At 72.8% G+C, this 56,841-nt stretch carries 50 protein-coding genes, 1 tRNA gene and 1 pseudogene (1 of these 52 only partly in view); 22 read left to right on the top strand and 30 right to left on the bottom strand.

Annotation, left to right across the window (positions count from 1 at the left end):
- The 9 genes from Q5694_RS24480 to rsmI form a co-directional block, all read right to left on the bottom strand.
- A protein-coding gene (locus tag Q5694_RS24480; RefSeq protein ID WP_333935449.1) for an outer membrane protein assembly factor BamB family protein crosses the window boundary here: on the bottom strand, positions 1-1,548 show its 5' portion. 333 nt of this gene lie to the left of the window's left edge; only the first 1,548 of its 1,881 coding nucleotides appear in the window; the start codon lies at positions 1,546-1,548; its stop codon lies beyond the left edge, outside the window.
- A gap of 67 nt (positions 1,549-1,615) precedes the next feature.
- A complete protein-coding gene (locus Q5694_RS24475; RefSeq protein ID WP_333935448.1) occupies positions 1,616-3,421 on the bottom strand; it encodes an outer membrane protein assembly factor BamB family protein in 1,806 nt (601 codons plus the stop codon).
- A gap of 190 nt (positions 3,422-3,611) precedes the next feature.
- On the bottom strand, positions 3,612-5,420 hold the full coding sequence (locus Q5694_RS24470) for an ABC-F family ATP-binding cassette domain-containing protein (RefSeq protein ID WP_333935447.1): 1,809 nt from the start codon (positions 5,418-5,420) through the stop codon (positions 3,612-3,614).
- Between the two features lie 428 nt (positions 5,421-5,848).
- Complete coding sequence (locus tag Q5694_RS24465) at positions 5,849-6,748, bottom strand: 4-(cytidine 5'-diphospho)-2-C-methyl-D-erythritol kinase (RefSeq protein WP_333935446.1); 900 nt, start codon at positions 6,746-6,748, stop codon at positions 5,849-5,851.
- A complete protein-coding gene (rsmA, locus tag Q5694_RS24460) occupies positions 6,745-7,632 on the bottom strand; it encodes a 16S rRNA (adenine(1518)-N(6)/adenine(1519)-N(6))-dimethyltransferase RsmA (RefSeq protein ID WP_333935445.1) in 888 nt (295 codons plus the stop codon). The genes Q5694_RS24465 and rsmA overlap by 4 nt, the downstream gene beginning before the upstream one ends.
- An 81-nt stretch (positions 7,633-7,713) precedes the next feature.
- Positions 7,714-9,210 (bottom strand): ubiquitin-like domain-containing protein, encoded by a 1,497-nt coding sequence (locus Q5694_RS24455; RefSeq protein ID WP_333935444.1) that lies wholly within the window; start codon positions 9,208-9,210, stop codon positions 7,714-7,716.
- Positions 9,211-9,338: 128 nt separating this feature from the next.
- On the bottom strand, positions 9,339-10,220 hold the full coding sequence (locus Q5694_RS24450) for a TatD family hydrolase (protein ID WP_333935443.1): 882 nt from the start codon (positions 10,218-10,220) through the stop codon (positions 9,339-9,341).
- Between the two features lie 83 nt (positions 10,221-10,303).
- On the bottom strand, positions 10,304-10,720 hold the full coding sequence (locus Q5694_RS24445) for a hypothetical protein (protein ID WP_333935441.1): 417 nt from the start codon (positions 10,718-10,720) through the stop codon (positions 10,304-10,306).
- 200 nt (positions 10,721-10,920) lie between these two features.
- A complete protein-coding gene (rsmI, locus tag Q5694_RS24440) occupies positions 10,921-11,766 on the bottom strand; it encodes a 16S rRNA (cytidine(1402)-2'-O)-methyltransferase (protein WP_333935440.1) in 846 nt (281 codons plus the stop codon).
- Positions 11,767-11,851: 85 nt separating this feature from the next.
- On the opposite strand from rsmI, the gene Q5694_RS24435 reads away from it, so the two are divergent.
- The 3 genes from Q5694_RS24435 (at position 11,852) to Q5694_RS24425 (ending at position 17,119) form a co-directional block, all read left to right on the top strand.
- Positions 11,852-13,600, top strand: a complete 1,749-nt coding sequence (locus Q5694_RS24435; RefSeq protein ID WP_333935439.1) for a dolichyl-phosphate-mannose--protein mannosyltransferase — start codon at positions 11,852-11,854, stop codon at positions 13,598-13,600.
- Positions 13,601-13,724: 124 nt separating this feature from the next.
- Positions 13,725-15,353, top strand: a complete 1,629-nt coding sequence (locus tag Q5694_RS24430; protein WP_333935438.1) for a penicillin-binding transpeptidase domain-containing protein — start codon at positions 13,725-13,727, stop codon at positions 15,351-15,353.
- 95 nt (positions 15,354-15,448) lie between these two features.
- Positions 15,449-17,119, top strand: coding sequence for a penicillin-binding transpeptidase domain-containing protein (locus tag Q5694_RS24425; protein WP_333935437.1), 1,671 nt, complete (start codon positions 15,449-15,451; stop codon positions 17,117-17,119).
- Between the two features lie 22 nt (positions 17,120-17,141).
- Here the strand turns inward: Q5694_RS24425 and Q5694_RS24420 are convergent, their stop codons facing one another.
- Positions 17,142-17,507, bottom strand: coding sequence for an SsgA family sporulation/cell division regulator (locus Q5694_RS24420; RefSeq protein WP_333935436.1), 366 nt, complete (start codon positions 17,505-17,507; stop codon positions 17,142-17,144).
- A 169-nt stretch (positions 17,508-17,676) separates the two neighbouring features.
- Between Q5694_RS24420 and Q5694_RS24415 the strand changes: the two genes are divergently transcribed.
- From Q5694_RS24415 to Q5694_RS24395, 5 genes are read left to right on the top strand one after another with little or no spacing between them, the layout of a single operon-like run.
- Entirely contained in the window at positions 17,677-18,798 is a 1,122-nt protein-coding gene (locus tag Q5694_RS24415) for an energy-coupling factor ABC transporter permease (protein ID WP_333935435.1), read from the top strand.
- A gap of 1 nt (position 18,799) precedes the next feature.
- Positions 18,800-19,561 (top strand): cobalt ECF transporter T component CbiQ, encoded by a 762-nt coding sequence (gene cbiQ / locus Q5694_RS24410; RefSeq protein WP_333935434.1) that lies wholly within the window; start codon positions 18,800-18,802, stop codon positions 19,559-19,561.
- The gene (locus Q5694_RS24405; protein WP_333935433.1) at positions 19,549-20,316 is read left to right on the top strand and encodes an energy-coupling factor ABC transporter ATP-binding protein; all 768 of its coding nucleotides are present in this window, start codon (positions 19,549-19,551) and stop codon (positions 20,314-20,316) included. Before cbiQ ends, Q5694_RS24405 begins: the two co-directional genes overlap by 13 nt.
- A 10-nt stretch (positions 20,317-20,326) precedes the next feature.
- Positions 20,327-20,467 (top strand): hypothetical protein, encoded by a 141-nt coding sequence (locus tag Q5694_RS24400; RefSeq protein ID WP_333935432.1) that lies wholly within the window; start codon positions 20,327-20,329, stop codon positions 20,465-20,467.
- 43 nt (positions 20,468-20,510) lie between these two features.
- On the top strand, positions 20,511-21,677 hold the full coding sequence (locus tag Q5694_RS24395) for a serine hydrolase domain-containing protein (RefSeq protein ID WP_333935431.1): 1,167 nt from the start codon (positions 20,511-20,513) through the stop codon (positions 21,675-21,677).
- A gap of 562 nt (positions 21,678-22,239) precedes the next feature.
- Here Q5694_RS24395 and Q5694_RS24390 read toward each other — a convergent pair.
- From Q5694_RS24390 to Q5694_RS24375, 4 genes and pseudogenes are all read right to left on the bottom strand, one after another.
- On the bottom strand, positions 22,240-22,515 hold the full coding sequence (locus Q5694_RS24390) for a DUF1876 domain-containing protein (RefSeq protein ID WP_333935430.1): 276 nt from the start codon (positions 22,513-22,515) through the stop codon (positions 22,240-22,242).
- 71 nt (positions 22,516-22,586) lie between these two features.
- Positions 22,587-22,788: pseudogene (locus tag Q5694_RS24385) on the bottom strand (EamA family transporter); the annotation flags it as partial.
- Between the two features lie 184 nt (positions 22,789-22,972).
- Positions 22,973-23,491, bottom strand: coding sequence for a YbaK/EbsC family protein (locus tag Q5694_RS24380; RefSeq protein ID WP_333935429.1), 519 nt, complete (start codon positions 23,489-23,491; stop codon positions 22,973-22,975).
- Between the two features lie 44 nt (positions 23,492-23,535).
- Positions 23,536-23,721 carry a hypothetical protein gene (locus Q5694_RS24375; protein WP_333935428.1) on the bottom strand — a complete coding sequence of 62 codons (186 nt, stop codon included), beginning with the start codon at positions 23,719-23,721 and terminating at the stop codon, positions 23,536-23,538.
- A gap of 90 nt (positions 23,722-23,811) precedes the next feature.
- Here Q5694_RS24375 and Q5694_RS24370 point away from each other — a divergent pair, with 90 nt between their 5' ends.
- A complete protein-coding gene (locus tag Q5694_RS24370) occupies positions 23,812-24,960 on the top strand; it encodes a glutathione-independent formaldehyde dehydrogenase (RefSeq protein WP_333935427.1) in 1,149 nt (382 codons plus the stop codon).
- 80 nt (positions 24,961-25,040) lie between these two features.
- Here the strand turns inward: Q5694_RS24370 and Q5694_RS24365 are convergent, their stop codons facing one another.
- Positions 25,041-27,266, bottom strand: a complete 2,226-nt coding sequence (locus Q5694_RS24365; protein WP_333935426.1) for an MMPL family transporter — start codon at positions 27,264-27,266, stop codon at positions 25,041-25,043.
- Between the two features lie 98 nt (positions 27,267-27,364).
- On the bottom strand, positions 27,365-27,967 hold the full coding sequence (locus tag Q5694_RS24360; RefSeq protein WP_333935425.1) for a TetR/AcrR family transcriptional regulator: 603 nt from the start codon (positions 27,965-27,967) through the stop codon (positions 27,365-27,367).
- A 155-nt stretch (positions 27,968-28,122) separates the two neighbouring features.
- On the opposite strand from Q5694_RS24360, the gene Q5694_RS24355 reads away from it, so the two are divergent.
- Positions 28,123-31,353, top strand: a complete 3,231-nt coding sequence (locus Q5694_RS24355) for a S41 family peptidase (protein WP_333935424.1) — start codon at positions 28,123-28,125, stop codon at positions 31,351-31,353.
- 58 nt (positions 31,354-31,411) lie between these two features.
- On the opposite strand, the gene Q5694_RS24350 is transcribed toward Q5694_RS24355, so the two are convergent.
- The 4 genes from Q5694_RS24350 to Q5694_RS24335 all read right to left on the bottom strand — a co-directional run bounded on the left by Q5694_RS24350 (position 31,412) and on the right by Q5694_RS24335 (position 35,046).
- A complete protein-coding gene (locus tag Q5694_RS24350) occupies positions 31,412-31,609 on the bottom strand; it encodes a hypothetical protein (RefSeq protein ID WP_333935423.1) in 198 nt (65 codons plus the stop codon).
- 76 nt (positions 31,610-31,685) lie between these two features.
- Complete coding sequence (locus Q5694_RS24345; RefSeq protein ID WP_333935422.1) at positions 31,686-32,570, bottom strand: SDR family oxidoreductase; 885 nt, start codon at positions 32,568-32,570, stop codon at positions 31,686-31,688.
- Positions 32,567-33,490 carry an alpha/beta fold hydrolase gene (locus Q5694_RS24340; protein WP_333935421.1) on the bottom strand — a complete coding sequence of 308 codons (924 nt, stop codon included), beginning with the start codon at positions 33,488-33,490 and terminating at the stop codon, positions 32,567-32,569. Before Q5694_RS24340 ends, Q5694_RS24345 begins: the two co-directional genes overlap by 4 nt.
- Positions 33,487-35,046, bottom strand: coding sequence for a flavin-containing monooxygenase (locus Q5694_RS24335; protein ID WP_333935420.1), 1,560 nt, complete (start codon positions 35,044-35,046; stop codon positions 33,487-33,489). Before Q5694_RS24335 ends, Q5694_RS24340 begins: the two co-directional genes overlap by 4 nt.
- A gap of 154 nt (positions 35,047-35,200) precedes the next feature.
- On the opposite strand from Q5694_RS24335, the gene Q5694_RS24330 reads away from it, so the two are divergent.
- Positions 35,201-35,839 carry a MerR family transcriptional regulator gene (locus Q5694_RS24330; protein WP_333935586.1) on the top strand — a complete coding sequence of 213 codons (639 nt, stop codon included), beginning with the start codon at positions 35,201-35,203 and terminating at the stop codon, positions 35,837-35,839.
- Here the strand turns inward: Q5694_RS24330 and Q5694_RS24325 are convergent.
- Entirely contained in the window at positions 35,836-36,639 is an 804-nt protein-coding gene (locus Q5694_RS24325) for an exodeoxyribonuclease III (RefSeq protein ID WP_333935419.1), read from the bottom strand. The genes Q5694_RS24330 and Q5694_RS24325 overlap by 4 nt on opposite strands.
- Positions 36,640-36,699: 60 nt before the next feature.
- Here Q5694_RS24325 and Q5694_RS24320 point away from each other — a divergent pair, with 60 nt between their 5' ends.
- Positions 36,700-37,203 carry a GNAT family N-acetyltransferase gene (locus Q5694_RS24320; RefSeq protein WP_333935418.1) on the top strand — a complete coding sequence of 168 codons (504 nt, stop codon included), beginning with the start codon at positions 36,700-36,702 and terminating at the stop codon, positions 37,201-37,203.
- Positions 37,204-37,336: 133 nt separating this feature from the next.
- On the opposite strand, the gene Q5694_RS24315 is transcribed toward Q5694_RS24320, so the two are convergent.
- The 7 genes from Q5694_RS24315 to galU all read right to left on the bottom strand — a co-directional run bounded on the left by Q5694_RS24315 (position 37,337) and on the right by galU (position 42,869).
- Positions 37,337-37,410 (bottom strand) — tRNA-Ala (locus tag Q5694_RS24315).
- Positions 37,411-37,493: 83 nt separating this feature from the next.
- A complete protein-coding gene (sepX, locus tag Q5694_RS24310; protein WP_333935417.1) occupies positions 37,494-38,681 on the bottom strand; it encodes a divisome protein SepX/GlpR in 1,188 nt (395 codons plus the stop codon).
- Positions 38,682-38,853: 172 nt separating this feature from the next.
- Positions 38,854-39,474, bottom strand: coding sequence for a GNAT family N-acetyltransferase (locus tag Q5694_RS24305; RefSeq protein WP_333935585.1), 621 nt, complete (start codon positions 39,472-39,474; stop codon positions 38,854-38,856).
- Positions 39,475-39,497: 23 nt separating this feature from the next.
- The gene (locus Q5694_RS24300; protein WP_333935415.1) at positions 39,498-40,034 is read right to left on the bottom strand and encodes a MogA/MoaB family molybdenum cofactor biosynthesis protein; all 537 of its coding nucleotides are present in this window, start codon (positions 40,032-40,034) and stop codon (positions 39,498-39,500) included.
- Positions 40,031-40,540 (bottom strand): cyclic pyranopterin monophosphate synthase MoaC, encoded by a 510-nt coding sequence (gene moaC, locus Q5694_RS24295; protein ID WP_333935414.1) that lies wholly within the window; start codon positions 40,538-40,540, stop codon positions 40,031-40,033. The genes Q5694_RS24300 and moaC overlap by 4 nt, the downstream gene beginning before the upstream one ends.
- 81 nt (positions 40,541-40,621) lie before the next feature.
- Complete coding sequence (gene glp / locus Q5694_RS24290; RefSeq protein ID WP_333935413.1) at positions 40,622-41,962, bottom strand: molybdotransferase-like divisome protein Glp; 1,341 nt, start codon at positions 41,960-41,962, stop codon at positions 40,622-40,624.
- 4 nt (positions 41,963-41,966) lie between these two features.
- Positions 41,967-42,869: a UTP--glucose-1-phosphate uridylyltransferase GalU gene (galU, locus tag Q5694_RS24285; RefSeq protein ID WP_333935411.1), complete on the bottom strand. Its 903-nt coding sequence runs from the start codon at positions 42,867-42,869 to the stop codon at positions 41,967-41,969.
- A 93-nt stretch (positions 42,870-42,962) separates the two neighbouring features.
- Between galU and Q5694_RS24280 the strand changes: the two genes are divergently transcribed.
- Positions 42,963-43,586, top strand: coding sequence for a 5-formyltetrahydrofolate cyclo-ligase (locus Q5694_RS24280; RefSeq protein ID WP_333935410.1), 624 nt, complete (start codon positions 42,963-42,965; stop codon positions 43,584-43,586).
- A gap of 135 nt (positions 43,587-43,721) precedes the next feature.
- Here the strand turns inward: Q5694_RS24280 and Q5694_RS24275 are convergent, their stop codons facing one another.
- Positions 43,722-46,568 (bottom strand): penicillin acylase family protein, encoded by a 2,847-nt coding sequence (locus tag Q5694_RS24275; protein WP_333935409.1) that lies wholly within the window; start codon positions 46,566-46,568, stop codon positions 43,722-43,724.
- A gap of 238 nt (positions 46,569-46,806) precedes the next feature.
- Between Q5694_RS24275 and Q5694_RS24270 the strand changes: the two genes are divergently transcribed.
- The 6 genes from Q5694_RS24270 to mscL all read left to right on the top strand — a co-directional run bounded on the left by Q5694_RS24270 (position 46,807) and on the right by mscL (position 52,934).
- A complete protein-coding gene (locus tag Q5694_RS24270; RefSeq protein ID WP_333935408.1) occupies positions 46,807-48,336 on the top strand; it encodes a potassium/proton antiporter in 1,530 nt (509 codons plus the stop codon).
- Between the two features lie 264 nt (positions 48,337-48,600).
- Positions 48,601-49,893 carry an MFS transporter gene (locus tag Q5694_RS24265; RefSeq protein ID WP_333935407.1) on the top strand — a complete coding sequence of 431 codons (1,293 nt, stop codon included), beginning with the start codon at positions 48,601-48,603 and terminating at the stop codon, positions 49,891-49,893.
- Positions 49,894-49,960: 67 nt separating this feature from the next.
- Positions 49,961-50,278 (top strand): FmdB family zinc ribbon protein, encoded by a 318-nt coding sequence (locus tag Q5694_RS24260; protein WP_333935406.1) that lies wholly within the window; start codon positions 49,961-49,963, stop codon positions 50,276-50,278.
- Between the two features lie 89 nt (positions 50,279-50,367).
- Positions 50,368-51,231: an S-methyl-5'-thioadenosine phosphorylase gene (locus Q5694_RS24255; protein ID WP_333935405.1), complete on the top strand. Its 864-nt coding sequence runs from the start codon at positions 50,368-50,370 to the stop codon at positions 51,229-51,231.
- Positions 51,232-51,809: 578 nt separating this feature from the next.
- Positions 51,810-52,328 carry an RcpC/CpaB family pilus assembly protein gene (locus Q5694_RS24250; RefSeq protein WP_333935404.1) on the top strand — a complete coding sequence of 173 codons (519 nt, stop codon included), beginning with the start codon at positions 51,810-51,812 and terminating at the stop codon, positions 52,326-52,328.
- A 147-nt stretch (positions 52,329-52,475) separates the two neighbouring features.
- Positions 52,476-52,934: a large conductance mechanosensitive channel protein MscL gene (mscL, locus tag Q5694_RS24245; RefSeq protein WP_333935403.1), complete on the top strand. Its 459-nt coding sequence runs from the start codon at positions 52,476-52,478 to the stop codon at positions 52,932-52,934.
- Positions 52,935-52,959: 25 nt separating this feature from the next.
- Here mscL and Q5694_RS24240 read toward each other — a convergent pair whose 3' ends face one another.
- Positions 52,960-53,145, bottom strand: coding sequence for a hypothetical protein (locus Q5694_RS24240; RefSeq protein ID WP_333935402.1), 186 nt, complete (start codon positions 53,143-53,145; stop codon positions 52,960-52,962).
- Between the two features lie 201 nt (positions 53,146-53,346).
- Here Q5694_RS24240 and Q5694_RS24235 point away from each other — a divergent pair, with 201 nt between their 5' ends.
- The 3 genes from Q5694_RS24235 to Q5694_RS24225 all read left to right on the top strand — a co-directional run bounded on the left by Q5694_RS24235 (position 53,347) and on the right by Q5694_RS24225 (position 56,769).
- Positions 53,347-54,375, top strand: coding sequence for a P1 family peptidase (locus Q5694_RS24235; protein ID WP_333935401.1), 1,029 nt, complete (start codon positions 53,347-53,349; stop codon positions 54,373-54,375).
- A gap of 199 nt (positions 54,376-54,574) precedes the next feature.
- Complete coding sequence (locus Q5694_RS24230) at positions 54,575-55,792, top strand: L,D-transpeptidase (RefSeq protein ID WP_333935400.1); 1,218 nt, start codon at positions 54,575-54,577, stop codon at positions 55,790-55,792.
- Positions 55,793-55,971: 179 nt separating this feature from the next.
- Positions 55,972-56,769, top strand: a complete 798-nt coding sequence (locus Q5694_RS24225; protein WP_333935399.1) for a DUF6227 family protein — start codon at positions 55,972-55,974, stop codon at positions 56,767-56,769.
- The last annotated feature ends 72 nt before the right edge of the window (positions 56,770-56,841 follow it).

Here is a 56,841-nt window from a genome sequence, read left to right as displayed (position 1 = left end):
GGCGAGGTCGAAGGCGACGATCTCGTTGGTCTGGCTGTACTTGCCGGTGCCGTCGTGCTCCTCGGTCGGCAGGTAGAGCCGGTCGGCGCCGACGGCGATGCCGGTGCAGTACTCGATGCGCGTGATGCCCTCGCAACGCGCCGCGAACTGCTCGCCCGGCGCGGCGATGCGGGTGCGCAGCTTGCCGGTCTTGTTGTCGATGGAGAAGAAGTCCGAGATGCCGCTGCCGTCGCCCGCGGAGTCGCCGACGTCGGCGGCCACCACGAGCGGGTCGGTCGACACGACGCTCGCGTACTCGATGTCCTCGGCCATCTTGTACTCGGAGATCACCTTCCCGGACTTCGGGTCGATGGTCTGGATGTGCAACTGCCGGGCCCCGTACGAGCCGCACTTGCGCACCGCGACGAGCCTCTCGCCGCCGCCGTACCCGGCGTCGTAGCAGGAGTCGCTCGTCTTGGGGCTCCACAGGAGCTTGCCGGAGCTGTCGAACGCGGCGCCGCCGCTGGTGCTGCCGACGGCGACCGTCCCGCCGCTGAGCGTGACGTTGTTGAAGCTGATCGGGTCACCGCCGGTGTCGACCGTCTTGGTCCACAGCTTCTTGCCCGCGTCGAGGTCGATCAGGGCGATCTGGCTGCAGCCCTGCGAGGGCTTGGCCTTGGTGGGCATCGCGGGCTGGTAGAGGATCGCCGTCTTGTTGTCGGCGGTGACGTGGCGGCTGGCCTGGCAGACCGGGCCGGGCAGCGGAACGGTCCACAGCTCGGTGCCCTTGTCGCGGTCGTAGCCGACGATCTTGGCGATGCCGCTCTTGACGTACGCCTTGTCGGTGAGCCACGAGCCGGAGACGACGACCGTGCTGTCGTTCTTCACCTCGGGCGCCGGGACCTGGAAGAGGACCTTGGCGGTGGGGTCGGCCGGGGCCTTCTCCTTGCCGCCGGAGGCGCCGCCCTTGCCGTCGCCGGAGCCGCCGGTGCCGCCGGTGGAACCGGCGGTGTCGTCCTTCTTGCCCTCGCCGCCCTGGCCGGACTTGGCGTACCAGACGCCGCCCCCGACGATCAGCGCGATCGCGACGACCGCGGCGACGATGATGGCCACCTGGGCGTTGAACTTCCCGCCGCCGCCCGGCCGTCCGGCCTGCGGCTGCTGCGGCACGGCCCCCTGCGGGTAACCGTAGCCGGGCTGCCCGTACCCGGGCTGCTGTCCGTAACCCGGCTGCCCGTAGGGCACCGTCGGCGGCTGTCCGTACCCGGGCTGCCCGTACGGTCCTGGCTGCTGGCCGGGGTAGCCGTAGCCCGGCGCCGTCTGCGGCGGCTGGGGCGGCTGGGGTGCGCCCTGGGGGTAGCCGTACCCGGGCTGCGGCGGGGCCGCGGGGGGCGTCTGCGGGGCCTGCTGCGGATAGCCGTAGCCCGGTTCCGGGGCCTTGTTCAGGTTCGGTCCGCCGGCGGGTGGCGGGGTCTGCGGGGGCTGGTCCTGCGGCGGCTGGTCCGGGGGCGGGCCGAACCCGCCTCCCTGCGGGGGCTGCTGGGGCGGCGGAGGGGGCGGCTGGGTCATGACGTGAGTACCTCGGGGAAGGGGACGGACGGCGACGGAGGGACGGGCGGTCCGGGAGGGGGAAGGGTCACTTGCCGTAGGCGAGCATCAACTTCTCCTTGGAGTCGTCGTTTCCGCTCAGCCGGGTGGTGGAGAGGTAGAAGCGCCCGTCGGCCCAGTCGATGTCCTTGGAGAAGAAGCCCTTCTCGATGTCCGCGGCGCCCTGCGGGTTCCGCAGCAGCTCGGCCGGCTTGTGGCTGCCGCCGCCGGTCGGGATGGCGACGACCCGACCGCCCCCGTTGTACGAGGGCTCCACGTAGGCGATGAGCTTTCCGTCCTCGACCTTCATCGGGAGCATCGACTCCTCGGCGGGGGACTTCACCCGCCACTTCTCCTTGCCGTTCGCCAGGTTGATCGCGACGATCTCGTTGGCGCCGGTGGTCGCCTTGGTGGGCAGGTAGAGCGTGTCGCCGTCGGCGGCGACGCCCTCGCAGCCCTGCAGGTCCCGCGCGAGGATGGCCCAGCCGCAGTCGGGGGCGAAGTCCTCGTCGAAGCCGACCTGGGAGCGGAACTTGCCGCCGGAGGTGAAGGTGGAGATGTTCCAGGCCTTCTTGTCCTCGTTGGTGCTGTAGATCACCAGCGGGCTCACCGAGTAGGCGCGGGCGACCCGCCAGCCCTTGTCGAACTTCTGCGTCCAGCGGACCTTGCCGGTCCGCGGGTCCAGCTCCTGCACCTCGTCGTGCTGGTTGTCGCTGCCCGCGCCGCAGGAGGAGACGGCGACGAGCTTCTCGCCGCCGGCGAACGCGGCCGGGAAACAGGTGTCGCCGTAGCGCTTCTTGTCGAACAGCTTCTTGCCGCTGGTGACGTCGTACGCCGTGCCCGACTGGGAGCGGCCCACCATCAGCGTCTTGCCGGTGACCGTCAGCTCCACGGAGAGGGTGGAGTCGAACAGGGCGCCGTCGGCGACCTGCCGGGTCCAGCCCTTCTCGCCCGTGTCGAGGTCGATCTCCTGGAGCTGGTTGCACTTGGCGCGGTCGCTGCTGCCGCTCATGTACGCCACGACGATCTTGTCGTCGGCCGTCTTCTGCGGGGTCGTCGCGCAGATCTTCTGGGGGAAGGTGACGGGGTCCCAGGCGGGCTTGCCGTCGCTCACGTGGAAGGCGAGGAGCTGCTTGTAGGCGGCCTTCACGGCGGTCTTGTCCGTGATCCACATGCCGGGGGCCTCGGCGCCGGAACCGGGCGCGTCGGGGGCCTCCTTGTACCAGAGGACCCGCGCCTCGCCGGCCTTGCGGCCCTCGTTGAGGTTGTCCGGGTCCTCGCCGCCGTCACCGTCGCCGTCACCGGGGTTGACCGGTGCGGAGGAGCCGCCCTTGGGGTCGTCGCTGCCCTGCGCGACCGGCTTCTTGTCGCCCTTGCCGTCCCCCGTCGCGGTGACCGCCCACACGGTGCCGCCGACGACGAGCAGTGCGGCGACGGCCGCGCCGATGACGACTGCCGGCTTGCCCTTGAAGGGGCTGCGCGAGCCGCCCGGGGGCGGGGTACCGGGTCCGCCGGGGTAGCCGGGCTGCTGCGGGTAGCCGTAACCGGGCTGCCCGTAGGGTCCCGGCTGCTGGGGCTGCCCGTAGGGTCCCGGCTGCCCGTACGGCCCGGGCTGCTGCGGCTGGCCGTAGGGGCCGGGGGCGTACGGCCCCGGCTGCCCGTACGGGCCCGGCTGCTGCGGGGGCTGCTGGGGGTAGCCGTAGCCCGGCTGCGGCGGGCCCTGCGGGGGCGGCGGGGTCTGGGGCGGGCCCTGGGGTGGTGGCGGGGTCGGCGCCCCGAAGCCACCGCCCTGCGGCGGCGGGTCCTGCGGTGCTCCGAAGCCACCCTGCGGCGGCTGACTGGGCGGCTGAGACATCAGTCGCTCCCCCCGTTTCACTGATTTTTCGCCACGCCCTGAGGCACCCGGTGCGCTCAGAGTCGTTCCATAAAGTTCTAAGACGGCTCTTTCTATCACCCCGTTCCGACAAGCGAACGGGCCGTCCCGCCCCCTGTTCCCAAGGGAGGACCGGCCCGTGATGCCGTCGTTACGCGCCTTCACGCGCCCTTCACGCGTCGTCGGCGAGTTCCAGCCAGCGCATCTCCAGCTCCTCGCGCTGACCGGCCAACTCCCGCAACTCCGCATCCAGTTCGGCCACCTTCGCGAAGTCCGTGGCGTTTTCGGCGATTCGGGCGTGGAGCTTGGTCTCCTTCTCGGAGACCTTGTCGAGCTGCCGCTCGATCTTCTGCAGTTCCTTCTTGGCGGCGCGCTGGTCGGCGGAGCTCCGCTCCGGGGTGGCGGACTGCTGCGCGGGGGCGGGGGTGGCGGCGGCCGCCGCCTCCTCCATGCGCCGGCGGCGCTCCAGGTACTCGTCGATGCCCCGGGGCAGCATCCGCAGGGCACCGTCGCCGAGCAGCGCGAAGACGCGGTCGGTGGTGCGCTCGACGAAGAACCGGTCGTGGGAGATGACGACCATCGAGCCGGGCCAGCCGTCGAGGACGTCCTCCAGCTGGGTCAGCGTCTCGATGTCGAGGTCGTTGGTGGGCTCGTCGAGGAAGAGGACGTTGGGCTCGTCCATGAGCAGGCGCAGCAGCTGGAGCCTGCGGCGCTCACCGCCGGACAGGTCGCCGACCGGCGTCCACTGCTTCTCCTTGGAGAAGCCGAACGTCTCGCACAACTGCCCGGCGGTCATCTCCCGGCCCTTGCCGAGGTCGACGCGCTCGCGCACCTGCTGCACGGCCTCCAGCACGCGCGTGTTCGGGTCGAGTTCGGCGACCTCCTGGGAGAGGTAGGCGAGCTTGACGGTCTTGCCGACGCGGATGCGCCCGCCGGCGGGCTGGGCCTCCCCCTCGGTCCGGGCCGCCTGGGCCATGGCCCGCAGCAGGGACGTCTTGCCGGCGCCGTTGACCCCGACGAGGCCGATCCGGTCACCCGGCCCCAACTGCCAGGTGACGTGCTTGAGCAGGACCTTGGGGCCGGCCTGGACGGTGATGTCCTCCAGGTCGAACACGGTCTTGCCCAGCCGCGAGGACGCGAAGCGCATCAGCTCGCTGCTGTCGCGGGGCGGCGGGACGTCCTTGATCAGCTCGTTGGCGGCCTCGACGCGGAAGCGGGGCTTTGACGTGCGGGCGGGCGCACCGCGGCGCAGCCAGGCCAGCTCCTTGCGGACGAGGTTCTGCCGCTTGACCTCCTCGGTGGCGGCGATGCGCTCGCGCTCCGCCCGGGCGAAGACGTAGTCGGAGTAGCCGCCCTCGTACTCGTAGACAGCGCCGCGCTGGACGTCCCACATGCGGGTGCAGACCTGGTCCAGGAACCAGCGGTCGTGGGTGACGCAGACCAGGGCGGAACGCCGGGTCTGCAGGTGCCGGGCGAGCCAGGCGATGCCCTCGACGTCGAGGTGGTTGGTGGGCTCGTCCAGGACGAGGAGGTCCTGCTCCTCGATGAGGAGTTTGGCGAGGGCGATGCGGCGGCGCTCGCCACCGGACAGCGGGCCGATGACGGTGTCCAGGCCCTTGGGGAAGCCGGGCAGGTCGAGCCCGCCGAACAGGCCGGTGAGCACGTCCCTGACCTTGGCGTCGCCGGCCCACTCGTGGTCGGCCATGTCGCCGATGACCTCGTGGCGGACGGTGGCCTCGGGGTCGAGGGAGTCGTGCTGGGTCAGCACGCCCAGACGCAGTCCGCCCGAGTGGGTGACGCGTCCGGTGTCGGCGTCCTCCTGCTTGGCGAGCATGCGGATGAGGGTGGTCTTGCCGTCGCCGTTGCGCCCGACGACACCGATGCGGTCCCCTTCGGAGACGCCGAGGGAGACGCCGTCGAGCAGCGCACGGGTGCCGTACACCTTGCTGACGTTCTCGACATTGACCAGGTTGACGGCCATTTCTCTCCTGCCAAGGGGGATGGATCGACCCTCCAGGGTAGTCCGGCACGGGGGTGCTCCGGCCGGGGTGTTCAGGAGGGAGCGGCTGGGGCACCGGTGGCCTCCTTCCGCCGCCGGCGGTGAACGCCACGTCGCTCGCGGGATCCGGTCGCCGTGCCAGGGGCCGTCCGGGTCGACGGGCCGGCCCGCCGGTCGCCGTCCACGCACCGCGGGCCGTGGCGCTCGGCCAGGCCGTACACGGCGTGGGCACGGACCGGCCCGGAGGCGTCGTCGGTGACGGCGTCCAGGACGTCGCGGACCTCCGCTGAGCGCCCGGGGCGAGGAGGCGAGCCGCGAGCGGGCCCGCCGCCGCACGTGCTCGTCCGGGTCGCGGACCAGGACGAACGCGTCCGGGAGACTGTGCGCCGCCGGGCGGACGGCGCACGCGGTCAACGGCCGACGACCGTGGCGCCCCGCGCCGGGCCGACTGCCGTCCGGACCGTCCGGCAGGTTCCGGAGGCGAGCAGCGTCTGCGCCACCGCCGCCGCCGACTCCGGGTCACGGACCAGGAAGGCCGTCGTGGGGCCGGAGCCCGACACCAGGGCGGCCAGGGCGCCGGCGGCGCGGCCCGTGGCCAGGGTGCCGGCGAGTTCCGGGAAGAGGGACAGCGCGGCGGGCTGCAGGTCGTTGGAGACGGCCGCGGCGAGCGCGTCCGGGTCGCCCCCGGCGAGGGCGGCGAGCAGTTCCGGCGAGGCGACCGGCTCGGGGATGTCCGTGCCCTCGCCCAGCCGGTCGAACTCCCGGAAGACGGCCGGGGTGGACAGACCGCGCTCCGCCATGGCGAAGACCCAGTGGAAGGAGCCGCCGACCTCCAGGGGCGTCAGCCGCTCGCCCCGTCCGACCCCGAGGGCGGCCCCGCCGACCAGGCTGAACGGCACGTCGCTGCCCAGCTCGGCGCAGATGCCGAGGAGTTCCTCGCGGGAGGCGCCGGTGCCCCAGAGGGCGTCGCAGGCGACCAGCGCGCCGGCGCCGTCCGCGCTGCCGCCCGCCATGCCGCCGGCGACGGGGATGTCCTTGGCGATGTGGAGGTGGACGTCGGGGCTGCGCCCGTACCGCTCGGCCAGCGCGATCGCCGCGCGCGCCGCCAGGTTCGTGCGGTCCAGGGGGACCTGGTCGGCGTCGGGGCCGTCGCAGGTGACGCGCAGCTCCTCGGCCGGGGTGACGGTGATCTCGTCGTGGAGGCCCACGGCGAGGAAGACGTTGGCCAGGTCGTGGAAGCCGTCGGGGCGGGCGGCGCCGACCGCCAGCTGGACGTTGACCTTGGCGGGCACGCGGACCGTGACGCTCACGCGGACTCCCCTGGCTGGTTCCGGTCCGCCTGGTGCTCGGCGATCCGCGCGAACTCCTCCACCGTCAGGGACTCGCCCCGCGCCTGCGGCGAGACGCCCGCGGCGACGAGGGCCTCCTCGGCGGCGGCCGCGGAGCCCGCCCAGCCGGCGAGTGCGGCCCGCAGCGTCTTGCGGCGCTGGGCGAAGGCCGCGTCGACCACGGCGAAGACCTCCCTCTTGGACGCCGTGGTCTGCAGCGGCTCGGTCCGGCGGACCAGGGAGACCAGGCCGCTGTCCACGTTCGGCGCGGGCCAGAAGACGTTGCGGCCGATGGCGCCGGCGCGCTTGACCTCGGCGTACCAGTTCGCCTTGACCGAGGGGACGCCGTAGACCTTGGAGCCGGGGGCGGCGGCGAGCCGGTCGGCGACCTCCGCCTGGACCATGACGAGGGTGCGCTCGATGGTCGGGAAGGTGTCCAGCATGTGCAGCAGCACCGGGACGGCGACGTTGTAGGGCAGGTTGGCGACCAGCGCGGTCGGCGCGGGCCCGGGCAGGTCGGTGACGTGCATGGCGTCGGAGTGGACCAGGGCGAACCGGTCGGCGCGCTCGGGCATGCGGGCCGTGACGGTGGCGGGCAGCGCGGCGGCGAGCACGTCGTCGATCTCCACGGCCGTGACCCGGTCCGCGGCCTCCAGCAGCGCGAGGGTGAGCGAGCCGAGCCCCGGGCCGACCTCGACGACCACGTCGTCGGGGCGGACCTGCGCGGTGCGGACGATGCGCCGGACGGTGTTCGCGTCGATCACGAAGTTCTGTCCGCGCTGTTTGGTGGGGCGTACGCCGAGGGCTGCCGCGAGTTCTCGGACGTCGGCGGGGCCGAGCAGGGCGTCGGGGGCGGGGCTGGTCACGGGGACAAGGGTACGGGGGATCGCGCACCCGGCCGTCCGCGCGGGCCCCGCCCGGCTCCCCACGGCCGGGCGGTCCGCGCGCTACCCGTGCAGGCGGCCGCCGCAGTGCGGCCAGGGGCTGGCTCCGCGGCGCACGTACAGCTTCTTCGCCCGGTACGTCTGCTCCGCCGCGGGCGCGTCCTGGGGGCGGCCCCGGCCGCCGAGCTTCTGCCAGGTGTCGGTGTCGAACTGGTAGAGGCCGCCGTAGGTGCCCGACGGGTCGACCGCGTCGGGCCGGCCGCCGGACTCGCAGGCGGCCAGGCCCTGCCAGTTCAGGTGGTCGGCGCCCCGCACCGACTCGGGGCGGGGCTTGGTGCCGACCTTCACCTCCTGGGGGCGCGGCACACGGATCACCTCGGACTTGAGCCGGCGCGGCTGCTGCCGGACGCCGTTGACGGTGCGCACCGCGTAGGTGATCCGGCGCAGGCCCGGCTCGCCGGCGCTCTCGACGACCTCGGTGCCCCGGAACAGGGTCGGATCGTCCGTGCGCCGCACCTGGAAGGGGATGGCCTCCTCGCGGACCTCCCTGCCCCCGGTGATGCGCAGGACGGTGACGGTCTGCCCGTCGCGCGGGAAACTCGTCTGCGCCACCGAGGTGGTGTCCTGGCCGCGCAGGGTGATCCCGGCCTGCTCGACGGCTTCCCGGACGGTCGCCGCGTTGGTGCGGACGGTGCGGGCGCGGCCGTCGGCCATGATCGTGACGGTGCGCTCGGTGCGGACGTCCAGCGCGAGGCCCGCGCGCCCGATGGGCCGGGATCGCGGGGTGGACACGTAGGCGCCCTCCTGCCGTACGCCCAGCTGGCGCAGGGCCCCGGCGACCGTGCGGGCCGTCGTCCACACCTCTCGCCGGTGGCCGTCGAGGGTGAGCCGGAGGGGGCGGGCGTAGAGCACGGAGACCTCGTCGCCGTTGCCGATGCCGGTGCCGCGCCCGGGGGTCACCACGTCGTGTGCGCCGAGTTCCACCCCCTCCTCGGCGAGCAGTTCGGTGACGTCGTCGGCGAAGGTGTGCAGGGTGCGCTCCTTGCCGTCGACCGTCAGCTCGATCGCCTTGTCCTCGGCGACGAAGGCCGTGGTGCCACCCGCCAGGAAGGCCACGACCAGGGCCTGCGGGAGCAGCCGCAGCACGGAGCTGTCGGGGCGTTCGACGAGGCGGGTGCGGCGCCGTCTCGGCGATCTGCGGTGCGAGCCGGTGCGTGCGGCGGCCCGGGATCCGGCTCGCGATCCGGCTCGGATCCCCGCCTCCCCGTCCGGCTCGTCGCGCTCGGCGTACGCGGGCGCCGGGTCGCCGTCCGGCACGCCCTGCCGGGGCAGGCCGGGCAGGGTCGGCCCCTCGTAGGCGGGCCGGTAGGTGTCCGCGTAGGCGGGCCGGTAGGTGTCCGCGTAGGCGGGCCGGTAGGTGTCCGCGTGGGTGTTGGGGGTGCCGTACGCGAGGGTCTCGGCGCTGTGCAGATCGGCGGGCGGCACGGCGAAGCCGCCGTACGCCGCCTCGGCGTAGGCCGGGCCGTACGTCTCGTACGTCTCGTACTGCGGGCTGCTCACGCCGACACGCTCCAGGGGCCGGGGGGAGTCCAGAGGGGTCCGGATCGGGCCCCCAGAACCTAGCGGAGCGGTCGTCACTCTCCAAAGCGGCTCGACTACGCACAGTCGTGCGGGGAGGGGCGCAGGGGTCAGTACCCGAACGCGCGCGCGGTGTTCGCGCCGAGGGCCGTGGCCAGCGCGTCCTCGGCGATGCCGCGCACCTCGGCCATGGCGCGCACGGTGACCGGCACGAGGTAGGGGGCGTTGGGCCGCCCGCGGTAGGGCACCGGCGTGAGGAAGGGCGCGTCGGTCTCCACCAGCAGCAGGTCCAGCGGGGCCACGGCCACCGCGTCACGCAAGTTCTGCGCGTTCTTGAAGGTGACGTTGCCGGCGAAGGACATGAAGTAGCCCGCGGCCGCGCAGATCTGCGCCATCTCGGCGTCGCCGGAGTAGCAGTGGAAGACGGTCCGCTCGGGGGCGCCCTCCTCCTTCAGCACGCGCAGGACGTCGGCGTGGGCCTCGCGGTCGTGGATGACCAGGGCCTTGCCGTGCCGCTTGGCGATCTCGATGTGGGCGCGGAAGGACCGCTCCTGCGCCTCCTTGCCGTCGGGGCCGGTGCGGAAGTAGTCGAGTCCGGTCTCTCCGACGCCCTTGACCTGCGGCAGCGCGGCCAGCCGGTCGATCTCGGCGAGGGCCTCGTCCAGGGCCGCCGGGCCGCCCGGTGCGCGGGCGCCCTGCCGGGACCATCCGTCGGGGTCGCCGTGGACGATCCGGGGCGCCTCGTTCGGGTGCAGCGCGACCGTGGCGTGGACGGCGTCGTGCGCGGCGGCCGTCTCGGCGGCCCAGCGCGAGCCCTCGAGGTCGCAGCCGACCTGCACGACCGTCGTCACGCCGACCGACGCGGCCTTCGCCAGGGCCTCCTCGACCGTGCCGGACTGCATGTCCAGGTGGGTGTGGGAGTCGGCGACCGGTACCCGCAGGGGGTCCGGCAGCGGGGGCGCGGCGTGCTTGTCGGGGTCGTTGGCAGGCATGCCCCGATCCTACGGAAGGCCGACGCCCTCCCCCGCGGGGGAGGAGGCGGGGAGGGCGTCGACGACAAGGAGAGCCGGACGGGTCAGCTCGCCTTGCGCTGGAAGGGGTGCAGCAGGTCGGACAGGTGCCAGTGGTGCTGCACGCGCGAGGTCCGGGTGGCCGCGGCTTCCGGGACGGGCGCTTCGACGGGTCCGGCGGACGGCGGCACCCGGTGGGAGCCGTGCGCGGCGGCCCGGGCGGACGCGACCCGTCCGGGCCGCATGATCCGCACGAGGTGCCCGTCGCAGTTGTGGCAGGCGGGCCTGCTCAGCGGGGAGGGCACGACCCGGCCGTCGGCCACGTAGAGCACGAACTCGTGCCCGGTGGCGTCCGTGTGGTGCTCTATCTCGTACGACTGCTCCCAGCCGTGCCCGCACCGCATGCAGGCGAAGGAGTAGGACTCGTCGACGACGGCACTCGCACCGGCGCGAAGCCCGGTCCGCCCTGCGATCTCACTCATGCCGGCTCCTGTTCCGCTGTGGCGTGGGAACGGTTGCGTCCCCGCACCCCAGTGGACTCCCCGGCCGGACGGAGGGCAGCAGACCTGTCGACGAATTGGCCCCGATTTTGGCGGCCCTTGTCCCAGCGGCAGATCACCTTTGCCCACCCATGGGGCGCACGCTCGAACGACCTGCGCCCTGCTCAGAGGCGTGCGCGGGGTCAGCCGGCGTTCTTCGCGGCCACCACGGCGTCGAAGACGACCCTCTTGGGCACCCCGGCCTCCTGGGCCACGGCGGCGATCGCCTCCTTGCGGCGCTCCCCCGCCTCCTCGCGCAGCCGCACCCGCCGCACGAACTCCTCCGGCCCCACGTCCTCGGGCCCCTTCTCGGGCGCGCCCTCGACCACGACGGTGATCTCCCCGCGCACCCCCTCGGCGGCCCACTCGGCGAGTTCGCCCAGGCCGCCGCGCCTGACCTCCTCGTAGGTCTTGGTCAGCTCCCGGCACACCGCGGCCCGCCGCCCGGCGCCGAACACCTCCGCCATCGCCGCCAGCGTGTCGTCCAGCCGGTGCGGCGCCTCGAAGTACACGAGGGTGCGCCGCTCGTCCGCCACCTCGCGCAGCCGCCCGAGCCGCTCCCCCGCCTTGCGCGGCAGGAAGCCCTCGAAGCAGAAGCGGTCCACGGGCAGGCCCGACAGCGCGAGCGCGGTGAGCACGGCGGACGGCCCGGGCACGGCCGTCACCCGCACGTCCCGCTCGACGGCGGCCGCGACCAGCCGGTAGCCCGGGTCGGACACGGACGGCATGCCCGCGTCCGTCACGAGCAGCACCCGCGCCCCGCCCACCAGTTCCTCGACCAGTTCGGGCGTCCGGGCGGACTCGTTGCCCTCGAAGTACGACACCACCCGGCCCGTGGGCGTGACGCCGAGCGCCTGGGTCAGCCGGCGCAGCCGCCGCGTGTCCTCGGCGGCGACGACGTCGGCTCCGGCCAGTTCCTCGGCGAGCCGGGGCGGGGCGTCCGCGATGTCGCCGATGGGGGTGCCTGCGAGTACGAGGGTTCCGGTCACGCCCCCATCCTCCCAGGGGCGGAGGATGCGGACGCATACCGGCCATGCACGGGACTCACACAGCACGGTTCCCTACGATGGCGCGGTGACCAGTACCGCGTCCTCCACGGACACCCGGCAGGGCCAGGCGCCGCTCGAGCAGCGGCCGCCCTGGCAGCAGCGGCTGCGCCGCTTCGGCTACCAGGGGCAGCCCGGCGGCGACGACCGTGACGTCCGGGACCGCCTGGTGCCGCCGTACACCGAACCCTCCGCGCGCCTGTGGGCGGCGCTCGGCGTGCCGCACGCCCTCGCGGGCCGGCTCGTGCGCTGGTCGGGCTGGATCGGGCCGCTGCTGGTGACGCTGCTGGCGGGAGTCCTGCGGTTCTGGAACCTGGGCAGCCCCCGGGCGGTGATATTCGACGAGACGTACTACGCCAAGGACGCCTGGGCGCTCGTCCACCGCGGCTTCGAGGTCAACTGGGCGAAGAACGCCAACGACCTGGTCCTGTCGTCCGGCGGGAACGTGAAGCTCCCGACGGACGCGGCGTACGTCGTGCACCCGCCGGTCGGCAAGTACGTCATCGGTCTGGGCGAGCTGTTGTTCGGGTTCGACCCGTTCGGCTGGCGGTTCATGACGGCCCTGCTCGGCACGCTGTCGGTGCTGCTGCTGTGCCGGATCGGCCGGCGTCTGTTCCGCTCCACGTTCCTGGGCTGTCTGGCCGGTGCGCTGATGGCGCTGGACGGGCTGCACTTCGTGATGAGCCGCACGGCGCTGCTCGACGGTGTGCTCATGTTCTTCGTGCTGGCCGCGTTCGGCTGTCTGCTGGTCGACCGGGACCGGGCCCGCGCGCGGCTGGCGGCGGCCCTGCCGGTGGACGCCGACGGCCGGGTCCGCCCCGACCGGCACACGGCCGAGACGGCACGGCTGGGGTGGCGGCCCTGGCGCTGGGCGGCGGGCCTGATGCTGGGTCTGGCCATCGGCACCAAGTGGAACGGCCTGTACATGCTGGCGGCCTTCTGCGTGATGGCGGTGCTGTGGGACGTCGCCTCGCGCCGCGTCGCCGGTGCCCGGCACCCGTACTCGGCGGTCCTCAGGCGGGACACGGGCCTGGCGTTCGTCGCCACCGTGCCGGTCGCCCTGGTCACCTACCTCGCCTCCTGGACCGGCTGGTTCCTGTCGCCCACCGACGGCTCCGGCGGCTACTTCCGCAACTGGGCCGCGACCGACGGCAAGGGCGGCAGCTGGACGTTCCTGCCCGACTGGCTGCGCAGCCTGTGGCACTACGAGCACCAGGTGTACGAGTTCCACGTGGGGCTGTCCTCGCCCCACACGTACCAGTCCAACCCGTGGAGCTGGCTGGTCCTGGGCCGTCCGGTGTCGTACTTCTACGAGTCCCCGGCGCCCGGCAAGGACGGCTGTCCGGTCGACGCCGGCGAGAAGTGCGCCCGCGAGGTGCTCGCCCTCGGCACGCCGCTGCTGTGGTGGGTGGCCTGCTTCGCGGTGCTGTACGTGCTGTGGCGCTGGTTCTTCCGCCGCGACTGGCGCGCGGGTGCCATCGCCTGCGGCATCGCGGCCGGGTACCTGCCCTGGTTCATGTACCAGGAGCGCACGATCTTCTTCTTCTACGCCGTCGTGTTCCTGCCGTTCCTGTGCCTGGCGGTGGCGATGCTGCTCGGCGCGATCGTCGGCCCGCCCCGCTCCGCTGACACCCGCCGCGTCGCCGGCGCCACGGCTGCGGGCGTCCTGGTCCTGCTGATCGCCTGGAACTTCGTCTACTTCTGGCCCCTGTACACCGGCCAGGCCGTCCCGATCGACGACTGGCGGTCGCGGATGTGGCTGGACACGTGGGTGTGAGCGGTGTTCGGTCAAAAATCGAAAGTCCTGTACCACCGGTAACCGCTTGCGCATAGAGTGTGCCCCCGATCGAGCTTCTGAACGCGTTCAAACGTGCGCGCGGCTCAACGGGGAGGGACGCCCAATGGGCAAGGGGGTCAAGGCCGCCGTCATAGGCGGGGTCTTCGCGGTGATGGTGGGCGGCGCCGGCTACGGCGCCTACAACATCCTCGGCGCACTGGACGGTGACGGTGTCGGCGGGGTCGCCGCCGAGAAGAAGTCGGGGCCTCCCGGCGAGGACGAGGTCGAGGAGACCACGCGGGAGTTCTTCGCGGCCTGGGAGAAGGGCGAGGCCGCCCGGGCCGCGTCGTACACGAACAACGACGCGGACGCCGGCCGGCTGCTGAGCGCCTTCGCCGACGACGCGCACATCACCGGCGTGCGCGTCACCCCCGGCCGGGCCAAGGGCACCACCGTGCCGTACACGGTCGAGGCGAAGGTGTCCTACGGCGGGAAGTCCGGGCCGCTGACCTACCGCAGCCGGCTGAAGGTCGTCCGGGGCCTGACCACCGGCCGGGCGCTGGTCGACTGGCAGCCCTCCGTCGTGCACCCGGAGCTGAGGAAGGACGACACCCTGGTCACCGGGCAGTCGGAGGACCCGCCCGTCGAGGCCCTCGGGCGGGACGGGTCGAAGCTGACGAAGGAGGAGTACCCCTCCCTCGGACCGGTCCTGGACGCCCTGCGCGAGAAGTACGGCGAGAAGGCCGGCGGCTCCCCCGGCATCGAACTGGTCGTCCGGCATGCCGGTGGGAGCGCTCCCGACACTCCGCTGCTCACCCTCGCCCAGGGCAGGCCCGGCACACTGACCACCACCATCAGCCCCGCCGCGCAGGCCGCGGCCGAGAGGGCGGTCAAACGGTTCGCCGAGTCGTCGGTGGTCGCCGTCAGGCCCAGCACCGGCGAGGTCCTGGCCGTCGCCAACAATCGCGCGGACGGCTTCAACGCGGCCTTCCAGGGCCAGGCCGCCCCCGGCTCCACGATGAAGATCATCACCGCCGCCATGCTCATCGACAACGGCGTGACCTCCATGAACGGCCCGGCGCCCTGTCCCGACACGGCCGTCTGGCAGGGCCAGACGTTCAAGAACCTGACGGGCATGGAGCCGAACGGGAACGCCACGCTGGCCGACAGCTTCCGGCGCTCCTGCAACACCGCCTTCGTCAAGCTCGTCGACGAGAAGCCCCTGACGGACGCCTCGCTGAGCCAGGAGGCCGAGCGGCGCTTCGGGCTCGGGCGCGACGACTGGAAGACCGGTATCGCCTCCTTCGACGGCAGGGTCCCCGCGGTCGGCGGCCCGGACCGGGCCGCCGGGGCCATCGGCCAGGGCCAGGTGCAGATGAGCCCGCTGAACATGGCCTCGGTCACGGCGACGGCGATCACCGGCGCCTTCCGTCAGCCCTACCTCGTCCCGCCCGGGCTGGACGGCCGGCGGCTGGCCCGGGCCGAGGGCCTGAGGGCGAGCACCGCCGCCCAGTTGAAGCAGATGATGCGGCTGACCGCGACCCAGGGCACCGCCAGGGAGGCCATGAGCGGACTCGGCGGCGACATCGGCGCCAAGACCGGCTCAGCCGAGGTCGAGGGCAACGCCCGGTCCAACAGCTGGTTCACGGCTTTCCGGGGCGATGTCGCGGCCGCGGCCATGACCGAGCAGGGCGGCCACGGCGGCGACGCGGCCGGGCCGATTGTCGCAGCCGTGCTACGAACAGGTGGCTGATCCCACCCCCACCGGACGGGACTCTAGGGTGGGGGCCGTCGTTGGGACAGCCGAGGGCGGCGGGGCCCTGGGGACTTGCGGAGGAACGAACAGCAGTGGGCAACAGAAGGCGCGTCGCCGAGCGACGGAAGACGAACCCCGCGGTGATCGGCTCAGTGCTCGCCGTCGTCGTCGGCGCAGCCGGGTTCGGCGCCTACGCGCTGTTCGGCGGCGGCGGCGCGGACGACAGCGGCTCGCGCGCGGTGTCGGACCAGAAGCATGAGGTCAGAACGGGGCCGCTGTCGCGCGCCGAGGTCACCACCGCCGCCCGCGCCTTCCTCACCGCCTGGCAGTCCGGCGAGGCCGCGCGGGCCGCCGCCGCCACCGACGACGCCGCCGCGGCGAAGGCCCTGCTCACCGGCTACACCAAGGACGCCCGCATCAAGGACGTCACGTTCACCCCGGGCCGTCCCACAGGCGCCCGGGTGCCGTTCTCCGTCAAGGGCACCGTCGCCCACAAGGGGACCGAGAAGCCGCTGGCCTACGACAGCGCGCTGACCGTCGTGCGCCGCGCCGGTGACGGCAAGCCCCTGGTCGACTGGCACGCCGCGGTCGTCCACCCGGACCTGAAGGACGGTGACCGGCTGCTCACCGGCGAGGCGGGCACACCCCCGGTGAAGGCACTGGACCGTGCAGGCGGTGAACTCACCACCGCCAGGTACGCCTCGCTCGGGCCGCTCCTGGACGGCCTGCGCGAGAAGTACGGCAAGGAGGCCGGCGGCAAGGCGGGCGTCGAACTGCGCATCGTGCGCGGGAAGGCGGCCAAGGGCAAGGACCTGTCCGACAAGACGCTGCTGGAGCTGAGCGAGGGCACGCCGGGCACGCTGAAGACGACCCTCGACCCCGAGCTCCAGGCGGAAGCCGAGCGGCAGGTCGCCCGCAGGGCCCGGTCGTCGGTGGCCGTGGTGCGGGTGTCGACGGGCGAGATCCTGGCCGCCGCGAACGCCTCCCGGGGCTTCAACACCGCCCTGCAGGGCTCCCTGGCCCCCGGCTCCACGATGAAGGTCGTCACCGCCTCGCTGCTGATCGAGAAGGGCCTGGCGTCGGCGGACAGGAAGCACCCGTGCCCGAAGTACTTCACGTACGGGCACTGGAAGTTCCAGAACGACGACAAGTTCGAGATCAAGGGCGGCACCTTCAAGGCGAGCTTCGCCCGCTCCTGCAACACCGCCTTCATCAGCCAGGCCCCGAAGCTGAAGGACGACGACCTCACCAGGCAGGCCCAGCAGGTGTTCGGCCTGGGGCTGGACAACTGGGCGATCGGGGTGCCGTCCTTCGACGGCTCGGTGCCGGTGCAGTCGGCCGCCCAGATGGGGGCGTCGCTGATCGGCCAGGGCGGGGTGCGGATGAACCCGCTGAACATGGCCTCGGTGTCGGCGACCGTGAAGGCCGGCACCTTCCACCAGCCGTACCTGGTCTCCCCGGACGTCGACGGGCGCAAGCTCGCGACCGCGTCCCGCACGATGTCGGCGGGCACCCTGTCCCAACTGCGCGAGTTGATGTCGTACACGGCCAGGTACGGCACGGCCGCGGAGGCGATGGCCGGGGTCGGCGGCGACGCGGGCGCGAAGACCGGGTCCGCCGAGGTCGACGGGCAGAAGAAGCCCAACGGCTGGTTCACCGCCTACCGGGGGGACCTCGCCGCCGCGGGTGTGGTCCAGCAGGGCGGGCACGGCGGCTCCACGGCCGGCCCGCTCGTGGCGGCCCTGCTCAAGGCCGGCGGCTGAGACCGCCTGCGGCGTACGGGGCTCAGTGGGTGACGGGTTCCGCGGCGGCCGTGTAGGTCCGCCGCAGGAACCGCAGCAGCGCCTGCCGCTCGAACTGCACCACCGACACGCCCTGCGCGGTGTGGAACTCCACGATGGTCTGCACCCGGCCGCACGGCCACACGCGCACTTCACCGCTGCCCGCCGGGCTGCGCAGCCCTTCCTCCAGCAGCCGGCGGTCGAACGTCCACTCGCGTCCTCCGGCCCCGGGCAGCCGCACCACGACGCACCGGGGGTCGGCGTCGGGGTCGTACCGCAAGGTGACCGGCACCGCCTGGAGCTCGTCGATCAGGGGCACCGCCGTCTCCGTGACGATGTGGGCCCGCGCGTACTGCTCGACTACGGACATCGGACAGCCCTTTCACCGTGCGCCACCGAGGTGGAGGATGTGCAGCCACCCCTTCTCCAATGTCGCATATTTTCCCATTTTTACCCTTTGAGGCAGCACATATCACGGATGAGATAAAACGAGCAGGACGCTCTTGCACATCGTTCGCATCAAGCCACATCATCGAACAGTGCACGTACCTGACGGATTCATCGACGCCCCCACCTCCGCCGCCACCGGTGTGATCGCCGCGGGCGCCATCGCCGTGAGCCTGCGCGGCGCGCGGCGCGAACTCGACGAGCGCACGGCGCCGCTGGCCGGCCTGGTCGCGGCGTTCATCTTCGCGGTGCAGATGCTCAACTTCCCCGTCGCGGCCGGCACCAGCGGGCATCTGCTCGGAGGGGCACTCGCCGCGATACTCGTCGGCCCCTTCACCGGGGTCCTGTGCGTGTCCGTCGTCCTGCTGATGCAGGGCATCCTGTTCGCGGACGGCGGGCTGACCGCGCTGGGCGTGAACATCACCAACATGGCGATCGTCACCGTGGTCGTCGCCTACGCGATCTTCCGCGGCCTGGTGAAGGTGCTGCCGCGCACGCGCCGGTCGGTGACCGCCGCCTCCTTCGTCGCCGCGCTGCTCTCCGTGCCGGCCGCCGCCCTCGCCTTCACGCTGATGTACGCCGTCGGCGGCACCACGGACGTCTCGATCGGCAAGGTCGCCACCGCCATGATCGGGGTGCACCTGCTCATCGGCATCGGCGAGGCCGTCATCACCGCGCTGACCGTCGGCGCGGTCATCGCCGTGCGCCCGGACCTGGTGTACGGCGCGCGCGGCCTCACGCAGAAGCTGAGGCTGCGGGTGAACGGCGAGCTGGTCGACGCGCCGCAGGCCGAGCCGGAGCCCGTCGCCGCCCGCGCCTCCCACCGCAAGGTGTGGGCCGCCGGCCTGGTCACCTCGCTGGTCCTGGCCGGGTTCGTCAGTTTCTACGCCTCCGCGAACCCCGACGGCCTGGAGAAGGTCGCCGGCGACAACGGCATCGACGAGAAGGCCGAGGAGCACGCGGCGGCCGACTCCCCGCTCGCCGACTACGGCGTCAAGGACGTCGACGACGCCCGCCTGTCCGGGGGGCTGGCGGGCGTCGTCGGCGTAGGGGTCACGGTCGTCGCGGGCAGCACCGTCTTCTGGGCCGTCCGCCGCCGCCGGACCGCCGACACGTCCCCCTCCGGCACCGCGAACGCGACGGACACCGGGGGCGCGGCCGTCACCGGGGACACGGCGAGCACCTCGGCCGGGTCGAGCGCGACAGGTCGCTGACATGGGGGCGGGGCACACGCACAGGCTCTACCGGCACGGTCACTCGCCCGTGCACGGTCTGCCACCCCACACCAAACTCACCGCCGTCTTCGCCTTCGTGGTCGTCGTGGTCCTGACCCCGCGCGAGGCGATGTGGGCGTTCGGGCTGTACGCGGTGCTGCTGGGGGCGGTGGCGTACGCGGCGCGCGTACCCGCCGGGTTCCTGCTGCGCCGGCTGCTGATCGAGGTGCCGTTCGTCGGGTTCGCGGTGCTCATGCCGTTCGTGGCCGAGGGCGAACGGGTCGACGTCCTCGGCCTGTCCCTGAGCGTGAACGGCCTGTGGGGCGCCTGGAACGTGCTCGCCAAGGGCACGCTCGGCGTCGCGGCCTCGGTACTGCTGGCCGCCACGACCGAACTGCGCGAGCTCCTCCTGGGGCTCCAGCGCCTGAAGCTCCCGCCGCTGCTGGTGCAGATCGCGTCGTTCATGATCCGCTACGGCGACGTCATCGCGGACGAGATGCGGCGCATGCGGATCGCCCGGGAGTCACGCGGCTTCGAGGCCAGGGGCGTGCGGCACTGGGGCGTGCTCGCCAAGTCGGCGGGCGCGCTGTTCATCCGGTCCTACGAGCGCGGTGAGCGGGTGCACCTGGCGATGGTCAGCCGCGGCTACGCCGGTTCCATGCCCGTCATCGACGAGGTGACCGCGTCCCGGACGCAGTGGCGTCACGCCCTGGCCCTCCCGGGCGCGGCCCTGGTGGTCTGTCTGCTGGGATGGACCCTGTGACTGCTTCCCTCGAGGTCTCGGGCCTCGCCTTCGCCTACCCCGACGGGCACCAGGCCCTCTTCGGCGTCGACTTCTCGGTCCGGCGCGGCGAGCGGGTCGCGCTGCTCGGGCCGAACGGCGCCGGCAAGACGACGCTGGTGCTGCACCTCAACGGCATCCTGACCGGCGGGGCCGGCACGGTGCGGGTGGCCGGACTGCCCGTGGACAGGCGGCACATGGCCGAGGTCCGGCGCCGGGTGGGCATCGTCTTCCAGGACCCGGACGACCAGCTGTTCATGCCGACCGTGCGCGAGGACGTGGCGTTCGGGCCGGCGGCCGCCGGGCTGAAGGGCCCGGAGCTGGAGCGGAGGGTGGACCGGGCGCTGGAGCGGGTCGGCATGCGGGAGTTCAAGGACCGGCCCCCGCACCACCTCTCCTTCGGCCAGCGCCGCCGGGTCGCCGTGGCGACCGTGCTGGCGATGGAGCCGGAGATCCTCGTCCTCGACGAGCCGTCCTCCAACCTGGACCCGGCCTCGCGCCGCGAACTGGCCGACATCCTGCGCTCGCTCGACGTGACGGTGCTGATGGTGACCCACGACCTGCCGTACGCGCTGGAGCTGTGCCCCCGCGCCCTGGTCCTCAGCGACGGGGTGATCGCGGCGGACGGCCCGACGGGCGATCTGCTCGCCGACGAGGAGCTGATGCGCGCGCACCGGCTGGAGCTGCCGTTCGGCTTCGATCCGCGTTCGGTGCCGGCCGGCCCGGCCCGTCCGTGACCACGGGTGCGTGATCGACGAGGCCACCGGTCGCCCGCCGCCGGAGCGGCTGGAGGCGGCGGGCCCGGTACGGCGTGAGCGTTGTGCGCGCGACGAGCGGTCGGTGCCGGTGGCGGCCGGGAACATCGACGTGGCCGTCCTGCTTGGGTGAGAGGGAGACAGCGCCACCGCAGCGGGATCGAGGAGTGACGGACGTGGACGTGCACGGCACTGTGGCCGAGGGTTTCGAGCCGGTGAGGGAAGCGTTCGCCAGGAACTTCGACACGCTCGGGGACCGGGGTGCGGCCGTGGCCGTGTACCGGCACGGGGAACGGGTCGTCGACCTGTGCGGCGGCACGAAGGACGTCGACGGCACGGACCCGTGGGAGCGGGATACCGCCCAGGTCGTGCGCTCGGCGACGAAGGGCGTGGCCGCCGCCGTGCTCCTGCTGCTGCACCAGCGCGGGCAGCTGGACCTGGACGCTCCGGTGGGGCACTACTGGCCGGAGTTCAAGGCGCGGGGCAAGGAGCGCGTCCTGGTCCGGCACGTGCTGAACCACCGGGCGGGCCTGCCGGTCCTGGACCGGCCGCTGACCCCGCAGGAGGCCCTCGACCCGCTGAAGGGCCCGCAGGCACTGGCCACCCAGGCGCCCGCCTGGGAGCCGGGCACCGACCACGGTTACCACGCGCTGACCTACGGCTGGCTGGTCGACGAACTGGTGCGGCGGGTGACCGGGCAGTCGGCCGGCGAGTGGCTCGCGGCCCACGTCACCGGTCCGCTGGGCCTGGACCTCTGGCTGGGCCTGCCCGCCTCCCGGGCCGGCCGGGCCGGACGCGTGGGCCGGGTGGAGGGCGCCGAGCCGTCCGGCGGCCTGCGCGCCCGCCCCAAGCCCTCGGTGACCCGGGCCTACGAGGACCCCCGGTCCCTGACGAGGCGGGCCTTCGCCGCGATCAGCCCGTTCCCGGAGCAGAACGACCCGGCCTACCTCGCGGCGGCCCTGCCCGCCACCAACGCCGTCGCCACGGCGGACGGACTGGCCCGCTTCTACGCCGCGCTGATCGGCGACACGGCCGGGACCGCCCGGCTGTTCACGCCCCGGACGGTGGAGCTGGCGCGGGCCGAGGAGTCCGCGGGCCCCGACCGGGTCCTGGTGGTCGGCACCCGCTTCGGCCTCGGCTACATGCTGCACGGCAGCGCCTCGCCCCTGCTCACCCCGGGCTCCTTCGGCCATCCGGGGCGCGGTGGGGCGCTGGGCTTCGCCGACCCGGAGACCGGCATCGCCTTCGGCTACGTCACCAACGGCTTCCGCGCGTCGGTCACGGCGGATCCGCGGGCGCAGGGACTGCTGCGGGCGGTGCGCAAGGCGCTGGGCCTGCCGTAGGGACCCGAGGGTGCCCAAGCCGCCCCAAACGTCGACCGTGCCGCCGTCGGCGGCCGGGACCGGGAGCCGCCGCCGAAGCCGGGGCCGTCCCGCCGTCGGCGGCCGGGACGAGGAGCCGCCCGACGAGGGGCAGGGCCGTCCCGCCGTCGATGCCCCGGACCATGCCGCCGTCGGCGGCCGGGACCCAGAGTTGCCGTCAGCGGTCGGGACCGTGCCGCTGTCGGCGGCCGGAGCGGGGGACGCCGACGATGGCCCGGACCGTGCCGCCGTCGGCAGCCGGGACCGGGAGCCGCCGTCGAAGCCGGGACCGTGCCGCCGTCGGCAACCGGAACCGGGGGGCCGCCGCCGAGGGGCAGGGCCGTCCCGCCGTCGGCGGCCGGAACCGGGAGCCGCCGCCGAAGGTCGGCACCGGGAGCCGCCGTCGAAGCCGGGACCGTGCCGCCGTCGGCAGCCGGAACCGGGGGGGCCGCCGCCGAGGGGCAGGGCCGTGCCGCCGTCGGCAACCGGAACCGGGGGGGGCCGCCGCCGAGGGGCAGGGCCGTGCCGTCGTCGGCGGCCGGCGTCAGACGTGGATCGGGTGGGAGGTCCGCCCGGACGCCTGGTCGATCTCCTCGTGGGCCTTGGTCAGCAGCTGCATGGCGAGTTCGTTGAGGGCCCTGGCCGCGGCGATCTCCTCCCCGACCCTGGGCTGATTGGCGTCGGACCGGTGGCGGTTCGCGTGCCCGTGCGCCCGTACCTCGGTGCCGTCGGGCAGACGGACCATCGCGGCGGCCCGCGTGCGCTGGTCGTCCTCCATGAACTCCATCTCGACGTGCCACCCGACTGCGGTGTGCATCATGACGATCACCTCCGGAACGCTTGGTTCCAGGGTGCTCCCGGGAGGCGGCGGGGCGCATCCCGCCGGCCCCGACCGGCGTGCGGCATCAGCCCGGTCCCGACGACGAGCAGCCCGGCCGCCGCGATCATGGGCGTCCCGAACCGCTCCTTGACGAACACGGCGCCGATGGCCGCGCCGACGACGACCGAGGATTCGCGCGGCGGCGACCGACAGGGCCGCCCCGGCCGGCCCGAGCCACGCGAAGGGCCGCGGGACCCCGGCCGCCCGGCCCCGCCGGCCGGGCTCGGCCGTCATCCACATCGCCTGCTACGCGCTGCTGATGAGGTCCTCGCCCGATGAGCAGTCCGCCGCCGAGATCAGGGTGAGGCCGGCCGGCTTGTCGGTGGTGTGGGGGCGAGGGCGTTGCGGCCGGCGTGGGTGACGGCGGTGAGCTTGACGCCGGAGGGGACCAGAGGGGTCACGAGGAGGAGCGTTCGCGGACGTCCGCGAGGGTGGCGCGGGCGTGGGTGACGAGGTCGCCGGGGGAGATGGGGAAGACGGTGTGGGGCGTGCCGGCCGCGGCCCAGACGACGTCGTGCTCCAGCAGGGACCGGTCGGCGAGCACCCGGGTCCTGGTCCGGTGGCCGAAGGGCGGCACCCCGCCGATGGCGTACCCGGTGGTCTCCCGGACGACCTCGGCCCTGGCGCGGGTGACCTTGCCGGCGCCCAGTTCCTCGCGCACGAGGTCGAGGTCCACGCGGGAGGCGCCGTCCACGAGCACCAGCACGGGCTCTTCGTCGGCGGCGAAGACCAGGGACTTGCAGATCTGGCTCAGCTCGCAGCCGACCGCGGCGGCGGCCTCGGCGGCGGTGCGGGTGGCGTCGGGGAAGCGCCGCACCCGGCCCACGAGGTGGTCGAGTCCGAGGTCCCGCAGGGCCTCGGCGAAACGGGGGTGCGCTCCCGAGCTGCCGGCGCCAGTGGCGGCTGTCGTCGTCATGGAGGGCACGCTATCGGTGCGTGTAGGGCACACGCGAGGCTGTTTCAGGCGGTGGAGTCCTCCGGGCGGACGTCCGCGAACTCCCACCAGGCGAGCGGCAGCCAGTCACCGTCGACGAAGCCGTCGACGGATCCTCCGGTGCCCTGGATGGCGACGCGGGTGCCGACCGGGTAGGTGGTGCCGGACAGTCCGGAGACCTCCACGAGAAGGGTGCCGATGCGACGCGACAAAGCCGTACTTCCTTTCTGCTCTGGGTGCAAATCGTCTCATCATGCACCAGCCTGGTATATGAGCCACGGCACAGACGGAGGTGCTTGACGATGAGGGCTGTCGTGTACAAGGGACCCTTCGAGGTAGCGGTGGAGGACGTGGAGGATCCTCGGATCCAGCATCCGAACGACGTGCTCGTCCGGGTCACCTCGACGGCCATCTGCGGCTCCGACCTGCACATGTACGAGGGCCGCACGGCCGCGGAACCGGGCATCGTGTTCGGCCACGAGAACCTCGGCGTCGTCGAGGAGACGGGGGAGGGTGTCACCACGCTCGCCAAGGGCGACCGGGTGGTGATGCCGTTCAACGTGGCCTGCGGCTTCTGCAAGAACTGTTCGGCGGGCTACACGGGTTTCTGCCTCACGGTGAACCCGGGCTTCGCCGGCGGCGCCTACGGCTACGTCGCGATGGGCCCCTACACCGGAGGCCAGGCGGAGTACGTCCGCGTCCCCTACGCCGACTTCAACTGCCTCAAGCTCCCGGAGGGCACCGAGAAGGAGACCGACTTCGTCCTGCTCGCGGACATCTTCCCGACGGGCTACCACGGCAACGAACTGGCCGACGTGCGCCCCGGTGACACGGTCGCCGTGTACGGCGCCGGCCCGGTGGGCCTGATGGCCGCCTACTCCGCGATGCTGCGCGGGGCGAGCAAGGTGTTCGTGGTCGACCGGGTGGCGGAGCGGCTGCAGAAGGCCGAGGAGATCGGCGCCATCCCGGTCGACTTCACCCGGGGCGACCCGGCGGAGCAGATCAGGGAGCAGACCGACGGCCAGGGAACCGACAAGGGCATCGACGCCGTCGGCTACCAGGCCCAGGCCCATGGGCAGGGCGACGAGCACGAGGAGCCCGCGGTCGTGCTCAACTCGCTGGTCGACACGGTCCGGCCGACAGGAGCCCTCGGCGTGCCCGGCCTGTACGTGCCGAGCGACCCGGGCGGTCCGGACGAGCAGGCCAGGAAGGGCATGCTGGTGGTCGCCGTCGGGCGCCTCTTCGAGAAGGGGCTGCGCATGGGCACCGGCCAGTGCAACGTCAAGCGGTACAACCGGCAGCTGAGGGACCTGATCATCGAGGACCGCGCGAGGCCCGGCTTCGTCGTCTCGCACGAACTGCCGCTGGACCAGGCGTCGTCGGCGTACGAGAAGTTCGACAAGCGGGTCGAGGGCTACACCAAGGTGGTCCTCCACCCGCAGGCGGCGTAGGACCGGACACGGAGGCAAGAGGGAGCCGGTGAGGGCGCCGTCGTCACGGTGCCCTCACCGGCCGGTCCGATCACGCGCCGTCAGACGCGGACCAGCTCCCTGTCGCCGTCGTCGCCGCCGGAGGCGGCGCGCAGGCCCTCGCCCTCCACGTCGACGTTCGGCAGGGCCCGGTCCAGCCACCGGGGCAGCCACCAGGCCCTGCGGCCGAGGAGGGCCAGGACCGCCGGGACGATGGCCATGCGGACGACGAACGCGTCGAACAGCACGGCGACCGCGAGACCGAAGCCGATCATCTTGACCATCGACTCGGAGGAGCCGATGAAGCCGGCGAAGACGGCCATCATGATCACGGCGGCGGCGGTGACGACGCGGGCGCCGTGGCGGAAGCCGGTGACCACGGCCTGGGCCGGCTTCTCGCCGTGGACGTAGGCCTCCCGCATGCGCGTCACCAGGAACACCTCGTAGTCCATGGCCAGTCCGAAGACCACGCCGACCATGAAGATCGGCATCATCGACATGACCGGGCCGGTCTGCTCCACGCCCATCAGGCCCGACAGCCAGCCCCACTGGAAGACCGCGACGACCGCGCCGAGCGCCGCCAGCACCGACAGCAGGAAGCCGAGGGCCGCCTTGAGCGGGACGAGGATGGAGCGGAACACCACGATGAGCAGCAGGAAGGCCAGTCCGACCACCAGGACCAGGTAGGGCACCAGCGCGTCGTTGAGCTTCTGGCTGACGTCGATGTTCATGGCCGTGCTGCCGGTGACCAGCACGTTCGCGTCCGTGTCGGCCTTGATGCCGGCGCCCGCGTCGCGGATGCCGTGCACCAGGTTCTCGGTGGACGGTGAGGACGGCTTGGACCCGGGGATCACGGTGATGGTGGCGGTGTCGCCGGCCTTGTTGGGCGCGGGCGGCGTCACCGTCACGACGTCCTTCAGGCCCTTGATCTCGTCGCCGACCGCGGTGAAGGCGGCCTCGGGGTCGTCACTGCCCTTGGCGTCGACCACGACCATCAGCGGGCCGTTGAAGCCCGGCCCGAAGCCCTCGGAGAGCAGATCGTAGGCGCGGCGCTGGGTGGTGGAGGTGGGCTGGGAGCCGTCGTCGGGCAGGCCCAGCTCCAGGTCGGCCGCAGGGACGGCCGCCGCGCCGAGGCCGACGACGCCGAGCAGCAGGACGGCGAGGGGGCGGCGGACGACGAAGCTCGCCCAGCGCGTGCCCAGGTTGGGCTTGGCGGGCCCGGCCTGCCCGTCGGACTCGTCCCGGCCCTTGGCCCGGCCCGGCAGCCTGCCCTTCTCCCCCATCGGCCTGACCCTGCGGCCCGCGTAGCCGAGCAGCGCCGGAACCATGGTCAGGGCGATCAGCACGGCGATGGCCACCGTGCCCGCCGCCGCGACACCCATCTTCGTCAGCATCGGGATGTTGACCACGGCCAGGCCGACCAGGGCGATCACCACGGTGAGGCCCGCGAAGACCACAGCCGAGCCGGCCGTGCCGACGGCCCGGCCCGCCGCCTCCTCGCGCTCGCGGCCCTCGGCCAGTTCGGCGCGGTAGCGGGAGACGATGAACAGGGCGTAGTCGATGCCGACCGCGAGGCCGATCATCATGGCGAGGATGGAGGTGGTCGAGCCCAGGTCGAGGGCGCCGGCCAGGGCGGTGATGGTGGACACGCCGATGCCCACGCCGATCAGTGCCGTCAGCAGCGGCAGTCCGGCCGCGACGAGCGAGCCGAAGGTGATGACCAGGACGACCGCGGCGACCGCGATGCCGATGACCTCGCTGGAGCCGGTGTGCGGCACCGCCTGCAGCGCGTCACCGCCGATCTCGACGGTCAGCCCGGCCTCCCGGGCGTGCTGCGCGCTGTCCTCCAGGGCGTCCTTGGCGGCGTCGTCCAGCTCCATGCCGGAGACCTTGTAGGACACCTGCGCGTAGGCGACCGTGCCGTCCTTGCTGACGGCCTTGGCCCGGTAGGGGTCGGTGACGGCGGCGACCTCGGAACCGTCGGACAGCTCCTTGACGGTCTCCTGGACGGTCGCCTTGTTGCCGGGGTCGGTCATCTTCTCGCCGCCGGGCGCCTTGAAGACGACACGGGCGGTGGCGCCGTCGGCACTGGTGCCGGGGAAGCGCTGCTCCAGCAGGTCGAAAGCCTTCTGGGCCTCGGTGCCGGGGATGGAGAACGAGCTGTTGCCCGCGGCGGGCGCACCGGCCGCGCCGGCCCCGGCGAGGGCCAGCAGGGCCACCCATATCAGGGCGACGAGGTGCCGCCGCCGGAACGAGAGCCGGCCGAGTTTGTAGAGGAAAGTGGCCACGAGGGCGTACTCCCGGTCAGGTCGTGGGTCTTCAGGGCAGGGGGGACCAGCCCGACGACGTGAGCGGTGTGACGTCAGGTGGAGGGCTAGCCGGGGGACTAGTCGGTGGTGGGGACGCCGAGGGCGGGGAGGACCACGGCGTCGATGTACGAGGTGAGGAAGGCCTGGGTGGGCGGCTGGTCGTCGATCAGCGTGCGGGTGGCGAAGGCGCCCACCAGCATGTGCACGATGTAGTCCAGCGCAGGACGGCCGGCCGGGATCTCGCCGCGGTCGACGGCCCGCTGCACCACCCGGTGGAACTCGTCCATCTCGGGTTCGATGAGCAGTTCCTTGAACGCCTGGAGCAGGTCCGGATTGCCGTGGACCGCCATGAACAGGCCCCGCATCAGCGCGGCGTTCTGCTGCATGGCGCAGTCGTCCTCACGGGCGGTGAGGGCGTGCAGGTCACCGCGCAGCGATCCGGTGTCGACGTCGGCGGTGCCGCCCGGCTTGTTGTGCCGGATCGCCTTCGCCACCAGCTCCGGCTTGCCGCCCCACTGGCGGTAGAGCGTGGCCTTGCTGGACCGCGTACGGGCGGCCACGGCGTCCATCGTCAGGGCGTCGTAGCCGACCTCGCGGAGCAGGTCGAGCACGGCCGTGTACAGCTCGGCCTCGCGCTCGGGGGTGATCCGACTGCGCCGCGCGGCGACGGCATCGGCCATCGTGCTCACCTTCCAGCTCCGGAACGACACGGTTTCGTACACCAAGAAGGTACCCCAGCCCTTAAGGGAACGAAACCGTTTCGTACGTGTCCTGCGTCACGGTGCCGCCGTCGTCACGACTTGCTGGTCTCCCCACCCGGGCAAAGCATGGTCGGGTGACCTATCTGCGTCTGCCGCACCTCCACGACGACCTGCTCTGCTTCGTGGCCGAGGACGACCTCTGGCTCGCCCCGCTCGACGGCCCCGGGCGCGCCTGGCGGCTCACCGTGGACCGCACCAAGGTGGGTCACCCGCGCTTCTCGCCCGACGGCCGCCACATCGCGTTCACGAGCTGGCGCACCGTCGTGCCCGAGGTCCACCTCGCCCCGGTGGACGGCGGTCCGGCCCGGCAGGTCAGCCACTGGGGCAGTGCCGACACCCGCGTCTGCGGCTGGACGCCGGACGGCGACATCCTGGCCGTCGCCTCGCACGGGGAGCCCTTCTCGTTCTTCACCTGGGCCTACAAGCTCGCCCCCGAGGGCGACGCAGGCCGCAAACTGCCCTGGGGCCCGGTCTCCGACATCCAGGTCGCCGACCTGGCCGGAGAGCGCAAGTCGCTGCTGCTCACCGGCACCCCGCCGCACGAACCGGCCTCGTGGAAGCGCTACCGCGGCGGCGCCACCGGCCGGCTGTGGCTGCACGGCGAACGGCTGCTCGACGGCCTCGACGGCCACCTGCACTCCCCCATGCTCGTCGCCGGTCGGATCGCCTTCCTCTCCGACCACGAGGGCGTCGGCAACCTCTACTCCTGCGCCCACGACGGCTCCGACCTGCGCCGCCACACCGACCACGACGCCTTCTACGCCCGGCACGCCTCCAGCGACGGCAGCCGCGTGGTGTACCAGTGCGCGGGCGACCTGTGGCTGGTGGACGACCTGTCGCCGGAGGCCGTGCCGCGCCGGCTGGACGTCCGGCTGGGCGGACCGCGGGCCGGGCGGCGCCCCTACCAGGTGGCAGCCTCGCAGCACGTCGACGGGGTCGCGGTCGACGAGACCGGACGGGCCAGCGCGGTCGTCGTGCGCGGCAGCCTGTACTGGCTCACCCACCGCGACGGCCCCGCCCGCGCCCTCGCCGACACCCCGGGCGTGCGGGTGCGGCTGCCGGAGATGCTCGGCGGCAGCGGCCGGGTGGCGTACGTGACCGACGCCGAGGGCGAGGACGCCGTCGAGATCGCGTTCCTGCCCCGGGCGAGCGGCACCCGGGCGCCCGGGCGGCTGGCGTCCGGCGCACTGGGGCGGGTGCGGGAGCTGGTCGCCGACCCCGAGGGCGAGCGGCTCGCGGTCGCCGCGCACGACGGGCGGCTGCTGCTGGTGGACGTGGGCGAGGACTCCGGCGGCGAGGTCACCGAGCTGATCCGCTCGACCAACGGCCCCGTGCGCGACCTGGCGTTCTCCCCGGACGGGGCGTGGCTGACCTGGTCGCACCCGGGCATCGGGCGGACCCTGCGGCAGATCAAACTGGCCCGGATCGCCGACCGGTTCGTCACCGACGTCACCAACGGCCGCTTTGAGGACGAGAACCCGGTCTTCACCCGCGACGGCCGCTACCTCGCCTTCCTCTCCTGGCGCGGCTTCGACCCCGTCTACGACGTGCACACCGGCGACCTGTCCTTCCCCCTGGGCTGCCGCCCCTACCTGGTGCCGCTGTCGTCCGCGACGCCCTCCCCCTTCGCGGTGAACCCGGAGGGCCGCCCGGCCGCGGGGGGTCTGGATCCCGTGGAGGACGACGGCAACGGCGACAACGGGGCCGTGACCGTCGAGGTCGAGGGGCTGGAGAGCCGGGTCACCCCGTTCCCGGTGCCCGCCTCCAAGTACTCGGCGCTGCACCCGGTGGCGGGCGGCGGGCTGGTCTGGCTGCGCTGGCCGATCTCCGGCGCGCTCGGCGAGACCTTCGCCAACCCCGACGACACCAGCGGCCGGCCGACCCTGGAGCACTTCACGCTCACCAAGGCCAGGAAGTCCGAACTCGCCCAGAACCTCGACTGGTTCGCCGTCAGCGGCGACGGCAGCCGGCTGGTGGTCGTCGACGAGGGCGAACTGCGCGCGGTGCCGTCCCACGAGCCGGGCGACTCCGACTCCACGGTGTGGATCGACGCGCGCCGCATCCTGCACACCGTCGACCCCGCGGCCGAGTGGCGGCAGGCGTACGAGGAGGCCGGGCGGCTGATCCGGGCGTACTTCTGGGACCCCGGGATGTGCGGCATCGACTGGGACGGGGTGCTGGACCAGTACCGTCCGCTGGTCGAACGGGTCGCCTCCCCCGACGAGTTCGCCGACCTGCTGCGCGAGGTGCTGGGCGAACTCGGCACCTCCCACGCCTACGTCACGGCGGCCCGGCGCAACGAGGGCCCGCCGCACTACCAGCGCCGCCAGGGCCTGCTGGGCGCCAACCTCGTCCGCCGGGACGGCGGCTGGACGGTGAAGCGGATCCTGCCCGGCGACTCCTCCGACTCCAAGGCCCGCTCGCCGCTCGCCGGCACGGGCATCCGGGAGGGCGCGGTCCTCACCCACGTCGACGGCCGCCCGGTGGGCCCCGGCCGGGGGCCCTACCCGCTGCTGGCCGGCGCGGGCGGGACGACGGTGGAGCTGACCTTCACGCCCGCCGGGGGCACCGGCCCGCCGCGGCGGGTCGCCGTCGTGCCGCTCACCGACGAGCGGCCGCTGCGGTACCAGGACTGGGTGGCCAAACGCCGGGAGGTGGTGCGGGAGTTGAGCGGGGGCCGCTGCGGCTACCTGCACATCCCCGACATGGGCGGCTCGGGCTGGGCGCAGTTCAACCGCGACCTGCGCATGGAGGTCTCCCGGCCCGCGCTGATCGTGGACGTGCGCGGCAACGCGGGCGGGCACATCAGCGAACTGGTCGTCGAGACCCTCGGCCGCACCGTCCTCGGCTGGGACCTGACCCGCGACGCCGAGCCCGTGTCGTACGCCTCCAACGCACCGCGCGGCCCGGTGGTCGCCCTGGCCGACGAGGCGACCTCCTCCGACGGCGACATGATCACCGCCGCGTTCAAACTGCTCGGGCTGGGGCCCGTGGTGGGGCAGCGCACCTGGGGCGGAGTGGTCGGCATGACCGGCCGGCACCTGCTGGGCGACGGCACCGTGATCACGGTGCCGATGAACGCGGCCTGGTTCGGCGCCTACGGCTGGTCGGTCGAGAACAAGGGCGTCGCCCCCGACATCGACGTGCTGCGCACCCCGCTCGACTGGGCCGAGGGACGGCACGCCCAGCTCACCGACGCGGTCGAACTCGCCCTGCACCTGCTGGAGACGAACCCGCCCGCCACCCCTCCCACGTACAGCGACGTGCCGGACCGCTCCCGCCCGAAGCTGCCGCCGCGGCCCTGACCGGCACGGGAAAGGGGCGCCCCGCACGGGGGCGCCCCAGTCCGCTCAGCACGCAACGTCAGGCGTCGAAGTCCTGGTCGAAGCGGTCCTCCTGCTCGCGCTCACGCTCACGGTCGCGCTGCGGCTGCGAGGGGTTCATGTCCTCCTCGCGCCGGCGGCCGCGGCCCTGCATCTGCTCGCGAGCCTGGTCCGCCTTCTGACGGGCCTGGTTCTGCCACTGCTCGGACTTCTCCTGGAACTGGTCCTTCATACCCATGTGGGTTCACTCCCGTTGGGGGTGAGGGGATCTGGCTCGATCAGATTCACACGGGCGGTGACCCTGCGCATGTCGATCACTCACGGAGCGTAGTGCGCCGCTGTTCGTCCGCCGCGCCACCGGCCCCGACCAGGCCCGTGCGCATCCCCGGCAGCCGGTCGGCGAAGCGCCGCATCTCGCGCTGGCCCACCGTCCCGATGACCGCGGGCAGGTAACCGCGCACCCCCTGCATCCCGCGCAGCCACCACTGCCCGTAGACATGGCTCGACCTGCGCTCGATCCCCGCCACCAGCCGGTCCACCGCGGGGCCCAGCGGATAGGTCTTGTTGGACGGCCAGGGCAGCCGCTGCCGCAACTCCCGCATCACGTCGTCCTGGTCGGCCCCGCGCACCATGTCCGTGTCGGTCCACGACAGATACCCGACCCCGACCCCGACACCCCGGTACCCCACCTCGGCCCGCAGGCTGTGCGCGTACGCCTCCACGCCCGACTTGGACGCGCAGTACGCGGTCATCATGGGCGCCGGGGTGATCGCGGCCAGGGACGCGATCTGCAGCAGGTAGCCCCGGCTCTCCAGCAGCGCCGGCAGGAAGGCCCGCGCGGTCACCGCCGAGCCGACCAGGTTCACCTCGATGACCCGCCGCCAGGACTCCGGGTCGGAGTCGGCGAACGGACCACCGGTCGCCACACCGGCGTTGGCGACGACGATGTCCACCCGGCCGAAGCGCTCCTTCACCGCCGCGGCGACGCGGGCCATCTCCTCGTGGTCGGTGACGTCGGCGTGCCAGTGGTCGCTGTCGCCGTGCAGCCGCGCGGACACCTGCTTGAGCGCGTCCGGCTCCAGCCCGACCAGGGCGACCCTCACGCCTCGGGCGGACAGCTTGCGGGCCAGCAACTCCCCCACGCCGCGCGCCGCTCCGGTCACCACGGCGACCTTGCCCTCGATGCCGGCCCTGCTCATGCGCTCTCCTCGGATACGGCCTGGACATGGGTGGTGACGAGCTCGCGTATCGCGTCGGTGACCGGCCCGGGCGCCTCGATGGGCGACATGTGGCCGATGCCGGGCAGTTCGGTGACCCCGGTGCACTGCGGCAGCGCCTCGCACAGGGCCCGCGCCTGCGACGGCGGCGTCAGCCGGTCCGCCGTGCCGACGACGACCGCCGTCGGCACCCGCAACTCCCGCACGTCGTGGTCGAGATCGAGCAGGTCCAGCACCTGCGACCAGGTGTGGCGGACCGTGCGGGGGCAGGCGTGCACGATGCGGGCACAGGCCTCGACCATGTGCGGCGCCGAAGCGGGGCCCATGGTCCCGTACTTGAGGATCCGGCGGGCCAGGGGTGTGACCGGCCCGAGCGGAGCGCGCGAGCCGAGGATCCGCCGGGTCAGCCAGGTGCGCAGCCGCCCGGGCCGCAGGGGCACGACGGTGGAGGAGGCCACCAGCTGCGAACTGCCCGTGCTGCACAGCAGGACCGCGGCCGCGTGGGCGCGGAAACCGGGTCGGGCGGAGGCCGCCATGACGGTCATGCCGCCCATGGAGTGCCCCGCGATCACGGCCTGTTCGCCGGGGGCGAGGGTGGCCTCGAGGACGGCCACCAAGTCGTCGGCGAGCGTGTCGGTGCTGCACGCCGGGCTCGCGGGGCTGCGGCCGTGGCCGCGCTGGTCGTAGGCGATGACCCGGTGGTCGGCGGCCAGGTCGCGGATCTGCGCCGCCCAGAAGGCGGTGGAGCAGGTCCAGCCGTGGACGAGGACCGCCGCGGGGGCGCCCTCGGGGCCGTGGACCTCCACGTGCAGCCGGGCACCGTCGGCGGAGACGGCGGTCAGTTCGCGCACCGGGACGGGCGGGGCGTAGGGCCCGGAGTCGACGTGCATGAGGCGGCTCACGCGTCCACCCCCGCCTTCGTCGCGTCCCGCTTCTCACCCCGGCCGGCCGCGGGCGGCCGCAGCACGTCGTACTCGGCCAGATCCACCCGCCGCGTGGCCCGCCGGAACTCGGCGGTCGTACCGGGCCAGATGGTGGTGTTGCGGCCGCTCGCGTCGAGGTACCAACTGGTGCAGCCGCCGGTGTTCCACACCGTCCGCCGCATCCGCTCCTGCACGCGGTGGTTCCACCGCCGCACCGCCTCGGGCCGCGCGTCGAGGGCGACCCGCCCTCCCCCAGAGCCCGAAGGGCCTGGGGGGACCCCCAGGACGTCGAGCTGGCGCACGAAGTCGGCCAGGTAGTTCAGCTGGGACTCGATCATCAGGATCATCGAGGAGTTCCCCAGGCCCGTGTTGGGCCCGATGATCGTCATCCAGTTGGGGAAACCGGCCGCTGAGGCACCGCGCAGGGCCTCCATGCCGCCCTGCCACGTCTCGGCCAGCGTCCGCCCGTCGGCACCCACGACCCGGTCGGCGATCGGCATGTCGGTGACGTGGAAGCCGGTGGCGAAGACGATCGCGTCGACCTCGGCCTCACTGCCGTCGGCGGCGACCAGGGTGGATCCGCGCACCTCGGTCAGGCCGCCGGCCACGACGTCCACGTTCGGCCGGGCGATCGCCGGGTAGTACTCGCTGGACAGCAGGATCCGCTTGCAGCCGATGCGGTAGTCCGGGGTCAGCTTGGCCCGCAGCGCCGGGTCCTTGATCGCCCGGGCCATGTTGCGCTTGGCCAGCTGCTCGACGAAGCCCAACTCGTTCGGTCGCTTGGTGAACGCCTGGACCTGCAGCTCCCGGATGCCCCACAGCAGTCCGCGGCGCAGCCGGGAGGTGAAGGGCAGCTGCCGGTGCAGCCACCGCTCGGCCTCGCTGATGGCCCGGTCCATCCGGGGCATGACCCACGGCGGGGTGCGCTGGAAGAGGGTGAGCCGGGAGACCTGCGGCTGGATCGACGGCACGATCTGGATGGCCGAGGCACCGGTGCCCACCATGGCGACGCGCTTGCCGCGCAGGTCGTAGTCGTGGTCCCAGCGGGCGGAGTGGAACACCTTGCCGGGGAAGGACTCCAGGCCGGGGATGTCCGGCACCTTCGGGTCCGACAGCGGCCCGGTGGCCGACACGACGATGTCGGCGGACAGGTTCCCGCTGCTGGTGTCGATGTCCCAGCACAGCCGCTCGCCGTCCCAGGCCATCCGCTTCACCTCCGAGTCGAAGCGGATGTGCGGGCGCAGCCGGAAGGTGTCCGCCACGTGCTCCAGGTAGGCGCGGATGTGCTCCTGGCCGGAGAAGGTGCGCGGCCAGTCCGGGTTGGGCGCGAAGGAGAAGGAGTACAGGTGCGAGGGCACGTCGCAGGCGCACCCCGGGTAGCTGTTGTCCCGCCAGGTGCCGCCGACGCTGCCCGCCCGCTCCAGCACGACGAAGTCGGTGATCCCCTCCCGGCGCAGCCGCACGGCGGCCCCCAGCCCGCCGAACCCGGATCCGACCACCGCTACCCGTACGTGCTCGCGTTCGCACTCACCCATGCCGACACCTCCACACACCACGAGAACTGTGCCAGTGAACACTGGCGCAATGGGAGCGTAGGACAGGAACGTACCGATGGGTAGGGGGCGGGACGAGGAAGTTACCGGCGGTACGCCGTAAGGTGCCCAGGTGGCCGAGAAGCGTGAATACCGCATGGAAGAGCTGGCCCGCCTCGCCGGGATCACGGTGCGCACCCTGCGCTTCTACCGCGAACGCAAGCTGATCCCGCCGCCCCGCCGCGAGGGCCGCATCGCCTGGTACGACGACGGCCACCTGGCCCGGCTGCGCACCATCACGGCCCTGCTGGAGCGCGGCCACACCCTCAGCGGCATCGCGGAACTGGCCGAGGCCTTCGACCACGGCCGGGACGTCGGCGACCTCCTCGGCGTCGGCCCGCCCACCGAGGAGGAGCCGGTCCACCTCACCCCCGAGGACCTCGCCGACCACTTCGCCGGCGAGGCCACCCCGGAGAACCTGGCCGCCGCCATGGACCTCGGCTACCTCGGCACCGACGGCGGCGAGATCGTCCACATCAGCCGCCGCCTGCTGGAGGTCTCCTCGGCCCTGGTCCGCGAGGGCATCCCGCTCGCGGAGGTCCTGGCCGCCGCGAAGGAGGTCCGCACCCACACCGACGCCCTGGCCGACCTCTTCACGGCCCTGGTCCTCCGCCACGCCGGGCCACAGGACCTCCCCCGCCTGCGCCCTCTGGCCCGCAGCGTGGTCGAGGCGGAACTGTCCCTGGCACTGGACCGGCGGATGCGCGAGGGCGGCTCTCGAGGGGGACGGCCCTAGCGGTCGTAGACGACGGTCACGGGAGCGTGGTCGGACCACCGCTCGGCGTGTGTCGCGGCCCGCTCCACGAACCCCTTGACCGCCCGTTCGGCGAGCCCCGGGGTGCAGACGTGGTAGTCGATGCGCCAACCCGTGTCGTTGTCGAAGGCCCGCCCCCGGTACGACCACCACGAATAGGGGCCCTCCGTGTCCGGGTGGAGGGCGCGGACCACGTCGACGTAGCCCCCGTCCGCCGGGTCGAGGACGCTGCTCAGCCAGGCGCGCTCACCGGGCAGGAAACCGGAGGACTTCTGGTTGCCGCGCCAGTTCTTCAGGTCCGCCTTGTCGTGCGCGATGTTCCAGTCCCCGCAGACCAGCACCTCGCGCCCCTCGGCGGCGGCCCGCTGCCGGAGGTCCTTCAGGTAGGCGAGGAACTCGCCCATGAAGCGCTCCTTCTCGTCCTGCCGCTCGGTGCCGGCCTCGCCCGAGGGCAGGTACAGCGAGGCGACGGTGACGCCCGGCAGGTCCGCCTCCACGTACCGGCCGCTGCCGTCGAACTCGGCGGAGCCGAAGCCGGTCCGCACCCGGTCCGGCTCGCGGCGGCTGTACAGGGACACCCCGGCCCGGCCCTTCGCGGCGGCCGGGGCGTGCACGACGTGCCAGCCCTCGGGCGCCCGGACGTGCTCGGGCAGCTGGTCCGGTTCGGCCCGCACCTCCTGCAGGCACAGCACATCGGCCCCGGTCCCGGCGAGCCACTCCACGAAGCCCTTCTTCGCGGCGGCCCGCAGCCCGTTCACATTCACAGAGGTCACAGTCAGCACCCCGGCACGATACCGGCACCCTGGACTGCGTCCAGTTCCGGATCGCCTACCGTGTCTGTCATGCACATTCGCCGGGTCTCCTTCGACCACCCCGACGCCCTGAAGCTGAACGACCAGGTCCAGGCCGAGTACGCCGTCCGCTACGGGGACGACGGCGACGCCACCCCCATGGCCGCCGCGGACTTCGACCCGCCGAACGGCACCTACCTGGTCGCCTACGACACGGACGGCACACCGGTCGCCTCGGGTGGCTGGCGCAGGCAGGACGCCAACGGCGAGGGCAACCTCGACGGGGACGCCGAGCTCAAGCGGATGTACGTGATCGAGCAGATGCGCGGCCGGGGTCTGGCCCGCCGCATCCTGGCGGCCCTGGAGGAGGACGCCCGCTCGGCCGGCCGGATCCGCATGGTCCTGGAGACCGGCACCAAGCAGCCCGAGGCCATCGCCCTGTACACGTCCAGCGGCTACGCGCCCTGCGGCAAGTTCGGCTACTACCGCCATCACGAGGCGAGCCGCTGCTTCGCCAAGGACCTGCGGCCGGGCGCGGGCGCCGACGGCGCCTGACGGGGGCTCAGCGAGCATCACGGCTGTGGCCCGCGTCACCGCGGTGCGGGCCGCCACCGGCCACCCGCTCACGGGTCGGGCCCTGAACATACGTCAGAGCCCGGTCGGTTTCCCGACCGGGCTCTGAGCTGCGTGGACCTGAGGGGATTTGAACCCCTGGCCCCCTCGATGCGAACGAGGTGCGCTACCGGACTGCGCCACAGGCCCTTGCAACGAGTGAAACTTTAGCACCCCGATCGGCCTGCTTGGAAATCCGTTCCGGAGGGGCGGCCACCTGCGGCTTCGCGGGGCTACTCGTTGGCCGCCCGGGGGCGCTCACCGTCCTCGTACTGATCGAACAGCGGCGTGCGGCCGCGCTCCCGGGCCCGTCGCGCGGAGGCCGCGCGGCGGGCGTCGCTGCGCCCGTCGTCGTCGGCGGAGTCCTGCGGGCGGGGGTCCGCCACGGCCTGCTCCGGGGCGGCGGTGTCCGGTTCGGCGTCCGGCGCGACCGCGCTGGAGCGGGCCGAGCTCCAGGTGTCGGGGGCACCGAGGTCCACGTCGCTGGTGGCCCGCGGGGCGACCGGGGCCGTCACGTACGTCGGCAGGGGCACCGGCACCGGCTCCCAGCTGTCGCCGCCCTGGCCGGGCCGCCGCTGCCGCTCGCGCTGCTGGTCGACCCACTCGGCGTGGTCGGTCTGCTCGACGAGGGCGCGCCGGTCGGCCGCGAGGGCGGACAGGCCGGGGTCGGTCACCGGCTCGGGTCCCTCCTCCGGCTCGTCGGCCTCCTCGTCGGCCGCGAGGCGCCTGCGGGGCTGGCGCTGCCGCTCGCGCAGCCGCTGGGCCGCGGCCTCGGCCATGCGGCGGTCCATCTGGTAGGCGAACCGCCGGCGCTCCTGGGAGCGCAGGTAGGCGATGTACACGCTGAGCATGACCGCGGGCACCCCGGGGGCCCACAGGAACGCGAGTCCGCCGACGGCGGCGACGACCGCGCCGAGGGTGAAGGCGAGGAAGAGCATGATCGTGGTGCGCCGGCGGCGCGCGAGGACCTTCGAGCGCCGGGCCCGCGCTGCGGCCGCCTCGGCCTGCGGCGAGGCGCGCCGGGCGACGGGCACCCGCGCGCGGTCGCGGGCGCGGTCGCGACCGGCCGGGTCCGGCGCGGGATCATCCGGGTGGGCCGGCTGCTCGCGGGCGGGCTGCGGTACGGGCACCTGGGTGTGCGGACGGGTCTTGGACACGGCGAAGGCCCGGACGTCCACCGACTCGGTGACGGCGTCCAGCTCGTCGGCGCCCTGCTCCCCCTCCTCGGCGGAGCGCGCCTGCAGGTCCTTGGCGTACCGGCGCTCCATGGCCGCCTTTCCGGACAGGAGCCGGATGGCGGTGCTGAAGCGTTCCGTCGGACGGGCCTCGTTCAGCTCGTCCTGCCTACGGAGCCACATCGGCACCAAGTAGGCGGCCCAGGCCCCGACAATGACTGCGTAGATGAGGCCGCTGCTGCTCACGCCTCACACCGTAGAGGGGTTTGCATGAGGCCATCTGCCAATTGAGCCGGTGTGTCGCACGATCTGGCTGATATTTCGAACTTTTTTTGTGATCGATGCGATCAGCAGACCGCTCGGGCCGGGAATTCCTAGCCCCGAGGCGGTCATCGGGCGATCAATTTCGAACAAGCATTCAATTTCCGGGGTGGCGGCGCATTCCCGGATTACTCTGCGATCGAGCCCGGTGCCAGCGCCTGAGCAGCCCGTCCGGCACTTCCTCGGCCGTGAGCGCGAAGACGAGATGGTCGCGCCAGGCGCCGTCGATGTGCAGATAACGCGGCCGCAGACCCTCCTCGCGGAATCCGAGTTTCTCCACCACCCGGCGGCTGGGCCCGTTCTCCGGGCGAATGCAGACCTCGATGCGGTGCAGTCCGACGGACCGGAAACAGTGATCCGTCACGAGGGCCACCGCCGTCGGCATCACCCCGCGGCCGGCCACCGCCTCGTCCACCCAGTAGCCGATGTGCCCCGAGCACATCGAGCCCCAGGTGATCCCGGCGACCGTCAGCTGGCCGACCAGCCGCCCCTGGTACTCGATCACGAAGGGCAGCATCCGGCCGGCGTTCGCCTCCGACCGCAGGTGGCGCACCATCTGGCGGAAGGTCGGGCGGTGCGTCAGGGGCCCGCCCGGCGTGGGCGGCGGGATCGTCGCCTCCCAGGGGCGCAGCCAGTCGCGGTTGCGCCGGTTGACCTCGCGCCACGCCCGCTGGTCGCGCAGCTTTATGGGCCTGAGGACGAGGTCGCCCTCCACCAGCTCGACGGGCCAGGATGGGCGGTTCAGCTCGCACCCCCACTGCCGGGTCTCGGGTGGTCACCGCCGCGCAGCTGCTCGGCGGCGTGGACGAGCAGCGGCTGCAGGACGGCGAGGCCGTCCTGCACACCGCCGCTGGATCCGGGCAGGTTGACGATCAGTGTCCGTCCGGCCACTCCGGCCAGACCGCGGGAGAGGGCCGCGGTCGGCACCTTCTCGCGGCCGAACGCCCGGATGGCCTCGGCGATGCCGGGCACCTCGTGGTCGATCACCCGGCGGGTGGCCTCCGGGGTGCGGTCAGTGGGTGAGATGCCCGTGCCGCCGGTGGTGACGATCACGTCGTAGCCGGCCTCGGCCCCGGCCCGCAGGGCCGCCTCGACCGGGTCGCCGTCGGGGACGACCTCGGGGCCGTCCACGGCGAAGCCGAGGCGCCGGAGGCCGTCGGCGATCAGCGGGCCGCCCCTGTCCTCGTAGACACCGGCGGCGGCCCGGTTCGAGGCGGTGACGACCAGGGCGCGGTAGGGGGTCGGCACCGCCTGGCCGGCCGGCGCTTGGCGTGTCATGACCGGCTCCAGTCGCCCGACTTGCCGCCCGTCTTCTCCTCCACCCGCACGTCCGTGATCACCGCTCCCTTGTCGACCGCCTTGACCATGTCGATCACGGTGAGCGCGGCGACGGAGACCGCGGTGAGGGCCTCCATCTCCACGCCCGTGCGGTCCGTGGTCCTGACGGTGGCCAGGATCTCCACCGCGTCGTCCGCGACCGACAGGTCCAGTTTCACACCGGACACCGACAAGGGGTGGCAGAGCGGGATGAGGTCGGGGGTGCGCTTGGCGCCCATGATCCCGGCGATCCGCGCGGTCGCGAGGGCGTCGCCCTTGGGGACGCCCTCCCCGCGCAGGAGTTCGATCACGCGGGGGGAGACGAGGACGCGTCCGCTGGCACGGGCGGTGCGCGCGGTGACGTCCTTGTCCGACACGTCGACCATGCGGGCCGCGCCCGCCTCGTCGATGTGCGTCAGCCGGTCCTGTGCGGGGCCGTCCCGCGTGGGTGGGTCCTGCGTGCTCATGCTGTGTGGCGCTCCCGGTCCGGGCCCGTCGCGGTGCGGCGCGGGGCCTGCTGTGCGCGACACGGTACCCCCAACCAGGGGCTATCGGCCGAGCAGGACCACCTCGACGTCGGTGCCCGGCTCGACGGACTCGGTGTCCTCGGGGACGACGATGAGGGCGTCCGCGTGGGCGAGGGCGGCGACCAGGTGGGATCCGGCCCCGCCGACGGGGGTGACCCGGCCGCGGGAGCAGGTGGCGCGCAGGAACTGGCGGCGGCCCTTGGGGGAGGTCAGGGCCTTGTCCGCGACGAGCGTCGCCCGCGTCGTGGGGCGGTGCACGTCGTCCAGGCCCATGAGCGTGCGGATGGCCGGGCGGACGAACAGCTCGAAGGACACGTACGACGACACCGGGTTGCCGGGCAGGGCCAGCAGCGGGGTGTGGTCGGGGCCGATGGAGCCGAAGCCCTGGGGCTTGCCGGGCTGCATGGCGAGCTTGCGGAACTCCACGCCGCTGCCGGGCTCGTCCTCGTCGCCGACGTGGGACAGGGCCTCTTTGACGACGTCGTAGGCGCCGACGCTGACGCCGCCCGTGGTGACCACGAGGTCGGCGCGGACCAGCTGGTCCTCGATGGTGGAGCGCAGGGTCTCGGCGTCGTCGGCGACGGCGCCCACGCGGTAGGCGATGGCGCCGGCGTCCCGGGCGGCCGCGGTGAGGGCGAAGCTGTTGGAGTCGTAGATCTGACCCGTGCGCAGTTCGGTGTCGGGCTGGACGAGTTCGCTGCCGGTGGAGAGCACCACCACGCGCGGGCGGGGGCGTACGCGGACGGTGCCGCGGCCGATCGCGGCGAGCAGGGCGATCTGCGGCGGGCCGAGGACCGTGCCCGCTTCCAGGGCGCGGTCGCCGGCCTTCACGTCGCTGCCCTTCTCGCGCACGTGCGCGCGGGGCCCGGCCGGACGGTGGACGTGCACCGTGCCGGTGGCGCCCTCGGGGGCGAGGCTGCGGGCGCGCATGCCGTGCACCGGGCCCTCGCCGAGCCCGCCGTCGGTCCACTCCACAGGCACGACGGTCTCGGCGCCGGGCGGCAGGGGGGCGCCGGTCATGATGCGGGCGGCCTGGCCGGGCCCCACGTGGAGCGGCTCGGCCCGGCCCGCGGCCACGTCCCCGACGACCTCCAGGGCCGCCGGGAACTGCTCGCTCGCGCCCGCCACGTCCGCGACCCGCACCGCGTAGCCGTCCATCGAGCTGTTGTCGAAGGGCGGCAGGGACACCGGCACCGTGACGTCCTCGACGAGGACGCAGCCCTGGGCGTCGAGCAGGTGCAGCTCGATGGGCTCCAGGGGCCGGACGGTGGCGAGGATGTCCTCGAGGTGCTCGTCCACCGACCACAGGTGGCCGGGGCCGACGTGGTCGTGGCCGGTGACGCGGGGCGCGGCGCTGCTCAACGTGCTACATCTCCTCGGCTACGTAACTGCGAAGCCAGGTCCGGAACTCCGGGCCCAGGTCTTCACGTTCGCACGCCAGCCGGACAATGGCACGCAGGTAGTCACCGCGGTCGCCGGTGTCATAGCGGCGGCCCTTGAAGACGACGCCGTGCACCGGGCCGCCGATCTTCTCGTCCTCCGCGAGCTGCTGGAGGGCGTCGGTCAGCTGGATCTCGCCGCCGCGGCCGGGCTCGGTCCGGTTCAGCACGTCGAAGATGTGCGGGTCGAGGACGTAGCGGCCGATGATCGCGTAGTTGGAGGGCGCGTCGGCCGGGTCGGGCTTCTCGACCAGGCCGCCGACCTTGACGACGTCGCTGTCCTCGGTGGTCTCCACGGCCGCGCAGCCGTAGAGGTGGATCTGCTCCGGAGCGACCTCCATGAGGGCGACGACGCTGCCGCCGCGCTGTTCCTGGACCTCGACCATGCGCTGCAGCAGGGGGTCGCGGGGGTCGATCAGGTCGTCGCCGAGGAGGACGGCGAAGGGCTCGTCGCCGACGTGCGGGGCGGCGCAGAGGACGGCGTGGCCGAGGCCCTTGGGGTCGCCCTGGCGGACGTAGTGCATGGTCGCGAGGTCGCTGGACTCCTGGACCTTGGCGAGGCGGTCCTCGTCACCCTTCTTCAGCAGGGCCGATTCCAGCTCGTAGTTGCGGTCGAAGTGGTCCTCGAGGGGGCGCTTGTTGCGGCCCGTGACCATGAGGACGTCGTCGAGACCCGCTGCGACGGCCTCCTCGACCACGTACTGGATCGCCGGCTTGTCGACGACCGGCAGCATCTCCTTGGGAGTGGCCTTGGTGGCCGGCAGGAACCGGGTGCCGAGGCCTGCCGCGGGGATGACAGCCTTGCTGATCCGAGGGTGGGACTGTGTCATGCCGAACACCCTAGCCGCTGCCTTGGGATGGAATCTGCGGCTCCGATTCATAAGCACTCATATGAGCTGATTGCCAGGGTACGGGAGCAACCATTGAGTCACATCGCACGTCCGGGCGAGCCTGACAAGCGCGGTTTGCGGCGCGGATTCCTCGAGGTGAGGAGCAGGTTGACGGCGGATGACCTGCGGGAGACGTCGGCCGCGCTGGCGGGGCGGGCGCTGGAGCTGCCCGAGCTGGCCAACGCCGGGACGGTCGCTGCGTACGTCTCGGTGGGGAGTGAACCGGGAACGCTCGCGCTCCTGGACGCTCTGCGCGCCCGGGGCGTGCGCGTGCTGCTGCCGGTGCTGCTGCCGGACAACGACCTCGACTGGGGCGAGTACGAGGGCGAGGCCGCGCTGGCGCGCGTCCGCCACGGCGGCCGGATGGCCCTGTACGAGCCGGCGGGCGAACGCCTCGGGCCGGACGCGGTGACCGCGGCGGACGCCGTGCTGCTGCCCGGCCTCGCCGTCGACGCCCGGGGGATGCGGCTGGGGCGCGGCGGGGGCTCCTACGACCGGGTGCTGGCACGGCTGGAGCGCGCGGGCACGCATCCGGCGCTGGTGGTGCTGCTCTACGACACCGAGGTCGTGGCGCACGTCCCGGAGGAACCGCACGACCGTCCGGTGCACGCGGCGGTGACACCGTCGGGAGTACGGCGGTTCGGCCGGCCGTCCTGACATCGCAGGGCCGGGGGACACCGCGCAACCCGCGGGGAACGAAGGGACGCACCTCCACGCGCGTGTGGTGCCCGGTGACGGCGAACGGCCCTCCACGCGTACGTGGAGGGCCGTCGTGCTGCCGGTGTCAGGGGCTCAGGGCTTGAGCACCAGCTTGTCGGTCGTGCCGTTCTCCACCGCCCGGTCCGAGAAGGACCACGGCAGCAGTTCGCCGTCGGCCCACTTGTCCGTCTGGTCGACGTAGTGGGCGCTGTAGGCGTGCCCCGAGGCGCCGGTGAGGTTGATCCAGCGGGACTTGTCGAGGTCGCCGAGGTTCACGACCATCCGCATGGACGGCACCCACACCACCCCGTAGCCGCCGGCGGCGTTCCAGCCGGTGGCGTTGACCGTGGCCTCGCCGCCGCTGAGCTCCCAGGGACCGCGGTTGAGGGCGTACCGGACGAAGCCGGGACCGGCCGTGCCGAGGGTCTGGTTCTTCAGGAACAGGCGGTGCAGCCGGCCCCAGCTCCAGGAGTCGATGTCCTTGCCGAGCTTGGCGGTCAGCTCCCAGCGGGCGTCGACCATGGCCCTCCGGAGCAGCTGGTCGCGGTTGACGGCGCCGTCGCGCGTGCCCGCCTCGGGCGTCCTCCACCAGTCGCTGTCCGGCTGGGTCATCAACGTGCGGACCACCTCGTACCAGCGGTCGCCGCCGTCGGGCTGGGCCCGGTCGGGGTCGCGCCGGCCGCACTCGCGGACCTCTCCGGCCTCGTCGGCGGGACCGGTGGTGTTGACCGGCTTGACCCACAGGCACTGGCCCTTGGGACGCAGCTCCTTGGGCAGCTTGTTGCCGAAGGCGAGCTTGAGGACGTTGCGCCAGACGGCGTTGAAGTACGCGGCGGCGGCCGAGTCGGCGTCCTGGGTGTAGTCCCAGCCCTCGAGGAGCTTCTGCGCCTGGCGGACGTCCTTGTTCTCCGGGTCGATCTTCAGCAGCGTGGGCACCAGCAACCGGGCGATCTCGCTGCTGTTGTCCAGCTGCATCTGCCGCATGTCGTCGGTGGAGATCTTGCCGCCGTCCTTGATCTTCGACTGGATCAGGTCGGTGATCCGCTGGCTGCGCGCGCCGTAGCCCCAGTCCGTGGTGAGCGTGTAGGGGTACTTGTCCGCGTCGACCACGGCCTGGTTGGCGGTGACGATGTAGCCGCGCTTCGGGTTGTACTCGTAGGGCAGCGCGTCCTGCGGGATGTAGCCGGTCCAGCGGTAGTCGGGGTCCCAGCCGGGTGCGGGGACGGACCCGTCGTGGTTCTCCGCGCGCGTGGGGATCCTGCCGGGCAGGGTGTAGCCGATGTTGTCCTCGGTGTCGGCGTAGACGAGGTTCTGCGAGGGGACCTCGAACAGGGCCGCGGCCTTGCGGAAGTCGGACCAGTCCTTCGCCTTGCCCATGGCGAAGACGGCGTCCATGGTCCGGCCCGGCTGCAGGGCGGTCCAGCGCAGCGCGACGCCGTAGCCGTCGCCCCGGTCGGGCGCGGCGGTGTCGACGGCGGCCTTGCGGCCGACCGTCACGAGTTCCTCGTCGCGGTCGGACAGCAGGGGCCCGTTGTTGGTCTCGCGGACGACGATCTTCTTGGACGTCCCGCCGGCGACCCTGATGGTCTCCTCGCGCGTGGTGAATGGCTTGATCTTGCCGTCGTACTGGTAGCCGTCCCCGGTGATCTTCTCGAGATAGAGGTCGGTGACGTCGACGCCGGAGTTGGTCATGCCCCAGGAGATGTCCTGGTTGTGGCCGATGATCACGCCGGGCATGCCGGCGAAGGTGTAGCCGCTGACGTCGTACTGGCAGGTGCTGGAGACGCTGCGGCAGTGCAGGCCCATCTGGTACCAGACGGACGGCAGCGAGGGCGACAGGTGCGGGTCGTTGGCCAGCAGCGGCTTGCCGGTGATGGTGTGCTTTCCGCCGACGACCCAGGAGTTGGAGCCGATGCCGTCACCGTTCACACCGACGGCCGGGGGCAGGTCGTCCAGGACCCGGGTGAGACCGGTGAGCTGGCTCTCCACGCCCGAGGTGCCGGACGGGCCGGACGCCCCGGCGGAGGTGCCCGCCGTGCCCGAAGTGCCCGCCGTGCCCGAACCGGTGCCGCCGGTGCCGCCGGTGCCGCCCGCGCCGGGCGTCCCGGAGGTTCCGGCCGTTCCGCCGGTGCCGGACGTGCCGGTCGAGCCGCCCTGGGTGAAGGCGCCGGTCAGCTCGCTGAACTGGCCCTCCTGCACGATCGCCTTGTTCCTGCCGTACGGGTACCGCGGGTAGAGGTCGGCGATCTGCTTCGGGCCCAGACGGCTGGTCAGCAGGGCGCGGTCGATCTCGTCCTGCATGTTGCCGCGCAGGTCCCAGGCCATCGCCTTCAGCCAGGAGATCGAGTCGACCGGGGTCCACTTCTGCGGCTTGTAGTCGTTGGTGAGGCCCAGCGCCGCGTACTCCAGGGAGATGTCCTCGCCCTCCTTGCCCTGGAGGTAGGCGTTGACCCCCTCGGCGTAGGCCTGGAGGTACTTCTTCGTGGCGGCCGACAGCTTGGTCTCGTACTCGCGTTCGGCGACCCGGTCCCAGCCGAGGGTGCGCAGGAACTCGTCGTTGTCGACCTGGCTCTTGCCGAACATCTCCGAGAGCCGGCCAGAGGCCATGTGGCGGCGCACGTCCATCTCGTAGAACCGGTCCTGCGCCTGGACGTAGCCCTGGGCCATGAACAGGTCGGCGTCGGAGGAGGCGTAGATCTGCGGGATGCCGTAGCCGTCCCGTTTGACCTCGACCGGTCCCGACAGGCCCTTGAGCGTGAGGGTGCCCTTGGTCTGCGGGAAGGAGGCCCGGACCGTGCTGATGGTCCAGTACGCGCCGAAGGCGACGCCCCCCAGGAGGGCCAGCACCAGGACGAGCACGAGGAGACGGGCCTTGCGCCCCTTTCTCCTGCCGGACTTGCCGGGCTGCTGACCCGTGGAGGCGGTGGTGTCGGTGGGCATCGCTGTCCTTGCTGTCCTAACGCGAGCGGCAGGTTCGGCTGTGCTTTTAACTGAGCGCTGGAGCAACGATAGGCGCAGGGCCTTGCGCCCCTTGACGCGGAGTCGGGAACCGGCACGGACGGACGTTCGATCTTGCCCTCTCGAGTGTCAAGAAATCGTCAAGAGTTAGGTAAGGTAACGAAGTAGTTGGCGCGAAGCGTCACTGCGTCATGTGCGATGTACGTGAGCCCACGCGCGCGTGCGTGCGGGCCAGGGAAGGATTCGGCCGCTGACTGTCCACCACCTCAACCAGCTCCTGCTCGTCTGCTCGCTCGTCCTGCTCGTCGCCGTCGCAGCGGTACGGATCTCCTCGCGCAGCGGGCTCCCCAGCCTGCTCGTGTACCTGGGGATCGGTGTCGCCATGGGCCAGGACGGCGTGGGCGACATCCACTTCAACAACGCCGAGCTGACCCAGGTCATCGGGTACGCGGCCCTGGTCGTGATCCTGGCCGAGGGTGGTCTGGGCACGAAGTGGAAGGAGATCGAGCCGGTGATGCCGGCCGCCACGGCGCTGGCGCTGGCCGGTGTCGCGGTGAGCGTCGGGGTGACGGCGTCGGCCGCGCACTACCTGGTCGGGCTGGAGTGGCGGCAGGCACTGATCATCGGGGCGGTGGTCTCCTCGACCGACGCGGCCGCCGTGTTCTCCGTCCTGCGCAAGATCCCCCTCCCCGCGCGCGTGAAGGGCACGCTGGAGGCGGAGTCCGGCTTCAACGACGCTCCCGTGGTCATCCTCGTGGTGTCCCTGTCCACCGCCGGACCGGTCGAGCACTGGTACGTGCTGCTGGCGGAGATCCTGCTGGAGCTGGCGATCGGCGCGGCCATCGGACTCGCGGTGGGCTGGCTGGGTTCCTGGGGGCTCAGGCACGTGGCGCTGCCCGCGTCCGGCCTCTACCCGATCGCCGTCATGGCCATCGCCGTGGTCGCCTACGCGGCGGGCGCACTGGCCCACGGCAGCGGCTTCCTCGCGGTCTACCTGGCCGCGATGGTGATGGGCAACGCGCGGCTGCCGCACTGGCCGGCCACACGCGGCTTCGCCGACGGCCTGGGCTGGCTGGCGCAGATCGGCATGTTCGTCATGCTCGGCCTGCTGGTGACCCCCCACGAACTGGGCGACGACATCGTGCCCGCGCTGATCATCGGGCTGGTCCTGACCGTGGTGGCCCGACCGCTGGGGGTGTTCGCCTGCCTGCTGCCGTTCCGGGTGCCCTGGCGGGAGTCGGCGCTGATGTCCTGGGCGGGCCTGCGCGGGGCGGTGCCCATCATCCTGGCGACCATCCCGATGGTGAAGGGCGTCGAGGGCAGCGGCCGGATCTTCAACATCGTCTTCGTCCTGGTCGTCGTCTACACCCTCGTCCAGGGTCCGACGCTGCCCTGGCTGGGCCGCAAGCTGCGCCTGGGCGAGGACGCGGAGGCCGCGGACCTCGGCATCGAGTCGGCCCCGCTGGAGCGGCTGCGCGGGCACCTGCTGTCCGTGGCGATCCCCCGGGAGTCGAAGATGCACGGTGTGGAGGTGGCCGAGCTGCGGCTGCCGCACGGGGCCGCCGTGACGCTCGTGGTGCGCGGGGGCGAGTCGTTCGTCCCGCTGCCGACGACGATCTTGCAGCGCGGCGACGAGCTCCTGGTGGTCGCCACGGACCCCGTCCGGGACGCGGCCGAGAGCCGGCTGCGGGCCGTGGGGCACGGCGGCAAGCTGGCCGGGTGGCTGGGGACGGACAGGCCGACGACCTGAGGGCGCTTTGCCCGGTTTGGCATCACCGGGCCGATGGGCCGACGGTGCTCACTTTCACAGGCGCCACCGCTTTGATCCCTGTAAGATGAAGGCGTACCCAGATCGAACCAACTCTGCCTGACGCAGAGCTGGCGCGACCGTATGGCGGTCGGGACACCCCTCCTCACCGGGCCCCGGCATCTACCGCAGTTCCGCGCAAGAGGACAGCTCTCGGCGTGGCCCACGACGGGGCCGGCGCTACCAGGCGGCAGAAAGGCACGGGCCGTGGAGTCCACGGTCACCTCGGAGAAGTCGACGAACTCGACGGCATCCACCCGCCCGGGATACGGCCGGCTGCTGCGCACCCGCGGCGCCTGGACGTTCCTGCTCCCCGGTTTCGCGGCACGCCAGCCGTTCGCGATGCTCACCATCTCCATCGTGCTGCTGGTGCAGCACACCACCGGCTCCTACGGGGCGGCGGGTGCCGTCGCGGCCGCCACCGGGGTCTCCATGGCCCTGTTCGCCCCCTACAGCGGCCGTCTCGCCGACCGCTACGGGCAGCGCGCGGTGCTGGTCCCCGGGGTCCTGCTGCACGCCGCTTCCGGGCTGACGCTGACCGCGCTCGCCCTGACGGACGCGCCCCTGTGGGCGGTCTTCGCGGCCGCCGTGCCGACCGGCGCCTCCGTCCCGCAGGTCGGTCCCATGGTGCGGGCCCGCTGGGGCGTCAAGCTCGGCGACTCCCCGCTGATGCCCACCGCGGCCGCCTTCGAGTCGGTCACGGACGAGCTGACCTTCGTCCTCGGTCCCCTGCTGGCCACCGCGCTGTGCACCACCGTCGACCCGGCCGCGGGACTGGTCACGGAAGCCTCCCTGACCCTGGTCGGCGGTCTGCTGTTCGCCGCGCAGAAGAGCACCCAGCCGACGGTCTCCGGCCGCGGCCACGCGCGCGTGGAGCACGTCTCGGCCCTGCGCGTGCCCGGCGTGCGCGTGCTGATCGTGACCTTCCTGGGCATCGGCACCGTCTTCGGCGGCATGCAGGTCTCGCTGGCCGCGTTCACCGAGTCGATCGGCGAGCCGGGGCTGAACGGCGTCCTCTACGGCGTCTTCGCCGCGGGCAACATGCTCTCCGGCCTGGTCTGCGGCGCGATCGCCTGGAAGGTGGCTCCGCAGCGGCGCCTGGTCGTCGGCTACACCGCGCTCGCGCTGGCCGCGTCGGGCCTGTGGGCCGCCCACTCGGTGCCGGTCCTCGCCGGCCTGGGCCTGCTGGTCGGCGTGTGCATCGCGCCCGCCCTGATCACCGGCTACACCCTGGTCGAGAGCCTCGTCCCGGCGGGTGCCCGCACGGAGGCCTTCACCTGGCTGACCGGCGCGGTGGCACTGGGCCAGGCCGCCGCCGTCACGGTCGCCGGACAGCTGGAGGACCGCCTGTGGGACGGCGCCGGTTTCCTGGTGCCGATGGGCGGCACGGTCCTGGCCCTGCTGACCCTCCTGTCCCTGCGTTCCCGGCTGTCCGCGCGGGGCTCCGGACGGACCGTGGCACGTGGCGTGGGTCACCGCGTGCCGGTGGCAGTGGACTGAGCGGCCGGAATACGTCACTATGGAGCGTCGTTAGCACTCATCGAGTGAGAGTGCCAGGAGGAAGACAGTGCCCACCTACCAGTACCAGTGCACCGAGTGCGGCGAGGGCCTCGAGGCGGTGCAGAAGTTCACCGATGACGCCCTGACCGAGTGCCCCAACTGCACGGGCCGCCTGAAGAAGGTGTTCTCGGCGGTCGGCATTGTCTTCAAGGGCTCCGGCTTCTACCGCAACGACAGCCGCGGCTCCTCGTCGAGCAGCTCCCCGGCCGCGACGAAGTCGTCGAGCTCCTCGTCGTCCTCGGACTCCGGCTCGTCCGGCTCGGGCTCGGGCTCGTCGTCGAGCACGAGCAGCTCGTCCAGCAGCAGCAGCACCACCGCCGCGTAGGGCCTGAGTCCCACAGGACTTCTCACGGGACCCCGTCGCCATCGGCCGACGGGGTCCTCGGCGTTTCCGCGTGCGGTTAGGGTGCGGGCATGGCGAACAAGGCGAACGTGACGGGTGCGGCGGGCTCCGCGGACATCGGGGTCATCGGCGGCTCCGGGTTCTACTCCTTCCTCGACGACGTGACCGAGGTCCACGTCGACACCCCGTACGGGGCCCCCAGCGACTCCCTGTTCCTCGGCGAGGTCGCCGGCCGCCGGGTCGCCTTCCTGCCCCGGCACGGCCGGGGCCACCACCTGCCGCCGCACCGCATCAACTACCGCGCCAATCTCTGGGCCCTGCGGTCGGTCGGCGTGCGCCAGGTCCTCGCCCCGTGCGCGGTGGGCGGGCTGCGCCCCGAGTACGGTCCGGGCACGCTGCTGGTACCGGACCAGTTGGTCGACCGCACCAAGGCCCGCGCCAACTCCTACTTCGACGGGCTGCCGCTGCCCGACGGCTCGGTGCCGAACGTGGTCCACGTGTCGCTGGCCGACCCCTACTGCCCGGCCGGGCGGACCGTCGCGCTGAAGGCGGCGCGCGGCCGGGACTGGGAGCCGGTGGACGGCGGCACGCTGGTCGTGGTCGAGGGACCGCGCTTCTCCACCCGCGCCGAGTCGCTGTGGCACCAGGCGCAGGGCTGGTCGGTGGTGGGCATGACCGGCCACCCCGAGGCGGCGCTCGCCCGCGAGCTGGAGCTCTGCTACACGTCCCTGACGCTGGTGACCGACCTCGACGCCGGCGCGGAGGCCGGGGAGGGCGTCTCGCACGACGAGGTGCTGCGGGTGTTCTCGGCGAACGTGGACCGGCTGCGCGGGGTGCTGTTCGACGCGGTGGCCGGGCTGCCGGGGAACAGTGAGCGGGACTGCCTGTGCGTGGGGGCGCTGGGCGGGATGGACCCGGGGATCGTGCTGCCGTAGTCGTGGCGCCGTGGTCGTGGCGCCGTGGTCGTGGCGCCGTGGTCGTGGCGCCGTGGTCGTGGTGCCCGTAGTCGGTGCCGTAAGCGTGCTGCCGTGCTCGTGGTGCCGTGCTCGTGGTGCCGTGGTCGGCGTCGGCGGCGGGCGGGGCCGGCTGCGGGGGCGGGGCGGGGAGTCACCGGTCAGGGCGGAAGGTGCCGTTCCGGTGAGGGGGTTGTCCACAGCTCCGTGGTGCGTCCACAGGCGTGAGCGGGTTGCGGGACGGAGCCGCATCGTGGGGAGCGCAAGCCGGTCCCTCGTCGCAGGTGGTGGTATCCGTGTCCCTCGCTCACCCGCCGTCCGTCCCTCCGCCCGTCTCGCCGCCCGTGCCTCCGCCCGTCCCTCCGCCCGTCTCGCCGCCCGTGCCTCCGCCCGTCCCTCCGCATGTCCTCGCACCTTCGTCGCACGTCCCCGCACCCTCGTCACACGTCCCTGCCCCTTCGTCGCTGTCCGGTGGCGTTCCCCCTCGGCCCTCCGGTCGGCTCTCGCGGCCTCCCACGGCGCCTTCCTGGGCCGCTGCCGCGGGACCGCCGGAAGCACAGGTGCCGGCCACTCGTGAGGTGCCGCGGTTCGATCCCGTGCGGGTGCGCGGCGGCCGGTGCCGCTCGGGCCGGCTCGGGCGGCAGCGGCGGCGGATCCTCGCGGCCGGGCTCGTGCTCACCGCGACCGTGTTCGCCATGACGGGTGCGCCCGACGCCGACGGCGCCCGTGGACATCCCCGGGCCCGCCCTCCCGCGCACACGGCGTCGCTGTCCGGAGGGCACGCCGCACCGGCGCGTCCCTCCGCGGCGCGGGTGACGGCGCCCGTCCGCATCGCCGACGCGGCCACCGTACGGCTGCTGCGGCCCGGCGACCGGGTGGACGTCATCGCCGCCGAGGAGACGGCCGGGGGCGGTGAGGCCCGGGTGGTCGCCCGCGGGGTCAGGGTGACGGAGGTCCCCGAGCCCCTGGAGGACTCCCCGGACGCCGGGGCCCTGGTCGTGCTCTCGGTGCCGCGGGACACCGCCGCCCGGCTGGCCGGAGCGAGCGCCGCCGGACGGTTGGCGGTGACGTTGTGGTGACGTATGCGGAGGTTTCGTGCACGGCTTCGTCGAGCCCCGCGTCACCTCCCTCGTCAGAGGGACCCGCGTGCGCTGTTCGGCCGGGTGTTGACGTAGGTTGCGGAGCGTTTTGCTCCACAGGCTGCGCGTACGAGGAGAGGCCCCGAGGTGAGCGAGAAGAAGGAACCGAGCGTCTGGCAGGGCTTCAAGGCCTTCCTGATGCGCGGGAACGTCGTCGATCTGGCGGTGGCGGTCGTGATCGGTGCCGCGTTCACCAACATCGTCAACGCGGTGGTGAAGGGGATCATCAACCCGGTCGTCGGGGCCATCGGAACCAAGAACCTCGACCACTACAGCTCGTGCCTCAGCTCGTCGTGCGAGGGCGAGCAGGGCATCCGCATCCTGTGGGGCTCGGTCCTGGGCGCCACGCTCAGCTTCGTGATCACCGCGGCGGTCGTCTACTTCCTCATGGTCCTGCCGATGGCCAAGTTCCTGGCCCGGCAGGAGGCCCGCCGCAAGGCGAAGGAGAGCACGCAGGAGGTCATCGAGGTGACCGAGCTGGAGGTGCTGAAGGAGATCCGCGACGCGCTGGTCGCCCAGCGCGGCTCCGGACCCGACCGGCAGTAGCGGGCCGCCCGGCGGCCCGGCTGCTTCACAGGTGGTGGGGCGGCTTCTCGTCCAGGAAGCGGCGGAGGTCGGCGGCAGCGCCGCCGGAGTCGGTGCGGTCGCCCCAGCCGCGGTCGGTGTCGTCGGAGGACTGCTGGTCGAGCGGGTCGTCGAAGACCAGCGCGGGCTTCGGCTCGCGCGGCTCGCGCTCTGACTCGGGGGCACTACTCATGCGTCCAGGGTACGGTCGCGGAGAAGATCCCCGCGCCTTCAGGTCCTGGCCGTGCGTCGGGCCGTCCGGAGCAACGGAGTGGCACCCCCGGCGGCATGACCCGCGTCCTCGCCCTCCACCCACCCCGCCCCCCGCTGCCCGGGCCGGCGGCAACACCCGGCTACCGGCGTGCCGGGCGGTGTCTGGACGAGACTGTCGGTCATGACAGTTGACGCTCTGACGGATGTCGCCGGTCTGCGGGTGGGGCACGCGACGCGTGCCGGTGACGGTTGGCTCACGGGCACCACGGTCGTGCTCGCTCCGGAGGGCGGGGCGGTGGCCGCCGTGGACGTACGGGGCGGTGGTCCCGGCACCAAGGAGACCGACGCGCTGGACCCTCGCAACGTGGTGCGGAAGGTCGAGGCGATCGTGCTGACCGGGGGCAGCGCCTACGGGCTGGACGCGGCGTCGGGGGTGATGGCCTGGCTGGAGGAACGGGAGCGCGGGGTGCGCGTCGGGGTGGATCCGGCACACGTCGTGCCGGTGGTGCCCGCCGCCTGCGTCTTCGATCTGGGCCGGGGCGGCGACTTCCGGGCCCGCCCGGACGCGGCGACGGGCCGGGCCGCCGTCGAGGCGGCGGCGGCCGGCGAGGCCGGTGCTCCCGTGGCGCAGGGGTGCGTGGGTGCCGGTACGGGTGCGGTGACGGGGGCGCTGAAGGGCGGCGTCGGCAGTGCGAGCACGGTGCTCGGCTCGGGCGTCACGGTGGCGGCGCTGGTGGTGGCGAACGCGGCGGGATCGACGGTGGATCCGGAAACGGGGGTGCTCTACGGGGAGTTGTTCCAGGGGCCTGTGGTCTACCCGGACGCGCAGGTGCACGCGGCGGCGACGCGACGGCTGGCCGAGGCGGCGGCGCGCAGTGCTCCTCCCCCGCTCAACACGACGCTCGCGGTGGTGGCCACGGATGCGGACCTGACCAAGGCGCAGGCGCAGAAGCTGGCGGGCACCGCGCACGACGGGATCGCCCGGGCGGTACGGCCGGTGCACCTGCTCAACGACGGGGACACGGTGTTCGCGCTGGCGACCGGAGAGTGTGCCCTGGACGCGGCGGACCCGCTGGCCCTGAACGAGATCCTCGCGGCCGGCGCGGACGTGGTGACCCGGGCGATCGTGCGGGCGGTGCGGGCCGCCGAGCCGGTGGACGGGCCGGGCGGGGCCTGGCCGTCGTACGGGGAGTTGTACGGAGGCCGCTGAGCGGAGATCGCCGAACGGGGCGGGGCGGAGCCGAACGGGGCGCGGGGCGGGGCCGGTGCACCGGGCCGGCGCGACTTTGTCGCGGTTCTGTCACGTGATGGCCTTCACCGCGCACGGGCGGAACCCGGCCGGAGGCCCGGGCCCTCTTCCCTGGCGTACCGGAGCGGATCACGCACATCACACGAACTGGGAGCAGCCCGTGACAACGCCGAACATTTCAGCGCGGCGCACTGTGGGGGCCTGTGCCGCCCTGATGGTCGGCGCCCTCACGCTCACCGCCTGCGGGGGCAGCGCCACTGCCGAGAACGACGAGAAGGGCGGCGGGAACGGCGCGAAGACGTCCGTGGCGAAGATCGCCATATCGGCCAAGGACGGTGCGACCGGCGCGTCCATCAACAAGACCGGTGTGAAGGTCAGCGGCGGCAGGCTGACCGAAGTGAAGATGACGGTCGCGGACAGCGGTGAGGCCGTCGCGGGTTCGGTCTCCGCCGACGGCAAGGTCTGGAAGCCGAAGGAGCAGCTGGAGCGCGGGACGAAGTACCGGATATCGGCGACCGCCAAGGACGCCGACGGCAGGACGGCCGCGGCCAACTCCATCTTCACGACGGTGTCGACCTCGAACAGCTTCATCGGGACGTACACGCCGGACAACGGCACCACGGTGGGTGTGGGCATGCCGGTGTCGTTCACGTTCGACAAGGCGATCACGGACCGCAAGGCCGTGCAGTCGCACATCTCGGTCACCTCCAGCAGCGGGCAGAAGGTGGTGGGGCACTGGTTCAACGGCCAGCGGCTCGACTTCCGGCCCGAGGAGTACTGGAAGGCCGGTTCCAAGGTCACGATGAGCATCGACCTGGACGGGGTCGAAGGGGCCGACGGCGTCTACGGGGTGCAGAAGAAGACGGTCACCTTCACCGTCGGCCGCTCGCAGGTCTCCACGGTCGACGCCGACACGCAGACCATGACCGTCGTCCGGGACGGCAAGACGCTCAAGTCCGTCCCGATCTCGACCGGCGACGCGCAGCACACCACGTACAACGGGCAGATGGTGATCTCCGAGAAGTTCACCCAGACCCGGATGAACAGCCGGACGGTCGGGCTGGGCGGCGAGTACGACATCCCGGACGTGCCGCACGCTATGCGTCTGACGACGTCGGGAACGTTCCTCCACGGCAACTACTGGTACAACAAGGGCAATCCGCCGTTCGGGCGCCAGGGCACCAGCCACGGCTGCGTGGGACTCGCCGACGTCCGGGGCGCCGGGGGCGACACCCCCGCCAAGTGGTTCTACGACAACTCCCTGATCGGGGACGTGGTGATCGTGAAGAACTCCCCCGACAAGACGGTGGCACCGGACAACGGGCTCAACGGCTGGAACATGCCGTGGAGTCAGTGGGTCGCGGGCAGTGCCTCCTGACCGGGTGAACGACCGCCCCGACTGGGGTTCTTGACGCATCGGCCGGGCCGCGCGGGAACTTTTCGCGCGGCCCGGGCGTTTTCCCGGACGTACGTTTTCTCGGTTCCCGGACATGATGTCCGACCGAGGGGCTACGGTATGCACCCACAAGGTGACATGCAGCAACGCCGGGAGAAACCTTGAGCGTTCCGTACGAGACGGCAGCGTACGAAGGCCATGACTCGCCCGAGTCTCCGGAGGAGCACCTCGCGCGGCTCCTCGGCCGCGCCCTGAACTCCTTCGAGTTGCCGGACGAGACGATAAGGCTGCTCGACTGCGCGCTGGCCCACGACGGTTCGCTGCACTCGGCGCACCACAGCGAGGGCCTGCACCGCGAGACGTACCGGCACACCTGGCTGCTGGCGGACGGTTCGGCGCTCACCCTGTGGGAGCTCGTGCACAACACCGCGCCGGGCGGCGAGCCGCAGCACGAGGTGTACGCCGACGAGGAGGAGCTGCGCGCCGCGACGGCGCGGCTGCCGCTGCCGCCGGACACCCCGGACTTCGAACTGCCGGTGACCGTCCAGCTGTCGGCGATCGCCGCTCCGCGGCACGCGTATGCCGGGGACGGTTCGGCGGACCACGCGCGCCGTTTACTGCGCCGGGCGGAGAACCCGGACCGGCCGGGCGCGGACGTGGCGGCCCTGCTGGCCACGGCGTCCGGTCACCAGATCACCCAGGCCTTCGGCCGCCCCAGCCGCTCGGGCCGGGCGGCTGTGACCTTCACTCTGTACGAGCACGCGTTCCTGCTGCGCGACGGCGAGGAGGTCTCCCTCTGGGAGGTCGAGCACACGGCGACGCCGGACGGGCGGCACATGTGCGAGGTGTACGGCAGCGAGGAGGCGGCACGCGACGCGATGGAGCGCCGCGCGGACGAGTTCCCCCGGCCGGACCGGGCACTGACGGACCGCCCTTCCGACTCGGGCCGGTTCTCCTAGGTGTATTGACCCGCAGGGTTGTTCACACGGCTGATCGGTGGCTGGCCGCCGAGTGCGGTGTGGCAGCGATGG

Origin of the sequence: Streptomyces sp. AHA2, assembly GCF_036857595.1 — a bacterium.
Classification (GTDB): Bacteria; Actinomycetota; Actinomycetes; order Streptomycetales; family Streptomycetaceae; genus Streptomyces.
The sequence above is the reverse complement of the archived record's forward strand: the minus strand, read 5'-3'. Positions and strand labels throughout refer to the sequence as shown.

Bases quoted from the DNA above. Each gene is read 5' to 3' on its own strand.
- Q5694_RS24475 (WP_333935448.1), bottom strand. From the start codon at position 3,421: ATGTCTCAGCCGCCCAGTCAGCCGCCGCAGGGTGGCTTCGGAGCACCG.
- Q5694_RS24445 (WP_333935441.1), bottom strand. From the start codon at position 10,720: ATGAGTGAGATCGCAGGGCGGACCGGGCTTCGCGCCGGTGCGAGTGCC.
- Q5694_RS24350 (WP_333935423.1), bottom strand. From the start codon at position 31,609: ATGGGTATGAAGGACCAGTTCCAGGAGAAGTCCGAGCAGTGGCAGAAC.
- Q5694_RS24275 (WP_333935409.1), bottom strand. From the start codon at position 46,568: ATGCCCACCGACACCACCGCCTCCACGGGTCAGCAGCCCGGCAAGTCC.
- Q5694_RS24390 (WP_333935430.1), bottom strand. From the start codon at position 22,515: ATGATGCACACCGCAGTCGGGTGGCACGTCGAGATGGAGTTCATGGAG.
- Q5694_RS24430 (WP_333935438.1), top strand. From the start codon at position 13,725: ATGGGCAAGGGGGTCAAGGCCGCCGTCATAGGCGGGGTCTTCGCGGTG.
- Q5694_RS24345 (WP_333935422.1), bottom strand. From the start codon at position 32,570: ATGAGCAGGGCCGGCATCGAGGGCAAGGTCGCCGTGGTGACCGGAGCG.
- Q5694_RS24370 (WP_333935427.1), top strand. From the start codon at position 23,812: ATGAGGGCTGTCGTGTACAAGGGACCCTTCGAGGTAGCGGTGGAGGAC.
- Q5694_RS24320 (WP_333935418.1), top strand. From the start codon at position 36,700: ATGCACATTCGCCGGGTCTCCTTCGACCACCCCGACGCCCTGAAGCTG.
- Q5694_RS24420 (WP_333935436.1), bottom strand. From the start codon at position 17,507: ATGTCCGTAGTCGAGCAGTACGCGCGGGCCCACATCGTCACGGAGACG.
- Q5694_RS24450 (WP_333935443.1), bottom strand. From the start codon at position 10,220: ATGCCTGCCAACGACCCCGACAAGCACGCCGCGCCCCCGCTGCCGGAC.
- moaC (WP_333935414.1), bottom strand. From the start codon at position 40,540: ATGAGCACGCAGGACCCACCCACGCGGGACGGCCCCGCACAGGACCGG.
- cbiQ (WP_333935434.1), top strand. From the start codon at position 18,800: ATGGGGGCGGGGCACACGCACAGGCTCTACCGGCACGGTCACTCGCCC.
- Q5694_RS24335 (WP_333935420.1), bottom strand. From the start codon at position 35,046: ATGGGTGAGTGCGAACGCGAGCACGTACGGGTAGCGGTGGTCGGATCC.
- Q5694_RS24240 (WP_333935402.1), bottom strand. From the start codon at position 53,145: ATGAGTAGTGCCCCCGAGTCAGAGCGCGAGCCGCGCGAGCCGAAGCCC.
- Q5694_RS24470 (WP_333935447.1), bottom strand. From the start codon at position 5,420: ATGGCCGTCAACCTGGTCAATGTCGAGAACGTCAGCAAGGTGTACGGC.
- Q5694_RS24330 (WP_333935586.1), top strand. From the start codon at position 35,201: ATGGAAGAGCTGGCCCGCCTCGCCGGGATCACGGTGCGCACCCTGCGC.
- Q5694_RS24360 (WP_333935425.1), bottom strand. From the start codon at position 27,967: ATGGCCGATGCCGTCGCCGCGCGGCGCAGTCGGATCACCCCCGAGCGC.
- Q5694_RS24300 (WP_333935415.1), bottom strand. From the start codon at position 40,034: ATGACACGCCAAGCGCCGGCCGGCCAGGCGGTGCCGACCCCCTACCGC.
- Q5694_RS24380 (WP_333935429.1), bottom strand. From the start codon at position 23,491: ATGACGACGACAGCCGCCACTGGCGCCGGCAGCTCGGGAGCGCACCCC.
- Q5694_RS24235 (WP_333935401.1), top strand. From the start codon at position 53,347: ATGACAGTTGACGCTCTGACGGATGTCGCCGGTCTGCGGGTGGGGCAC.
- Q5694_RS24405 (WP_333935433.1), top strand. From the start codon at position 19,549: ATGGACCCTGTGACTGCTTCCCTCGAGGTCTCGGGCCTCGCCTTCGCC.
- galU (WP_333935411.1), bottom strand. From the start codon at position 42,869: ATGACACAGTCCCACCCTCGGATCAGCAAGGCTGTCATCCCCGCGGCA.
- Q5694_RS24255 (WP_333935405.1), top strand. From the start codon at position 50,368: ATGGCGAACAAGGCGAACGTGACGGGTGCGGCGGGCTCCGCGGACATC.